Annotated in this window: 52 protein-coding genes and 2 pseudogenes (2 of these 54 running past the window's edge); 21 read left to right on the forward strand and 33 right to left on the reverse strand. The window is 71.5% G+C overall.

From position 1 onward, the window contains the following. A protein-coding gene (locus ABFX46_RS00765) for a serine/threonine-protein kinase (protein ID WP_346039377.1) crosses the window boundary here: on the reverse strand, window positions 1-73 show its start. 1,415 nt of this gene lie to the left of the window's left edge; the window shows 73 of its 1,488 coding nt (coding positions 1-73); the start codon lies at window positions 71-73; its stop codon lies off the left edge, out of view. A gap of 66 nt (window positions 74-139) precedes the next feature. Here ABFX46_RS00765 and ABFX46_RS00770 point away from each other — a divergent pair, with 66 nt between their 5' ends. Genes ABFX46_RS00770 through ABFX46_RS00785 form a run of 4 tightly spaced genes read left to right on the forward strand, consistent with a single transcriptional unit; the run spans window position 140 to window position 9,528 of the window. Then, window positions 140-1,816: a PD-(D/E)XK nuclease family protein gene (locus tag ABFX46_RS00770; protein ID WP_346039378.1), complete on the forward strand. Its 1,677-nt coding sequence runs from the start codon at window positions 140-142 to the stop codon at window positions 1,814-1,816. A gap of 2 nt (window positions 1,817-1,818) precedes the next feature. Continuing rightward, the gene (locus tag ABFX46_RS00775) at window positions 1,819-2,994 is read left to right on the forward strand and encodes a pPIWI_RE_Y domain-containing protein (RefSeq protein WP_346039379.1); all 1,176 of its coding nucleotides are present in this window, start codon (window positions 1,819-1,821) and stop codon (window positions 2,992-2,994) included. Continuing rightward, a complete protein-coding gene (locus tag ABFX46_RS00780) occupies window positions 2,987-6,592 on the forward strand; it encodes a pPIWI_RE_Z domain-containing protein (protein WP_346039380.1) in 3,606 nt (1,201 codons plus the stop codon). Before ABFX46_RS00775 ends, ABFX46_RS00780 begins: the two co-directional genes overlap by 8 nt. A gap of 56 nt (window positions 6,593-6,648) precedes the next feature. Continuing rightward, entirely contained in the window at window positions 6,649-9,528 is a 2,880-nt protein-coding gene (locus tag ABFX46_RS00785; protein ID WP_346039381.1) for a pPIWI_RE module domain-containing protein, read from the forward strand. Here the strand turns inward: ABFX46_RS00785 and ABFX46_RS00790 are convergent. Together ABFX46_RS00790 and ABFX46_RS00795 are read right to left on the reverse strand one after the other, a co-directional pair. Further along, a complete protein-coding gene (locus tag ABFX46_RS00790) occupies window positions 9,525-10,295 on the reverse strand; it encodes an NYN domain-containing protein (protein ID WP_346039382.1) in 771 nt (256 codons plus the stop codon). The two genes, ABFX46_RS00785 and ABFX46_RS00790, sit on opposite strands and share 4 nt — an antisense overlap. An 81-nt stretch (window positions 10,296-10,376) precedes the next feature. Further along, complete coding sequence (locus ABFX46_RS00795) at window positions 10,377-11,228, reverse strand: helix-turn-helix transcriptional regulator (protein WP_346039383.1); 852 nt, start codon at window positions 11,226-11,228, stop codon at window positions 10,377-10,379. Window positions 11,229-11,315: 87 nt separating this feature from the next. Between ABFX46_RS00795 and ABFX46_RS00800 the strand changes: the two genes are divergently transcribed. Then, window positions 11,316-12,092 (forward strand): SDR family NAD(P)-dependent oxidoreductase, encoded by a 777-nt coding sequence (locus ABFX46_RS00800; RefSeq protein ID WP_346039384.1) that lies wholly within the window; start codon window positions 11,316-11,318, stop codon window positions 12,090-12,092. Between the two features lie 6 nt (window positions 12,093-12,098). Here the strand turns inward: ABFX46_RS00800 and ABFX46_RS00805 are convergent, their stop codons facing one another. Then, window positions 12,099-13,139, reverse strand: coding sequence for a phosphotransferase (locus tag ABFX46_RS00805; RefSeq protein WP_346039385.1), 1,041 nt, complete (start codon window positions 13,137-13,139; stop codon window positions 12,099-12,101). Next, on the reverse strand, window positions 13,136-14,095 hold the full coding sequence (locus ABFX46_RS00810; RefSeq protein WP_346039386.1) for a DUF7064 domain-containing protein: 960 nt from the start codon (window positions 14,093-14,095) through the stop codon (window positions 13,136-13,138). The genes ABFX46_RS00805 and ABFX46_RS00810 overlap by 4 nt, the downstream gene beginning before the upstream one ends. Window positions 14,096-14,231: 136 nt before the next feature. Here ABFX46_RS00810 and ABFX46_RS00815 point away from each other — a divergent pair, with 136 nt between their 5' ends. The 3 genes from ABFX46_RS00815 to ABFX46_RS00825 all read left to right on the forward strand — a co-directional run bounded on the left by ABFX46_RS00815 (window position 14,232) and on the right by ABFX46_RS00825 (window position 17,311). Continuing rightward, window positions 14,232-15,050, forward strand: coding sequence for an SAM-dependent methyltransferase (locus ABFX46_RS00815; RefSeq protein ID WP_346039387.1), 819 nt, complete (start codon window positions 14,232-14,234; stop codon window positions 15,048-15,050). 168 nt (window positions 15,051-15,218) lie between these two features. Beyond that, window positions 15,219-16,403 carry an acyl-CoA dehydrogenase family protein gene (locus ABFX46_RS00820; RefSeq protein WP_346039388.1) on the forward strand — a complete coding sequence of 395 codons (1,185 nt, stop codon included), beginning with the start codon at window positions 15,219-15,221 and terminating at the stop codon, window positions 16,401-16,403. Then, window positions 16,400-17,311 (forward strand): acyl-CoA dehydrogenase family protein, encoded by a 912-nt coding sequence (locus tag ABFX46_RS00825; protein ID WP_346039389.1) that lies wholly within the window; start codon window positions 16,400-16,402, stop codon window positions 17,309-17,311. Before ABFX46_RS00820 ends, ABFX46_RS00825 begins: the two co-directional genes overlap by 4 nt. On the opposite strand, the gene ABFX46_RS00830 is transcribed toward ABFX46_RS00825, so the two are convergent. Next, window positions 17,295-18,866, reverse strand: a complete 1,572-nt coding sequence (locus ABFX46_RS00830) for a FadD3 family acyl-CoA ligase (protein WP_346039390.1) — start codon at window positions 18,864-18,866, stop codon at window positions 17,295-17,297. The two genes, ABFX46_RS00825 and ABFX46_RS00830, sit on opposite strands and share 17 nt — an antisense overlap. Before the next feature lie 49 nt (window positions 18,867-18,915). Beyond that, on the reverse strand, window positions 18,916-20,313 hold the full coding sequence (locus ABFX46_RS00835) for a GH1 family beta-glucosidase (RefSeq protein ID WP_346039391.1): 1,398 nt from the start codon (window positions 20,311-20,313) through the stop codon (window positions 18,916-18,918). Window positions 20,314-20,393: 80 nt separating this feature from the next. On the opposite strand from ABFX46_RS00835, the gene ABFX46_RS00840 reads away from it, so the two are divergent. The 5 genes from ABFX46_RS00840 (at window position 20,394) to ABFX46_RS00860 (ending at window position 26,626) form a co-directional block, all read left to right on the forward strand. After that, a complete protein-coding gene (locus ABFX46_RS00840) occupies window positions 20,394-21,017 on the forward strand; it encodes a TetR/AcrR family transcriptional regulator (RefSeq protein WP_346039392.1) in 624 nt (207 codons plus the stop codon). An 81-nt stretch (window positions 21,018-21,098) separates the two neighbouring features. Then, complete coding sequence (locus ABFX46_RS00845) at window positions 21,099-22,745, forward strand: Coagulation factor 5/8 type domain-containing protein (protein ID WP_346039393.1); 1,647 nt, start codon at window positions 21,099-21,101, stop codon at window positions 22,743-22,745. Further along, on the forward strand, window positions 22,742-23,983 hold the full coding sequence (locus tag ABFX46_RS00850; protein WP_346039394.1) for an MFS transporter: 1,242 nt from the start codon (window positions 22,742-22,744) through the stop codon (window positions 23,981-23,983). Before ABFX46_RS00845 ends, ABFX46_RS00850 begins: the two co-directional genes overlap by 4 nt. A gap of 10 nt (window positions 23,984-23,993) precedes the next feature. Continuing rightward, window positions 23,994-25,763, forward strand: coding sequence for a sulfatase (locus tag ABFX46_RS00855; RefSeq protein WP_346039395.1), 1,770 nt, complete (start codon window positions 23,994-23,996; stop codon window positions 25,761-25,763). A 74-nt stretch (window positions 25,764-25,837) separates the two neighbouring features. After that, window positions 25,838-26,626: a formylglycine-generating enzyme family protein gene (locus ABFX46_RS00860; protein WP_346039396.1), complete on the forward strand. Its 789-nt coding sequence runs from the start codon at window positions 25,838-25,840 to the stop codon at window positions 26,624-26,626. Between the two features lie 4 nt (window positions 26,627-26,630). On the opposite strand, the gene ABFX46_RS00865 is transcribed toward ABFX46_RS00860, so the two are convergent. After that, complete coding sequence (locus ABFX46_RS00865) at window positions 26,631-27,224, reverse strand: TetR/AcrR family transcriptional regulator (RefSeq protein ID WP_346039397.1); 594 nt, start codon at window positions 27,222-27,224, stop codon at window positions 26,631-26,633. After that, window positions 27,214-27,993 carry an SDR family NAD(P)-dependent oxidoreductase gene (locus ABFX46_RS00870; protein WP_346039398.1) on the reverse strand — a complete coding sequence of 260 codons (780 nt, stop codon included), beginning with the start codon at window positions 27,991-27,993 and terminating at the stop codon, window positions 27,214-27,216. Before ABFX46_RS00870 ends, ABFX46_RS00865 begins: the two co-directional genes overlap by 11 nt. A gap of 183 nt (window positions 27,994-28,176) precedes the next feature. Between ABFX46_RS00870 and ABFX46_RS00875 the strand changes: the two genes are divergently transcribed. Together ABFX46_RS00875 and ABFX46_RS00880 are read left to right on the forward strand one after the other, a co-directional pair. Beyond that, window positions 28,177-28,743: a hypothetical protein gene (locus ABFX46_RS00875; protein ID WP_346039399.1), complete on the forward strand. Its 567-nt coding sequence runs from the start codon at window positions 28,177-28,179 to the stop codon at window positions 28,741-28,743. A gap of 25 nt (window positions 28,744-28,768) precedes the next feature. Next, window positions 28,769-29,281, forward strand: a complete 513-nt coding sequence (locus tag ABFX46_RS00880; protein ID WP_346039981.1) for an HXXEE domain-containing protein — start codon at window positions 28,769-28,771, stop codon at window positions 29,279-29,281. On the opposite strand, the gene ABFX46_RS00885 is transcribed toward ABFX46_RS00880, so the two are convergent. The 9 genes and pseudogenes from ABFX46_RS00885 to ABFX46_RS00925 all read right to left on the reverse strand — a co-directional run bounded on the left by ABFX46_RS00885 (window position 29,278) and on the right by ABFX46_RS00925 (window position 37,145). Then, window positions 29,278-31,401, reverse strand: coding sequence for a hypothetical protein (locus ABFX46_RS00885; protein WP_346039400.1), 2,124 nt, complete (start codon window positions 31,399-31,401; stop codon window positions 29,278-29,280). The genes ABFX46_RS00880 and ABFX46_RS00885 overlap by 4 nt on opposite strands. Before the next feature lie 71 nt (window positions 31,402-31,472). After that, on the reverse strand, window positions 31,473-32,102 hold the full coding sequence (locus ABFX46_RS00890; protein WP_346039401.1) for an HNH endonuclease family protein: 630 nt from the start codon (window positions 32,100-32,102) through the stop codon (window positions 31,473-31,475). A gap of 323 nt (window positions 32,103-32,425) precedes the next feature. Further along, window positions 32,426-32,701, reverse strand: a pseudogene (locus ABFX46_RS00895) (M48 metallopeptidase family protein); the annotation flags it as partial. A 93-nt stretch (window positions 32,702-32,794) separates the two neighbouring features. Next, on the reverse strand, window positions 32,795-33,010 hold the full coding sequence (locus tag ABFX46_RS00900) for an N-acetyltransferase (RefSeq protein WP_346039999.1): 216 nt from the start codon (window positions 33,008-33,010) through the stop codon (window positions 32,795-32,797). 70 nt (window positions 33,011-33,080) lie between these two features. Further along, a pseudogene (locus ABFX46_RS00905) lies at window positions 33,081-33,255 on the reverse strand (lipid-transfer protein); the annotation flags it as partial. Between the two features lie 142 nt (window positions 33,256-33,397). After that, a complete protein-coding gene (locus ABFX46_RS00910; protein ID WP_346039402.1) occupies window positions 33,398-34,732 on the reverse strand; it encodes an HNH endonuclease signature motif containing protein in 1,335 nt (444 codons plus the stop codon). An 885-nt stretch (window positions 34,733-35,617) separates the two neighbouring features. Next, the gene (locus ABFX46_RS00915; protein WP_346039403.1) at window positions 35,618-35,806 is read right to left on the reverse strand and encodes a DUF397 domain-containing protein; all 189 of its coding nucleotides are present in this window, start codon (window positions 35,804-35,806) and stop codon (window positions 35,618-35,620) included. 341 nt (window positions 35,807-36,147) lie between these two features. Beyond that, on the reverse strand, window positions 36,148-36,333 hold the full coding sequence (locus ABFX46_RS00920) for a DUF397 domain-containing protein (protein ID WP_346039404.1): 186 nt from the start codon (window positions 36,331-36,333) through the stop codon (window positions 36,148-36,150). Continuing rightward, on the reverse strand, window positions 36,333-37,145 hold the full coding sequence (locus tag ABFX46_RS00925; protein ID WP_346039405.1) for a helix-turn-helix domain-containing protein: 813 nt from the start codon (window positions 37,143-37,145) through the stop codon (window positions 36,333-36,335). The genes ABFX46_RS00920 and ABFX46_RS00925 overlap by 1 nt, the downstream gene beginning before the upstream one ends. Window positions 37,146-37,245: 100 nt before the next feature. Between ABFX46_RS00925 and ABFX46_RS00930 the strand changes: the two genes are divergently transcribed. Next, window positions 37,246-37,389, forward strand: coding sequence for a hypothetical protein (locus tag ABFX46_RS00930; protein ID WP_346039406.1), 144 nt, complete (start codon window positions 37,246-37,248; stop codon window positions 37,387-37,389). After that, window positions 37,386-37,676: an ATP-binding protein gene (locus ABFX46_RS00935; RefSeq protein WP_346039407.1), complete on the forward strand. Its 291-nt coding sequence runs from the start codon at window positions 37,386-37,388 to the stop codon at window positions 37,674-37,676. The genes ABFX46_RS00930 and ABFX46_RS00935 overlap by 4 nt, the downstream gene beginning before the upstream one ends. A 67-nt stretch (window positions 37,677-37,743) precedes the next feature. Here the strand turns inward: ABFX46_RS00935 and ABFX46_RS00940 are convergent, their stop codons facing one another. The 14 genes from ABFX46_RS00940 to ABFX46_RS01005 all read right to left on the reverse strand — a co-directional run bounded on the left by ABFX46_RS00940 (window position 37,744) and on the right by ABFX46_RS01005 (window position 52,825). Continuing rightward, a complete protein-coding gene (locus tag ABFX46_RS00940) occupies window positions 37,744-38,535 on the reverse strand; it encodes a MaoC/PaaZ C-terminal domain-containing protein (protein ID WP_346039408.1) in 792 nt (263 codons plus the stop codon). After that, the gene (locus ABFX46_RS00945) at window positions 38,532-39,707 is read right to left on the reverse strand and encodes a lipid-transfer protein (protein ID WP_346039409.1); all 1,176 of its coding nucleotides are present in this window, start codon (window positions 39,705-39,707) and stop codon (window positions 38,532-38,534) included. Before ABFX46_RS00945 ends, ABFX46_RS00940 begins: the two co-directional genes overlap by 4 nt. Beyond that, window positions 39,704-40,135: a MaoC family dehydratase gene (locus ABFX46_RS00950; RefSeq protein ID WP_346039410.1), complete on the reverse strand. Its 432-nt coding sequence runs from the start codon at window positions 40,133-40,135 to the stop codon at window positions 39,704-39,706. Before ABFX46_RS00950 ends, ABFX46_RS00945 begins: the two co-directional genes overlap by 4 nt. Beyond that, the gene (locus tag ABFX46_RS00955) at window positions 40,132-41,202 is read right to left on the reverse strand and encodes an acyl-CoA dehydrogenase family protein (protein WP_346039411.1); all 1,071 of its coding nucleotides are present in this window, start codon (window positions 41,200-41,202) and stop codon (window positions 40,132-40,134) included. The genes ABFX46_RS00950 and ABFX46_RS00955 overlap by 4 nt, the downstream gene beginning before the upstream one ends. Further along, window positions 41,202-42,176: a bifunctional MaoC family dehydratase N-terminal/OB-fold nucleic acid binding domain-containing protein gene (locus ABFX46_RS00960; protein WP_346039412.1), complete on the reverse strand. Its 975-nt coding sequence runs from the start codon at window positions 42,174-42,176 to the stop codon at window positions 41,202-41,204. The genes ABFX46_RS00955 and ABFX46_RS00960 overlap by 1 nt, the downstream gene beginning before the upstream one ends. Further along, on the reverse strand, window positions 42,173-43,336 hold the full coding sequence (locus ABFX46_RS00965; RefSeq protein ID WP_346039413.1) for an acyl-CoA dehydrogenase family protein: 1,164 nt from the start codon (window positions 43,334-43,336) through the stop codon (window positions 42,173-42,175). The genes ABFX46_RS00960 and ABFX46_RS00965 overlap by 4 nt, the downstream gene beginning before the upstream one ends. A 16-nt stretch (window positions 43,337-43,352) precedes the next feature. Beyond that, window positions 43,353-45,023: a steroid-22-oyl-CoA synthetase gene (gene casI, locus ABFX46_RS00970; RefSeq protein ID WP_346039414.1), complete on the reverse strand. Its 1,671-nt coding sequence runs from the start codon at window positions 45,021-45,023 to the stop codon at window positions 43,353-43,355. Beyond that, the gene (locus ABFX46_RS00975; protein ID WP_346039415.1) at window positions 45,016-46,215 is read right to left on the reverse strand and encodes an NADH:flavin oxidoreductase; all 1,200 of its coding nucleotides are present in this window, start codon (window positions 46,213-46,215) and stop codon (window positions 45,016-45,018) included. The genes casI and ABFX46_RS00975 overlap by 8 nt, the downstream gene beginning before the upstream one ends. Before the next feature lie 162 nt (window positions 46,216-46,377). Next, window positions 46,378-46,731 (reverse strand): hypothetical protein, encoded by a 354-nt coding sequence (locus tag ABFX46_RS00980; protein ID WP_346039416.1) that lies wholly within the window; start codon window positions 46,729-46,731, stop codon window positions 46,378-46,380. A gap of 6 nt (window positions 46,732-46,737) precedes the next feature. Further along, window positions 46,738-47,457: an ABC transporter ATP-binding protein gene (locus ABFX46_RS00985; RefSeq protein WP_346039417.1), complete on the reverse strand. Its 720-nt coding sequence runs from the start codon at window positions 47,455-47,457 to the stop codon at window positions 46,738-46,740. Continuing rightward, the gene (locus tag ABFX46_RS00990; protein ID WP_346039418.1) at window positions 47,450-48,202 is read right to left on the reverse strand and encodes an ABC transporter ATP-binding protein; all 753 of its coding nucleotides are present in this window, start codon (window positions 48,200-48,202) and stop codon (window positions 47,450-47,452) included. The genes ABFX46_RS00985 and ABFX46_RS00990 overlap by 8 nt, the downstream gene beginning before the upstream one ends. After that, a complete protein-coding gene (locus ABFX46_RS00995) occupies window positions 48,189-50,420 on the reverse strand; it encodes a branched-chain amino acid ABC transporter permease (RefSeq protein ID WP_346039419.1) in 2,232 nt (743 codons plus the stop codon). The genes ABFX46_RS00990 and ABFX46_RS00995 overlap by 14 nt, the downstream gene beginning before the upstream one ends. 40 nt (window positions 50,421-50,460) lie before the next feature. Then, window positions 50,461-51,873 carry a type 1 periplasmic-binding domain-containing protein gene (locus ABFX46_RS01000; RefSeq protein ID WP_346039420.1) on the reverse strand — a complete coding sequence of 471 codons (1,413 nt, stop codon included), beginning with the start codon at window positions 51,871-51,873 and terminating at the stop codon, window positions 50,461-50,463. A 190-nt stretch (window positions 51,874-52,063) separates the two neighbouring features. Further along, on the reverse strand, window positions 52,064-52,825 hold the full coding sequence (locus ABFX46_RS01005; protein WP_346039421.1) for an SDR family NAD(P)-dependent oxidoreductase: 762 nt from the start codon (window positions 52,823-52,825) through the stop codon (window positions 52,064-52,066). 246 nt (window positions 52,826-53,071) lie between these two features. Here ABFX46_RS01005 and casG point away from each other — a divergent pair, with 246 nt between their 5' ends. The 4 genes from casG (at window position 53,072) to ABFX46_RS01025 (ending at window position 55,653) form a co-directional block, all read left to right on the forward strand. Beyond that, window positions 53,072-54,673, forward strand: coding sequence for a steroid-24-oyl-CoA synthetase (gene casG, locus ABFX46_RS01010; protein ID WP_346039422.1), 1,602 nt, complete (start codon window positions 53,072-53,074; stop codon window positions 54,671-54,673). A 73-nt stretch (window positions 54,674-54,746) separates the two neighbouring features. Further along, a complete protein-coding gene (locus tag ABFX46_RS01015) occupies window positions 54,747-55,253 on the forward strand; it encodes a DUF4240 domain-containing protein (protein WP_346039423.1) in 507 nt (168 codons plus the stop codon). Window positions 55,254-55,337: 84 nt separating this feature from the next. Beyond that, a complete protein-coding gene (locus ABFX46_RS01020) occupies window positions 55,338-55,466 on the forward strand; it encodes a hypothetical protein (RefSeq protein WP_346039424.1) in 129 nt (42 codons plus the stop codon). Window positions 55,467-55,497: 31 nt separating this feature from the next. Continuing rightward, window positions 55,498-55,653, forward strand: coding sequence for a hypothetical protein (locus tag ABFX46_RS01025; protein WP_346039425.1), 156 nt, complete (start codon window positions 55,498-55,500; stop codon window positions 55,651-55,653). A gap of 12 nt (window positions 55,654-55,665) precedes the next feature. Here ABFX46_RS01025 and ABFX46_RS01030 read toward each other — a convergent pair whose 3' ends face one another. Continuing rightward, a protein-coding gene (locus tag ABFX46_RS01030) for a LysR family transcriptional regulator (protein ID WP_346039426.1) crosses the window boundary here: on the reverse strand, window positions 55,666-56,433 show its 3' portion. It continues 129 nt past the right edge of the window; 768 of the gene's 897 nt are visible here — the last part of the coding sequence; its start codon lies beyond the right edge, outside the window; its stop codon occupies window positions 55,666-55,668.

The following is a 56,433-nucleotide window of genomic DNA, read 5'->3' on the forward strand; positions in this document are numbered from 1 at the left end:
TGTCCCCCATGCCGCCCCGCCGCAGAGGTTCCTCGATGTGGAACCTGCCCTGGAGCACTTCTCCCGTCTCCATTCCGCTCCCCCTGAAATTCATCGTGTTCGGTAGCGACGTCCGTGAACACTATGACACAGTTGAGACGTGAACATCACTGAACTTAGTTCACAGGTCACACTCAACGGTACCGGGGGCGATCCTCGGTTGGTGAGAGTCGGCCTGCCCCTGCTCCGCGACGACCCGCGCGGTTGTCCGCGTGGCATGGCCCTCCGCGCCCGGCCCCTTGTCGTCCAGGTTCCGGAGCGCGTGCGGCGCAGGCCGGTCAATGACTTCGCGCTCGGTCCCGTGATGGGTGTACTCGACCTCGTCGAGCACCAGAAGAAAGAAGTCTCGGCGGCGCTGGCGACGCCTTGGGCGACGCGCGGCTGTCACCCCGCCCACGCCCACTGGACGCGCACCGCAGTGGAGAACTACCTCGCCGCCAGGGAGCGTGAGGAGCGCACCCGCCGCACGGCTGGGCACCCTCAGACCATCCCGGTGAAGGACGAGTGGGTGGCGATCAGCAGGCTGTCGGCTCCCGATCCTCGCGGGGCCCTCCGGTACGAGAGGACGGCCTGGGGACGGCGCTATGCCTCCCGAGACGGCGAGGTACGTGAGTTGTGGCTGCCGTCCGTGAACGCCGTCAAGGAGGACCGCGGGCCCGCCGAGATCGCCGCCGCCGCGGCCGTGGCCATGTGGGGTGTACCGGCGAAGGCCGGCTTCGGCCGTCCGTACTCCGAGGTCACGGGACGGGGGGCCGCCCCCAAGCGTGTAAGGGTCCTCGCCGTCGGATGCGGGGACGCTGAGGTACGGCTGCTCGCGGACTGGGACGCGCACGAGGTCTCCCGGCAGTACGAAACGCAGGCGCAACCGGTGCTCAAGCACCTGCTCGGACGCATGGAACTCAACCCGGGTTCCGACTGTGTCGGCTGCGAAGGCTTGATGGGCTGCCCGCAGCCGACCCGCGCGCCTGGTCTGCTCGGGGTGCCCGCGGCGTCCCGTCCGCGCAGGAGGCGGAGCGTTTCAGCCGCAGACCTCCGGGTCCATGACGAATGCCCGGCAAAGTTCCACCTTACGCGCGTGCTCCACCTGAAGGACGGTCTTCCGGAGAACGCGGCGATCCGGCGCGGACGCGCCGTCGACGCGGTCCTCAACGAGCAGCACGACGCACGCCGCACCGAGCGTACGAGCCGCGGATGCCGGGACATCCCACCCCCCGCTGCCCTCCCCGGGCTCTCTGAGGAGGAGGCAGAGCCGGCGTTGCGGATGCTCCACCAGCACAGAACCGTCTGTCCCCTGCACGGATTGCCCCCTGACGAGCGTGTTCTCGTGCAGCCCCGGCTCACGGTCTTCGACCCGGTGGCCGACGTCGTCGTCGTCGCGGACCCGGACCTGCTGTACACCGACGCGGGCGGCTGGGTGTGGCGGGAGACCAAGACCGCCGGCGCACGTCTGTGGGAGGGCCGGCCGCTGCTGGAAAGCCACCCGCAACTGGCACTTGCCGTCCTGATGATGGCGGCCGGCGTCCTCGGAGGCGACCGGCGGCGCTCACGCATCGAACTGGAGATCCTCTACGAGAACGGAGCGGCGTGCGAGGTCGTCGACCCCTTCGACGAGCCGACGCTGGCGGAGGCCCGAGCCGTCGTGACCCGGCTCGCCGAGCCATGGGCGGACGACGAAACCTATCCCGCCGCTCCCGGCCGGCCCTGCGCCGGATGCGAGGCGCTCGCCTGGTGTGAAGCAGGACGCGCCAAGGCCCAGGACGAGACCCCGAAGAGGTGACCATGTCCACGACCGACGCAAGCCCAGAGGCACAGTCCACCGGTTGGGCGCCCCATGACGGGGTCGTCCTGCTGCACACGCTCGCGAAGGGGCTCATCGATCTCGAGCGGGTGCGCGGGCTCGACTCGTTCACCATGCCGTATCCGGCCGAGGCGCAGCGCGCCCTGGACCGAACGGTGCTGGCCTGCCTGCGCAAAGGGGCCGGTGTACCGCGTAGCATGGCGCAGCTGATCGACTGGTGCGCAACCAGGCCGATCTCCGACTGGCCGCTCGACCTGCCCGCGGACACGGTCGGGCCGGACGATCTGCTGCTCGACCCGGAGTCGGGGCGGCCTACCGAGCTGTGCCACGAATGGGCGGAGCACGGCCACGACACCGCCGGGGAACACCTCGACCGCGAGGTGATCCGCTCCGCACTGCGGATGTGCCGGGAGTACGGCGAGGAGGAGAGCTACAGCGCGTTTCGGGCCCTGCTGGTCGACCGGCCCGTCCTGACGTCCGCCGAGTCCTTCGAGGTCGCTGCCGACCTGGTGATGGAGCCGGTGCGCGAGCTCATCGGCTGGATCTACCGGCCGGCCCCGGGCGGCCTTCTGATGGACGGCGCCTATGCGACCTGCGGCCGCTGCCTGACCCTGCTCACTCCCACGCGCGACGGGCTCTGGTGGTGCGAGCGGGACCGGTGCCGGCGCACCGGCCCGCCGCCGGTCGGACGACGGCTGCACCCGGAAGAAGTCGGCGAGGTCCTGCAACTGCGGCGGCCACTGCGCCAGTACGTCACCGGCCCCGGCCGCGCCGAGACGGACCTGGCGCGAAAGCTGACCGGGCTCGGCCTGACCGTTCGGATGTGGCCGGGCTTCGACAGTTACGACCTGCATGTGACGTTCCCGTCCGGAATGGTCTGGGCGATCGACGTCAAAGACTGGGCGAGCCCGCGGCTGCTGGGGCTGGCCGCCCGGCCCGTGCCTCGGACACCGCCCTACCACGAGGCGTTCTGGGTTGTTCCGCGGCACCGCGTCACCGACCGCCCCGGCTACATCGCCATGTTCGAACGCCATCGCCCATCCGGGGCGCGGGACGTCCGGTTGCTCACCGATGACGGACTTGAGGAACTCGCCCGTCATCGGCTTCACGGTTCCGGCCCCGACCATGCGCCCGTCGAAGGAGGTCCCCGTGCGTGATCGGAAAACCTGGTATCGGGCAATCAGCGCCGACCTCGCGCGGCACTGGGGGACGCTGCCGCCCGAACTCCAGGAAACGAGACCGTCTCTCTTCTGCCAGGTCGAACTGGCGCTACGGCTCCTGGAAAGAATCGCACCCGGCGAGCCCGCCGAAGGCGTCTACGCCATGCTCGGCGGCTACCCGTTCGCCCGCGCGAGCGGCCTGGCGCTTACCGCCCAGGACGACACCGCCATCACTTCCGCACGGCACCTGCTGTGGACGTTGCGGCGGCGGCGCGCCTGGATCCAGGCGCTCGACAACTACCGGCAGTTCCCCGAACGGCTCCGCGCCTACGATGTTCTGCCAGGGAAAGGCCCGCGTGCGCTGAGCCCGGCTGTCGTCGACGACCGGCTCACCGTCTACGACACCGCGCTTTGCGGACCGCCGCCGTTCGCGCGCGAGACGCTGAGGCTCGCACCCGCCGGGCGCAGCAGCTTCGTCGAGCGACGCCGCATGACCTCGGTCACGTTGCCCGGGGCGCTGATCCACGACCCCCGTCCCCACGGGCACGACCTGACGGCCGGCCGGCCAGGCGATGGCGCGCCGCTCACCATCACCCGGAAAGATCTCGTAGAGACGGCACGATGGATGGACGCCCGGGAACGCGAACAAGAGATAGAGAAACCGGGCGAGTGGGAGAGCCGGCTGTCGGAGCTGCGCATCGCTCCGCGCGACGCCGGCGGTACAGGCTTCACGGAACGGGACGAGTTCCGGCTCGACGGCCTCACGCACATGGCTGGCATGGTCGGGGCGGGCAAGAGCACCCTGATGATCTTGGTGGCGGTGTGGGGCGTCCGGCGCGCCAAGCCGCTGCGGACGACCCTTGTGGTCGGCGACGTCGCGGAGCAGCTGCGGCTCAGCACGGTGCTCGGCGACATCGGGATCAAGGCCGTTCCCGTACTCGGGGCCAGCACCCGGGAGCAGCACGTCCAGCGGCTGCACCGGCGGCTCGCCGCACGAGGCGACGACAACCTCCTCGACCACGACGACGCGCGGTTCGACCAGCTGAGCACCGTCTGCGTGGTGGACGCGCTGCGCGGCACCGAGGCGGCCAAGCCCCTGCGCTACGCCGACGCACCCTGCGTCACACTGCGCCCCGAGGCCGAAGGCCCGCGCAACGAGACCACGCCGGACGGCGTTCTGCCCCAGCGGTTCCGTACCGGCGCTTCGGGGACGGAACCGCCGCGCAAGCCCGCCGAAGACCTCGGCAAGCCGCACGGCTGCCCGCTGTGGCGGGTCTGCCCGCGCCACCAGGGTGCACGCGACCAGGTCGATGCCCTGGTGTGGATCGCCAACCCGGCGAGCCTCGTCCAGAGCACGGTGCCGTGGCACCTCAACGACGAGCGCCTACGCCATCTCGAACTCGCCTGCATGCTCAGTGACATCGTGTTCGTGGACGAGGCCGACGCCGTCCAGATGAGGCTGGATCAGCTTTTCGCGCCGTCCGCGACACTCGTGCAGCCGGGTCCGGACTCCTGGCTCGACCAGCTGCACACACACAAGATCGAGGAACTGTCCCGGCGGGCCCGGCTGCCGCTGACCGACATCGAGATCAACCGGTGGAACTCCTCGCTGACCGTGGTCAGCACCGCGACCGACCTGCTCTACCGGACGCTGATCGCGGACGAAGACCTGCGCGAGTGGGCCGACGTCGACTACTTCAGCCCGTGGACGCTGCAGGAGAAACTGCTGGCCGACTGGTTCAAGGAGCGGCCCGGCGCGGCGGCCGTGGACGGGGTTCCCGACGAGCACGAGCTCTTCGAGGACTTCGAGAACGACCGTCCCGAACCCGAAGTGGTCACGGCCGTCGCGGACGTCCGGCGCGGCGAACTCACCGGACTGTTCGACGCTCTCCGCGACGATCCGCTGGGCGGACGCGGCCCCTACGGGACCGCCACCGACGACATGATCGACCTCACGCGGGACCTGCTGCACACCCTTTCGGCGAAAGAGACGCGGGCCCGCGCCAGAACGTTGCTGAGAACGCTGCTGGTGGACACGCCCGCCCCCGCGGACGACGACGCCTGGTTGGAGACGACCTGCCGGCGGCTGGAGTTCATGCTGCTGCTCTCGGCCCTGCATCACCGCCTCGACCGGCTGACCTTCCTGTGGCCGCAGGTCGAGGCCGCGCTGCGCCTCGACGCCACGGGCAACGAACTGGCCCGCCGCCCCCCGCTGGACTACGCGCCGATCATCCCCGAGTCGCCGATGGGCAACGTCCTCGGCTTCCAGTACCTGCCTGACGAGCGCGAACGCGACGAGGACGGCCGGCAGAGCGGGACCCTGCGGTTCTTTCGATGCGCCGGCGTCGGACGGGAGCTCCTGCTGCTCCTCGATCGGCTCGGCGCCGATCCCGCTTCCGGCCGGCCCGGTCCCCATGTGGTGCTGATGTCCGGGACGAGCTGGGCAGGCGCTTCGACCCGCGCCCACGTGACAGCACCGGTCAACGTGGTCCTGAAGCCGACCGAGCGGGTGCTGGCGGCGGTCCGCCGCACAAGGTTCTCGACGCGCTTCCTCTACGACGGCGAGGGCCGGCCGATGAGCCTGTCCGGGACGCCGCCCAAGGCGCGGCCGGCCGCGGCCCGTGCGCTGGCCGCCCGCCTCGGCGGTCCGGGCCGGGGCGGGACCGCTGCACCCCTCGACCAGGAACTCAGACTGGTCGAGGACGACACCCGCCGCCGCGCACTCCTCCTCGTCGGCAGCTACAAGGAGGCGAACATCGTCGCGTCCGAGATGCAGGGGATGGAGCGGTGGCACGGCCGGGTCCGCGTCCTCACCGCCGACGACGCGGAACTGGACCCTGCCGTGCACGGCACCGGCGCCTTCACCGGCCAGGACGAACCCGTGGGAATCCTGCGCCGCGGCGACCTGGCCGCGTTCGCCGAAGACCCGAGCGCGGAGGTCCTCGTGGCGCCGCTGATGGCCGTCGAACGCGGCCACAACATCCTCAACGCGCAGCGCAACGCCGCGTTCGGCGTGGCGCTTTTCCTCGCCCGGCCGCACCCCCGACCCGACGACCTCTCCCTGGCGGTGTTCGCCATCAACGACTGGACGGCCAGGTTCACCCGCGACCAGGCCAGGCCCGACGACCGGACCGGGCCCGCCACATTCACCGAACTCGTCGCCAAGGCCGCGGACCTGAACCGCGCCGGCCTCGACTTCCGCCACGAGGCACGGCAGGAATGGCGCCGCCTGCTGTCGCGGCGGTATGTCTACTCGCAGCTGTCGGACTGGGAACGGCGTTCCTTCGCATGGGACCAGCTCGTGACCATGTGGCAGGTCATCGGCCGCCTGGTGCGCGGCGGTGTGCCCGCCCGGGTCGTGTTCGTCGACGCCAGGTTCGCGCCGAAAACGGCGGCCGCGATGGCGCCATCGACCCCGTCCACCGCGGCACCCGTCCGGGACGGCCTGCTGGCCGGGCTGCGGGAGGTCCTGGCTCCCTACTTCGACGACGACGCCGATCCGTCGTCCTTCGCCGACCCCGCCGACCCTGCGGTGGCCCGGCTCCTCTACGAGCCGCTGTTCGACGCACTCTGCGGCCTCACCCACCGAACCTGACCCGACCACAGACCTGATCCACCGGCCCCGGCCGACCGATTCCGAGGGAGTACATCGTGGCCGCCTCATATAACCGCGTGCGAACCGCCGCATGGCTGCCCGCGTCCGCCGACACCTCACTGACGGCGCGTTATCAGGCACTGTCGTTCCCCGAGCAGTGGCGAGACGTGATGCTCGATCTGTACAACGCCGGCCGCCCCGACAACATGGAGCCGTACCGGACGGTGCCGACCCACCGTATGGACCAGGTCCTCCAGACCCTGGCGCCCGACTACCTCGTGCTCGGACGCGGGCCCTCCTACGGGAGCGCCCCAGGGCATTGGCTCCTCCTGCCTGAGGGCAGCGAGCCTCTCCCCGAGGCCGCCTTTCGCACGCTGCGCCACACCTGGCTGAGCGATCTTCGGCCCGGCATGGCGGAAGAGCCCGATTACCGGGAACTCTTGGTCAAGACGCGCACCCTCTTGGACGACGCTCCCCCGTCGTGGCAACCGGTCGAGTTGGAGTTGCTGCGCTGCCCGATGACCGCGGGCGGGACGGCCGCACCGCTCGACCACCAGTACCCTCTCACCACCGATTGGCTCGCCAGGCGCGTGCTCGCCCTCGGCCCATACGACTTCGGCGACGGGACTCTGCGATTCCGCGCCCTGCCACGCGGGCCGCGGGACCAAGGCGCGGAGCTCGTGTCGGAACCGCTGCCCTTCGAATCGAGGGGCCGGACGTGGTGGTACTCGCTCTTCCTGAACATCACGCTGCAGACCGTCCCTTTCGACCCGCTCCCCCGCGTTCATCTGCACACCGGCATCCGGAGATGGGCCACGCGGCTCAACAGCAGAACACAGCGGCTGCATCTGGCGTACGGGCGAAAGAGCACGGTGCTGCTCCGCCCACGTGTGCCGTGGCTACCCGGTGCACCGCTCTCCGACCGGTTCGCCGTCGCTCGCGTCGAGTGCCGATGGGACAGAGGGAGCAGAACCAGCACAACGCAATGGGTCCACGGCGGGCCGACGGGGATGCTGCGGAGGATTTCACTGTCCGAGCCGTTCCCCGAGGTAGACGCCATCCTGGCCGAACCCGAGACCTGGCTGGCGGATGGCATGCGCGCCGCCGTCGTGCACAGCACGGCGATGGGCGGCCACGAAGTCGGCCCGGGGATCATGTCCGACCAGCGGTCCAGGATCGTCGAATGGGCGGAGACGGCACTGCCCGCCGAGCTGCGTCCGGTACCCGCACGGGTCCGCACCCGGTTGGGCTCCTCATCGCCGCCCAACGCCAAACGCACCCCGGAGACGGCAATGGTGCGCACCGCCGCCGCCCACGCGATGAGCCACCTCGGCAGCGACGACGGCGGTAAGCCCCTTCTCGAAGGGCGGCTGCTGTGGCAGACACCCGAGATGCGCGACACCGCCATCGCGGCGCTCGTCGAGTACTTCGGCCTGGACGATACGCGGCGATCCGCGTTCGGTGACCATCGGACGGCCGTGCCCGGCGCTCCGGCCATCCTGGAATGGCGGGCGCCCGAACTCATCGTGCGGCTCCGCTGCATCCGGCTGACCGGCGGTCTCGCCGGCGACCTGGCCATCCCGGAAGGCGCGCGCCGCACCACGGCCGTGCTTGCCGCGGCCGTCGCCACACGCCGTGATGAGGCGGCGGCGTTCCTGGCCGCGGACCGCACCGGCTCCGCACCGTCAATGTCGCTGGTGGAACTCGACCGGGCCGCGGACTTCCGCACCCCCGAGCACAATCCCAAGTTCGCCCTGCGCCTCGGCTTCGCCAAAGCCGGCGTGCTCACGCAGTTCATCGGCGTCCCTAAGAAGGTCAAGGGCTACAACTCGATGGGCAACGCCGGACACCGCGCGATGAAGGCGTGGGACGACGGGCTCCGGCAGCTCGGTTCCCGTGTCCTTCCTGAGACGGGTTCGGCGGAGGGGGCACCGGCCGGGATGCGGTTCGCGGCGATCTGGCTGGTCAGGAAGAACAAGACCAGCCGGACCCGGTGGGCTGGTCATGTCCCCATCGCCGTGCTGGTCACCCCCGGCCCCGGCCCCGGCATCGCCTGGATACAAGGGTGGGATCCCCAAGCCGACCGCGGCGCCGGTGCCTGGATCTCCTATCCCGCGATGCTGCTACGGATCGCTGCACAGGCCGAAATATCACCGGACCGGGAGGACGATGACGAAGACGGTCGCCCGCCTCGGCGGCCCGACAGGCGAAAGAGCATGGACGAGCAGCGTCGAGCAACCGAGGAGTGGCTCCAGAAGGTTCAACGTTCCTTGCGCGGCACACCGACGATGGTCCTCGCGCACGCTCAGAACGCTCGGTCGCATTGGACTTGGCTCCAGGACGGCAAGGTAGAACGAGACCGGCTCCGGACTGGGCATGCTCCGTCCCGCCGCCTTGACCCGGACCTGCGCCTCGTGCGGATTCGCAGTTCACTGGGCCGAGAGACCGCCCAGTGGTGGGGCGTCAACCGCCACGACGGCCCCAACGGGATCCCGGCGAATCTATGGACCCCTCAGCACAGCAGCCGGTCGGGACGCGACCGCATCTTCTGGAGCACCACCCCGAAGCCGGTCCAGTTCCGTGATTCAGCGGTCGTAGCGGACAAGCTCGGGGTCCGTCGCCTCACCCAGGGGCCGCGCGCCGGCGAATCGACCGTCGATACCGACAAGCCCGCGTGGAATCCGGCGCTGTTGGAGGTCGCCGTGCTCGGCTGCCATGAGTCCGACGGTGACGTGCCGGAGGCACTGGCACTGACTGTCCACCGGCTGCGCCAGGCGCCTGACTACCCCGAGGCGCTGAGCCTGCCGTTGCCACTGCATCTGGCCCAACTCGCTCAGCAGTACGTCCTCCCGCATCCCTCGGAAGGCACCGAGGGAACAGCATCCATACCGAACGGAAGCGCCGATGCCCCGGGGGATGACGGCGAGGGAGGTTAGGACGGTTTGCGGTCCTGGTGGCGCTTGTCGCGGACGTACATGATGGCCGCCTTGCCGTCGCCGGGGCTGCGGCGGTCCAGGACGAACAGCGTCGTCGCGGCGATCAGCTCGCTCAGCTTGGCGTAGCCGTAGTTGCGGGAGTCGAACTCGGGGCGCTGCTTGGTGATGATGTGGCCGACGGACGCCAGCGGAGCCCACCCGTCCTCGTCCGAGGCGGCCTCCACGGCGTTGCGCAGCAGGTTGACGAGCGCGGTGTCCTGCTTGAGCTTGGCGGCCGGCGTCGGGGACGCGGGCGTCGCGGCGGTCGGCATGGCCGACGCCTGGTCGTAGGCGAGGTTCTCGATGTAGATGAACTTGTCGCACGCCGCCACGAACGGCTTCGGCGTCTTGCGCTCCCCGAACCCGTACACGGTCAGGCCGGACTCGCGGATCCGCGCGGCCAGCCGCGTGAAGTCGCTGTCGCTGGAGACGAGGCAGAACGCGTCGAAGCGCTCGGAGTACAGCAGGTCCATGGCGTCGATGACCATCGCCGCGTCGGTGGCGTTCTTGCCGGAGGTGTAGGCGAACTGCTGGATCGGCTGGATCGACTGGTCGAGCAGGTGCTCCTTCCAGCCCCGCAGGTTCGTCCCCGTCCAGTCGCCGTAGGCGCGCTTGACGTGGGCGGTGCCGTACTTGGCGACCTCGGCCAGCAGGCCCTCGACGATCCCGGGCTGCGCGTTGTCGGCATCGATGAGCACCGCCAAGCGGTCGGCGTTCTCACTCACCACGCTCGCGCCTCCAAGGTCACCGGGCCACCCGCCTACCGGGGTCCGTCCAGTACATCAGAAGTCGCGCCCCCGCTCGAAGGGTCAGCGGGGCGTGGTGAGGTGCTGGGTGCCGATCACCGAGAGGAGCTTCAGGGCCTCTTCGGAGGGTGAGCCCGGGGTCGCGGTGTAGATGACCACCTGCTGGTCGCGGTCGGTGATGTCCAGGACGTCGCAGTTGACGGTGACCGGGCCGACCTGCGGATGCTGGAACGTCTTGCGGAGGGCCGGCGCGGTGGCCACGTCGTGGGACTCCCACAGGCGGGTGAACTCCTCGCTTCCCCTGAGGAGGTCGGCCACCAGTTCCGCCAGTTGCGGGTCGCCGGGGTAGCGGGCGGCGGCGGCGCGCAGGCGCTGGGTGGCGGTACGGGCGAACGTGTCCGCGTCCGATACCCCGTACAGGCGCCGGCCGTGCGTGTCCGGGCCGAGGAACGCGCGGCGCAGGAGGTTGCGGTCGCGGCGGGGCACGGCGGAGAAGTCCTCCATGAGCGCTGCCGCCAGGTCGTTCCAGGCCAGGATCTCGAAGGCCGCGGACGTCACGGTCGCCGCCGCGTTCGGGAGGCGGTGCAGCAGGTCGAGGATGCTCTGGCGCACGTCGCGGGACGGGCCGGACGGCGGCGGCAGCGGGGTGCCGGCGAGGTGGTGGAGGTGGGCGCGCTCGGCGTCCGACATGCGCAGCGCCCGCGCCAGCCCGGCCAGGACCTCGTGGGACGGATGCGGGGCGCGGGCCTGCTCCAGCCGCGTGTAGTACTCGGTCGAGATGAACGCCAGCTGCGCCACCTCCTCGCGGCGCAGGCCCGGGGTGCGGCGGCGCGGGCCGGCGGGCAGGCCGACGTCGTCGGGGGTGATCCGCTCGCGCCGGCTGCGGAGGAAGTCCGCCAGTTCTCTTCGGTCCACCCCTCCAGTGTGCGCGGGTGCCGGGCGGCGCAGCCAGGTACCGCCGATGCCTGGTTCCGGCACTGCGGGCGGACGCAGTCTGGCCCCATGGACACCACGACCACGGCCGGCCTGCTGGCCGGCAAGACCGCTTTCATCACCGGTGCGGGACGCGGCATCGGGGCCGCCGCCGCCCGGCTGTTCGCGAGCGAGGGCGCCCGGGTGCTGCTCGCGGCCCGGACGGAGGAGCAGCTGAAGAGCGTCGCCGAGGAGGTCCGGGCGGCGGGCGGCACCGCGGAGTGGGTCGTCTGCGACCTCGCCGACGCGGAGAGCGTGCGCGCCGCCGTCCAGCGCACCGTCGACCTGTACAGGCGGCTCGACGTCGCGTTCAACAACGGCGCGGCGATCCAGCGGCCCGGTCCGATGGACCGGATGCCGGAGGCCGACTTCGACCGCCTCTACGACGTGAACCTCAAGAGCGTCTGGGTGGCCCTGGCCGCCGAGGTCGCCGCGATCCGGGCCACCGCCGGGACGGGCGCCATCGTCAACACCTCGTCCGTCGGCAGCCTGCGCGGCAACCCCGAGCTGCCCGCCTACGCCGCGATGAAGCGGGCCGTCAACAGCCTCACCGCGTCGGCCGCCGTCACCTACGGCCCGGAGGGCATCCGCGTCAACGCCATCGCGCCGGGCAACACGCCCACCGAGATGATCAGCACCTGGGAGAAGGATTCGCCGGGCCTGCGGGAGCGGCTCACGGCGCACACGCCGCTGGGCCGTCCGGCCGACCCGCGGGAGATCGCGGAGGCCGCCGCCTGGCTCCTCAGCGACCGGTCCTCCTTCGTGACGGGGACGGTCCTGCGGGTCGACGGCGGCGCGCGCGCCTGAGCCGCGTCACCCGGTCAGGGACAGTGAGTCCAGGTCGATGGCGTGGTGGGCGTGGCGGGTCGTCATGGTGCAGAACATCTCGTCGCCGCGCGGGGTGCGCTCGACCAGCATGGACGCGCCGATCGCCATGACGATGCCGTGGAAGGCATGGTGGCGGTAGGCCGTCCAGCAGTCGTCCCGGCTGAGGGTGACGCCCCGGCCGGTCAGGGCTCGGTGGTAGCGCTGGACGAGGTCCTGTTCGTGGGCGCGGCGGGCCTCGACGGGGAGGCTGGAGCCCAGGAAGTAGGACAGGTCGGCGAGGCCGGGGCCGTAGGCGCAGGTCTGCCAGTCGAGGACCGCCGTGCGGGGGCCGCCGAACAGCAGGTTGTCCGCGCGGAAGTCGCCGTGGGTCAGGGTGTGCGGGCCCTCGCGGGCGGTCAGGTAGGCCGGCAGGGACGGCAGGAAGTCCTCGATCAGCGCGATGACGCCGGGGCCCAGGTCGGCGGCGTAGCGGTCCTTGAAGCCGGTGTAGAGGTCGGTGACCATCGCGGCGGTGAAGGCGGCGGCGTCGGCGTCGTGGCGGTTCAGCCAGGGCAGCGCGGCGAGGCCGGCGTCCTCCCAGCCGGCGGCGTGGAAGGCGGCCATCTCGGTGATCGCGGCGGCGGCGTCCTCGGGGCCGATGCCCGCGAGCTGGTCGCCGGGCCGGGCGGGGGCGAGGTCGGCCAGGAGGACGGTGTACTCGTCCGGTTCGGGGGCGTAGGCCGAGAAGTGGCAGGCGGGGACGCCCGCGTCGAGGCGATCGGCGACCTCGGCGTAGAAGTGCGCCTCGACCTCGTAGGTGCGGATGGCACGGGCGGCGGCCCGGCTGGACGGGTCGGCCGCCGGGACCTTCGCGACCATGGTGGGCGGCAGCGGCGCCTCGTCCGCGTAGGTGAGGAAGAGGCGGAGGCTGTCGGAGACCTGGCCGGTGCCGACCGGCTCGGTGCGGACGGCGGCGACCTTCGTCCCGAGCGCGTCCGACAGCCAGGACGCCGTCAGCCCGCCGGCTCCGGAGACCGGCGCGGTCATGCGGTCTCCTCGGCGAGGTGGGTCCAGCCGTGGTCCTGCCAGCCGGGCGGCTGGTGCCATTCCGTCCAGCCGTGGCCGGAGCGCCCGTCCTCGGTCTCGAACCGGCACAGGGCGCGGGGGAAGTTCGCCTCCAGGCCGTCGGGGGACGTGACGGCGACCGGCGCGAACGCCACCGGGGTCACGGTCATGGGGGCGCCGGGGAAGCGGAGGCCGGAGCGGGCGGGCAGGCCGCCGGCGAAGGCGGTCTCGGCGGAGAAGCCGGAACGGTGCTCGATGTCGCCGCCCGGCGGGACGGCGAAGCACGGCCACGGGAGCGGGAACCCGATGTTGGCCTGCATGCCGTGGACGTACGTTCCGTCGTCGAGGCGGCCGGACGTCCAGAGCCAGGACACCTTCCACCAGTCGCGCTCGCCCCAGCTGTGGTCGCGCTCCCCGGGCGCGTCGACGGCGATCTTCTCGCCGCCGACGCTGACCAGGCCGGTGACGGTGCAGGGGATCTCGTAGCGCGGGATGTCCTTGTAGGGGTAGACGCCGCTGACGGTGTCCCAGCGCAGGTCGAAGGAGAGCCCGGCGGTCCCGGTGGCGGGGCCGGCCGGGTCGGGCAGGACGGACGCGGTCCCCTGCACGGTGACCCGGGCCGGGCCGAAGGGGTCGGGGATCTCCTGCGTGGCGGTGTAGGCGTCGGCGCGGACGTCCGCCGAGCCGGGCTCGGGCAGCGGCGCGTTGTTGTCGGCGATGAGGAGCAGCGGGCGGCCCGGCCGCACCAGCGCGGCCCAGTACCAGGCGCGGTCCCAGTTCGGGTAGAGGCCGAGCCGGACGTAGCCGGCGATGGAGCCGTCGGGCGCCGCGAAGTCGAAGTAGTAGGACTCGTTCCACAGCAGCTCGGGGCCGGGTTCGTGCAGTCCCTCGTCCGCGGGCGTCAGGTTCCAGGTGCCGTGCTCGATGATCCTCGCCATGGGCCCTCCGGGCATTCCGAACGCGATTCTAGAGCGTGATCTTAGCCACAGCCCCGCGCCGCCGACAGACCCGCGGGCGAACGCGGTCAAAGTAGGATCTCCGGCAGATTGCGGCATTCGCAGCGTTGGAGGTTCCATGGCCGAGCACCCGCAGATCGACTCGTCCGTCCCGCACTCGGCGCGCATCTGGAACCACTGGCTGGGCGGCAAGGACAACTACCGCGTCGACCAGGAGGTCGGGGACGAGTTCCTCCGGATCTTCCCCGGGCAGGCCGACATCGCCCGGCACTCGCGGGCCTTCCTCGGCCGCGCCGTCCGGTACCTGGCGGGGGAGGCCGGGATACGGCAGTTCCTGGACATCGGGACCGGGCTGCCGACGGTCGACAACACCCACGAGGTCGCGCAGCGGGTCGCGCCCGACGCGCGCGTCGTCTATGTGGACAACGACCCGCTCGTCCTCACGCACGCCCACGCGCTGCTCACGTCCTCGCCCGAGGGCGCCACGTCCTACATCGACGCCGACGTCCGCGATCCCGACGCGATCCTGGCCAAGGCCGCCGAGACGCTCGACTTCGACCGTCCGGTGGCGCTGCTGCTGCTCGGCATCCTCGGCCACCTCACCGACGACGAGGACCCGGAGGGCGTCCTCGCCCGGCTCGTCGCGCGGCTCGCTCCGGGCAGCCACCTGGTCGTCAACGACGGCACCAACGTGTTCGGGACGCCCGGCGCGGACGGCGTCGACGACACCGCGCGCGCCCGCGCGATCGGCCGCTACGTCGAGGCGGGCGGCATCGCCTACAACCTCCGCTCCCCCGAGCGGATCACCGGGTTCTTCACCGGGCTGGAACTGCTGGACCCCGGTGTCGTCCCGGTGTCGCGCTGGCGCCCCGAGCCGTCCCCGTTCGGAGAGCCGCCCGAGGTGGACGCCTTCTGCGGCGTCGCCCGCGTCCCCTAGCGGCCGCGGCGTAGCTCCACACGAATTCGCCGGTACGGGACGCGCAGGCGCGGATCCCGCCATCCGCGCTGCCCTCCCGACTGGACCGGGATCTCACTGGGCGGGAGGGGACGGCGGGGGCGCGAGAGGAGGGTTACTCTACCAAACAGTTGTTAGAAAGAGGTGCCCATGGATCGTGAGTTCGGGACGGCGGACGAGGCGTTCCGCGCCGAGGTGCGGGAGTGGCTGCGCGCGCACGTCCCGGCGGAGCCGCTGCCCTCGCTGGAGACCGAGGAGGGGTTCGCGGCCCACCGGGAGTGGGAGCGGACGCTCGGCGCGGCGCGGCTCGGGGTCGTGTCGTGGCCGGAGGAGTACGGCGGCCGCGGCGTCTCGGTGCTGCAGTGGCTGATCTTCGAGGAGGAGTACTACGCGGCGGGCGCACCCGGGCGGGTCAGCCAGAACGGCATCAACCTGCTGGCGCCGACGCTGCTGAAGCACGGCACGCCGGAGCAGCTCGCGCGGATCCTGCCGCCGATGGCGGCGGGCGAGGTCATCTGGGCGCAGGCGTGGTCGGAGCCGGGCGCGGGCAGCGACCTCGCGGCGCTGCGCGCCACGGCGACGCGCACCGACGGCGGCTGGCTGCTGGACGGGCAGAAGACGTGGAGCTCGCGGGCCGCGTTCGCCGACATGGGCTTCGGGCTGTTCCGCTCGGACCCGGAGTCGGACCAGAATGAGCGGAGCGAACCGGGGGGTGCGGGGGGTCGTCCCCCCGCAAAGGGCCGGCACAAGGGCCTGACGTACCTGATGTTCCCGCTGGACGCCGAGGGCGTGACCGTGCGTCCGATCGGGCGCCTGGACGGCAAGCCCGCGTTCGCCGAGCTGTTCCTCGACAAGGTCTTCGTCCCCGACGCGGACGTCATCGGCGCGCCCGGCGAGGGCTGGCGGGTCGCGATGGCCACGGCGGGCAACGAGCGCGGGCTGACGCTGCGCAGCCCCGGACGGTTCACGGCGGCGACCGAGCGGCTCGTCGAGCTGTGGAAGGAGCGGGCCGACCCGTCCGACACCGCGCTGCGCGACCGGGTCGCGGACGCGTGGATCAGGTCGCACGCCTACCGGCTCAAGGGCTTCGAGACGATCTCGCGGGACGACGACATCGGCGCCGAGTCCAGCTTGAACAAGGTGTTCTGGTCGGAGCTGGACGTCGCGCTGCACGAGACCGCGCTCGACCTGCTCGGCGCGGACGGCGAAATCGAGTCGGAGTGGCTGGAGAACTACGTGTTCTCGCTGGCCGGGCCGATCTACGCCGGCACCAACGAGATCCAGCGCAACGTGATCGCCGAGCGGCTGCTCGGCCTGCCGAGAGGGTCCCGATGAAGTTCGTTCTCGACGCCGAGCAGCGGATGTTCGGCGAGACGCTGCGCCGGCTGCTCGCCGACGCGGGCACCGCGAAGATCGCCCGCGCGTGGGCGGCCGGGGACGCCGGGCCGGGCCGGGCGCTGTGGGCGTCGGTCGCCGAGGCCGGGGTGTTCGCGGTCGCGGTGCCGGAGGAGTTCGGCGGCGCCGGGCGGCTGCCGGTCGAGCTGGTCGTCGCGGCCGAGGAGCTCGGACGCGCCGCCGCGCCGGGGCCGTACGTGGAGACGCTGGCGGCGGCCGAGCTGCTGGGCGAGTCGCCGTGGCTGCCGCGGATCGCGGAGGGCGAGGCGATCGTGTCGCTGGCCGTCCCGCACGCGCTGGACGCCGACGTCGCCGACCTGGTGCTGACCGCCGACAAGGTGGAGCGGAAGGCCGGCGAGGCGCTCGCGTCGCTCGACCCGGCGCGGCGGCTGTTCCGCGTCGAGGGCGCGTCCGGGGGCGGTGCCGGCTTCACCGACTTCGGCGTGCTGCTGTGCGCGGCGCAGCAGGTCGGGATCGGGCAGGCGCTGCTGGAGGTGTCCGTGGAGTACGCCAGGACGCGGCAGCAGTTCGGACGCCCGATCGGCGAGTACCAGGCGATCAAGCACCACCTGGCGAGCGCGATGGTCGAGCTGGAGTTCGCCCGCCCGCTGCTGTACGGGGCGGCGCTGTCGTACGGGACGCCCGACTTCGCCCGGGACGTGTCGGCCGCGAAGGTCGCCGCGTCGGAGGCGTCCTACGGGCTGGCCAAGACGGCTCTCCAGGTGCACGGCGCGATCGGCTACACCGACGAGTACGACCCGTCGCTGTGGATCCGCAAGGCGCGCGCGCTGTACTCGGCGTGGGGTTCGGTCGCCGAGCACAGGGCGCGGGTCATCGCCGCTCTGTGAACTCCTTGAGCTCCACGCGGCGGACCTTGCCGGACGCGGTCTTCGGGAGGTCGTCCACGAAGACGACCTCCCGGGGGACCTTGAAGTTCGCGAGCCGCTCCCGGCAATGCGCGATCAGCTCGTCCGCCGTGGCGCTCCTGCCGGGGCGGAGCCGGACGTAGGCCCGCGCGACCTCGCCCATGCGGTGGTCGGGGGCGCCGATGACGCCGGACTCGGCGACGGCGTCGTGCTGGGCGAGGACGTCCTCGACCTCGGCCGGGTACACGTTGAACCCGCCGACGACGAACATCTCCTTGGTCCGGCCGGTGATGGTGAGGTTGCCGCGCTCGTCGAGCCGCCCCCGGTCGCCGGTGTCGAGCCAGCCGTCGCGGATCGTCTCGGCCGTCGCCTCGGGGTCGTCCAGGTAGCCCTTCATCACGTTGTAGCCGCGGACGAGGACCGAGCCGTCCGTGCCGGCCGGGACCTTCTCGCCCTTCTCGTCGACGATCGCGATCTCGACGTCCGCGATGGCCTTGCCGCAGGTGGTGGCGATGGTCTCGTCATCGTCGTCCACCGAGCACGCCGACACGGTGCCGGACGACTCCGTCAGCCCGTACGCGGTCACGACCTGCGGGAACAGCTCCGCGCGGATGCGCCCCACCAGCGCGACCGGCACGTCCGCCGCGCCCGTCACCGCCAGCCGCAGCGACGACAGGTCGCGCTCGTCCCGGCCGGGGGCGTCCAGCAGCGAGGTGTAGATCGTCGGCGGGCCGGGCAGCACGGTGATCTTCTCCTGCTCGATCAGCCGCAGCGTCTCGGGGACGTCGAAGGTGCGCTGGAGCACCATCGTGGCGCCCTTCAGCAGGCACGCCAGGACGCCCGCCTTGTAGCCGAACGAGTGGAACATCGGGTTGACGATGAGGTACCGGTCGCCGGCCTTCACGCCGGTGCGGCCCGTCCACGCCGTGTAGGTGCGGACGTTCTGCTCGTGCGTGACGAGGACGCCCTTGGGCTTGCCGGTCGTCCCCGACGTGAACAGGATGTCGGCGATGTCGTCGGGCCGGACGGCCGCCGTGCGCGCGTCGGCCTCCCCGGCGGGCACGGCCTTCGCGAGGAACTCGTCCCAGCCGAGGACGCCGGGGCGCGCGGACGCGCCGAACGTGACGACCGTCCTGAGGGCGGGCAGGCCGGGGACGCCGCCGGCCTCATCGGTCCCGAGCATGCCGGAGTAGTCGATGCCGAGGAACCCGTCCTCCACGAAGAGGATCTTGACGTCGGCCTTGGTGAGCGGCCAGCGGGCCTCGTCGCCCTTGTACCGGGTGTTCAGCGGGACGAGCGTCGCGCCCGCGCCCATGGCGCCGAGCACGGTGACGATCCAGCGGAGCCCGTTCGGCGCCCAGATCGAGATGCGGTCGCCCGCGCCGATTCCGGCGCCGATGAACGCGGCCGTCGCCTCCCGCACCCGCTCGCGCAGCTCCGCGTAGGACACCCGGACGTCGCCGTCCACGACCGCCTCGGCGTCCGGAGAGTCCTGGGCGGCCCGCTCCAGCAGACCCGGAATCGTCAGCTCGCTCATAACCGTCCATGATGGGCGCGGCGGGCGCGATCATGCCAGGGCGTCCCGCTCACCGGTACCGGGCCAACTCCGCGCGCAGCCAGTGGTAGGACGCCTTGGGCGTGCGGCGCTGGGTGGCGTAGTCGACGTGGACGAGGCCGAACCGCTGGTCGAAGCCCTCCGCCCACTCGAAGTTGTCGAGCAGCGACCAGACGAAGTAGCCGCGGACATCGACGCCGTCGCCGATGGCGCGGTGCAGTGACCGGAGGTGGCCGTCCAGGTAGTCGATCCGGTCCCGGTCGTCGCGGCCGGGCTCGTCCGGAGCGGAGCAGCCGTTCTCGGTGATCAGGATCGGCGGCAGCGCGTCGCGGTAGGCGTCGCGGAGGCCGGTCAGCAGCTCGTGCAGGCCGCCCGGGACGACCGGCCAGCCGAACGCGGTGACCGGGTAGCCGTCGATCGGCACGTCCTCGAAGGGCAGGCCGGCGCCGTCGAGGTGCCGCTCGACCTCGCGCAGGACGGACGCACCGCCCACCGTCGGCGCGTCCCCGTGCGGCGCGGCGACCTTCGTCGGGCTGTAGTAGTTGACGCCGAGCAGGTCGAGCGGCGCGGCGATCGCGGCCAGATCGCCGTCCTGGACGAACGGGAGGTCGGCCACGCCGTACGCGCCCAGGTCCGGGTAGCGGCCGAGCAGGAGGGGGTCGGTGAACAGGCGGTTCTGGAGGGCGTCGAACGCGGCCGCGGCGGCCCGGTCGGCGGGCGTGCCGCTCGCGGGCCACACCGGGCTGTAGTTGTTGGTGATCGCGACCTGGCCGGACGTCCGCTCGCGCAGCGCCGGGACGGCGAGGCCGTGGCCGAGGAGCAGGTGGTGGGCGACGGGAAGGGCGTCCAGGAGGAGCGCTTCGCCGGGCGCGTGGGTCCCGACGCCGTAGCCCTCGGTCATGTGGACGAACGGCTCGTTCAACGTGATCCACACGCCGACGCGGTCGCCGAGCCGGTCGGCGACGAGGGCGGTGTACTCGGCGAACCGGTGCGCGGTGTCGCGGTTCATCCAGCCGCCCGCATCCTGGAGCGCCTGCGGCAGGTCCCAGTGGTAGAGGGTGAGCGCGGCGAGGATGCCCCGTTCGGCGAGGGCGTCCACGAGCCTGTCGTAGAAGTCGAGGCCCTTGGGGTTGGCGGGGCCGCGTCCGTCCGGCTGGACGCGCGGCCAGGCCACCGAGAACCGGTAGGCGTTCACGCCGAGGCCGGCCATCAGCGCGACGTCCTCGGGCCAGCGGCGGTAGTGGTCGCACGCGGTCTCGCCGGTGTCGCCGTTCTTGACGCGGCCGGGCTGCGCGCAGAAGGAGTCCCAGATGCTGGGGCCGCGACCGTCCTCCTTGACGGCGCCCTCGATCTGGTACGCCGCCGTGGCCGTGCCCCACAGGAAGCCCTCGGGAAAGCGGGGAAGCACCTGCGTCTCCTCTCCTAACATGAGTGGACGTCACATTAAAACATGAACATGTGTCACGTTCGGTCGGCCGGGAATCGGGACGGCCGGGATCGGGAGGGGCGATGACGGACGGGGTGCGCCGCAGGCCGACGCAGCGCCGCAGCGCGGAGCGGTTCGAGCGGCTGCTCGACGCCTGCGCGGAGCTGCTGGCCGAGGCCGGGCACGACGCGCTGACCACGAGGGACGTCGCCCGACGTGCGGGCGTCCCGATCGGCACGCTGTACCAGTTCTTCGACGGCAAGTCCGGGCTGCTCTACGAGCTGGCCATGCGGAACCTGGCGATCCTGATCGGGCGGGTCCACGAGCGGCTCACCTCCGAGCCGGTGCGGATGTGGGCGGACGCGGCCGTGCTCGTCTACGACGAGAGCCTCGCGCTGCGCCGCACCGTGCCGGGCTTCTTCATCGCCGACTTCCGCGACACCGGCGCCATCGACCAGGGCCTCGTCCGCCGGATCGACACCGAGATGGCGGAGCGCATGTACGAGCTGGGCACGCAGAAGGCGGGCCTGCCGCCGCTGGCCGACCACGAGCGCGTCCTGCTGGTGGCCATCACGGCGTCGGACGGACTGCTCCGGCTCGCCTACCAGACGGCGGAGGACGGCGACCCGGCCGTGGTCGCGCTCGGCGCCCGGCTGCTGCGCGCGTACTTCACCGACCTCGCGGCGGACCCCGTGCCAGATCCATAACATGAGCCTTGTTCACTTTTTCCTCGATCGGTGATATCACTCAGCTCAGATCCGTGGCCCCCACCCCGGTCGAGGTGCCCCATGCCGTTCCGACGCTCCCTCCGACGCTCCCTCCGACGCACCGCCTGCATCCCGCTCGTCCTCGCCCTGCTCGCGGCGCTGGCCTCCGTCCTCGCCCCTGCGCCGCCCGCCCGTGCCGCGTCCCCGTCCGCCGACGCGGCCGGTGAGGTGCGCGGCTACATCGACGCCCACAGCCACCTCATGTCGTACGAGGCGTTCGGCGGGCAGCTGCTGTGCGGCAAGCCGTTCGACCCGGACGGCATCCAGGCGGCGCTGCGCGACTGCCCCGACCACGCCGCCAACGGCGCGTTCGCCTGGTTCGAGAACTTCACCCGGCACGGCACCCCGTTCGGCACGCACGACCCCACCGGCTGGCCGACGTTCAAGGACTGGCCCGCCTGGGACTCCCGCACCCACCAGCAGGTCTACTACGCGTGGCTGGAACGGTCCTGGCGCGCCGGGCAGCGCGTCCTGGTCAACCAGCTCGTCGCCAACCGGCAGCTCTGCGAGATCTATCCGCTGAAGCGCAACGCGTGCGACGAGATGGCGATCATCCGGCTCGAAGCGCGGCGGATGCGGGAGATGGAGTCCTACATCGACGGGCTCAGCGGCGGGCCAGGCAAGGGCTGGTTCCGCATCGTGCGCGACGCCGCCGAGGCCCGCCGGGTGATCGGGCAGGGCAGGCTCGCCGTCGTCCTCGGCATCGAGACGTCCGAGCCGTTCGGCTGCCGCGTGATCGGCGGCGTCCCGCAGTGCACGCGCGCCGACATCGACAAGGGCCTGGACGAGATGAAGGCCCTCGGCGTGTCCTCGATGTTCCTGTGCCACAAGTTCGACAACGCCCTGTGCGGGGTGCGGTTCGACGGCGGCACGACCGGCGCCGTCGTCAACGCGGGCAACTTCCTCGCCACCGGACGGTTCTGGCAGGCCGAGACGTGCACCGGCGCCGCCCACGACAACACCATCGCCCCGGCGGGCGCCGTCAGCGGCGACGTGGCCGAGTTCCTGCGGCTGCTCGGGCAGGCCGGGATCACGCTCCCGCTGTATCCGGACGCGCCGCACTGCAACCTGCTCGGGCTGACCGACCTCGGCGCCTACATGGTGAAGGGCCTGATGAAGCGGCACATGCTCGTCGAGGTCGACCACATGAGCGCGAAGGCCGCCGACCAGACGCTCGACCTGCTGGAGGAGGCGCACTACTCGGGCGTCATCTCGTCCCACAGCTGGACGGACGACACCTACAAGCCCCGCATCTACCGGCTCGGCGGCATCGTCACCGGCTACGGGAACTCCGCCGACCGGTTCGCCGCCGAGTGGAGGCACAACAAGAGCGCCGCCGACCCGCACTACACGTTCGGCTACGGGTACGGGCTCGACGCGAACGGCATGGGACCGCTGCCCGCGCCGCGCGCGGACGCGAAGGAGAACCCGCTGCGCTACCCGTTCACCTCGCCGATCGACCCGGCGGTGAAGCTCGACCGGCTCCGCACCGGGCTGCGCACCTGGGACCTCAACACCGACGGCGTCGCCAACTACGGGCTCGTCCCCGACTGGATCGCCGACATGCGGAGCTACGGCGGGCAGGCGCTCATCGACGACATGGCCCGCGGCGCCGAGGCGTACCTGGAGATGTGGCGCCGCGCCGAGACCTGGACGGGCGGCGCGTGAACGAACTGACGGCCGCCCGCCGCCCCGGCGAGCGCGGCACCGCCGAGGTCGGCCGGAGCTGGCTGCTCGGCTATGCCGCCGTGTGGTTCGGGTACTGGCTGGTGATCCTGCTGCCGCCGCAGTTCATGACGCCGCACCTCATCGGGCGCATCGCGGCGGAGGACAAGGTGGACGTGCTGTCCTACCTGCTGATCCAGAACTCCGTCGTGGTCGTGCTGTGCGTGCCGCTCGCCGGGATGGCCTGCGACCGCACCCGGACCCGCTTCGGCCGCCGCCGCGTCTGGGCGCTCGGCGGGTTCGCGGTCGCGGCCGTCCCGTACGCGCTGATCGGGACGCAGACGAGCTGGCCGGTCGTGGCGGGCCTGATGGTCGTCGTGTCGATGGGCGCGGCGGCGGTGCTCGCCGCGCTCAGCGCCGTGATCGCCGACCGGGTGCCGCACCACCAGCGGGGCGCCGCGTCCGCCGCGATGGGCGTCCCGCAGGTCGTCGCGCTCGTGGTCGGGATGGTGCTGGTGACGATGGTCGTCACGTCCGTTCCCGGGATGTGGGCGCTGATCGCGGTGCTCGCGACCGTGTCGGCGCTGCCGTTCTTCCTCGTCCGGACGCGGACGCGCCCCGCCCTGCAGGAGGCGGGACCGGTGCCGGGCGCGGGCGGGCGCGTCCCGTTCCCGCACCCGCGCCGGCATCCGGACTACTACTGGGCGCTGGTGTCCCGCGTGCTGATCAACGCCGGGAACCTGGCCGGGACGACGTACCTGCTGTACTTCCTCACCGACGTCCTGCACCGGCGCGACCCCGACGGGTCGCTGCTGGTCCTCACGCTGATCTACCTGGTGTGCTGCGCGGCGACCGGCTGGCTCGGCGGGAGGGCGTCGGACGCACTCGGCCGCCGCCGCGACCTCATCGCCGTCGCGGGCGCGCTCCAGGCGGGGGCGGCGGCGCTGCTCGCGATCGCGCCGACGTGGCCGTCCGCCATGGCGGGCGCGGTGCTGCTCGGGGCGGGCTACGGCGCCTTCCTGTCGGTCGACCAGGCGCTCGTCACCGACGTGCTCCCCGACCAGCGCAGCCGCGCCCGCGACCTCGGTGTCGTCAACGCGGCGCAGAACGTCCCGCTGGCCTTCGGCGTCGCCTGGTTCGTGCTCACCTTCGTGGGCGGCTACCGCGTGCTGTACGCGGTGTCCGCCGTGATCATGCTGCTGGGCTCCGCCTCCGTGTACCGGATCAGGAGCGTCCGTTGAAAGGGGTTTCGTGAAAGCGGTCATGGTCATGTTCGACACCCTCAACCGGCGCTTCCTGCCGCCGTACGGGGCATCGGACGTGCACGCCCCGAACTTCGCGCGGCTCGCCGAGCGCACCGCGACGTTCGACAACTGCTACGGCGGGAGCATGCCGTGCATGCCGGCGCGGCGCGAGATGCACACCGGCCGCCACAACTTCCTGCACCGGGGCTGGGGGCCGCTGGAGCCCTTCGACGACTCCGTCCCGGAGATGCTCAAGGAGAACGGCGTCTACACCCACCTGGCCACCGACCACCAGCACTACTGGCTGGACGGCGGCGCGACCTACCACCCGCGCTACAACACCTTCGAGTTCTTCCGGGGGCAGGAGGGCGACGAGTGGAAGGGGCACGTCGCCGACCCCGACGTGCCCGACTCCGTCCCGCACACGGCGAACCCGCTGCGCCGCCAGGACTGGGTGAACCGCCTCTACATGAAGGACGAGGCCGACCATCCGCAGACGGGCACGTTCGACGCGGGCGTGCACTTCATCAAGACCAACCATGCCGAGGACAACTGGTTCCTCCAGATCGAGACGTTCGACCCGCACGAGCCCTTCTTCTCTTACGACCACTACAAGAAGCTCTATCCGGACGACTACGACGGCCCGCATTTCGACTGGCCCGACTACCGGCGCGTGACGGAGACGCCCGAACAGGTCGAGCACCTGCGGAACCAGTACCTGGCGCTGCTGTCGATGTGCGACCGGTCGCTCGGACGCGTCCTCGACCTGATGGACGAGCTGTCCCTGTGGGACGACACCCTCCTGATCGTCTGCACCGACCACGGCCTGCTGCTCGGCGAGCACGACTGGTGGGGGAAGAACGCACCGCCGTTCTGGGACGAGACCATCCACACCCCGCTGTTCATCTGGGACCCGCGCAGCCGGGTCGCCGGGGAACGGCGGTCGAGCCTCGTCCAGACCATCGACTTCGGGCCGACGCTGCTGGAGTTCTTCGGCGTCGACCGCACCCCCGACATGCTGGGCGTCCCGCTGCGGGAGACCGTCGCCCGCGACACCCGCGTCCGGGAGGCGGGCCTGTTCGGCTGCTTCGGCGGCCACGTCGGCGTCACCGACGGCCGCCACGTCTACATGCGCGCCTGCGCGGAACCGGGGAACCGGCCGCTCGCCGAGTACACGCTCATGCCCACCCACATGCGCGGCCGCATGCCGGTGGAGACGCTCCGGGACGCGACCCTGGCATCCCCCTTCTCCTTCACGAAGGGCGTGGCGCCGCTGCGTCTTCCCGGCTTCTCCTACACCGACCCGCACGCGTTCGGCACGCTCCTCTACGACCTGGCCGCCGACCCCGAGCAGCTCTCACCGCTCATCGACGACGACCTGGAACTGCGCATGGCCGGGTTGATGGTCGACGTGATGCGCGCGAACGACGCGCCTCCGGAGCAGTACGAGCGGCTCGGCCTTCCGGCGGACGGGCCGGTGACGTCCGGGCATCTACTCGTCCGGAGGCAGTGGGAGCAGGTCGTGGCGTCGGAGCGGCCGCCGCTGACCGCCGCCGAGTTCCCCGCGTCCCGGCTGTCGGTGACGACGCCGACCCGGCTGCTGGTCGCGGAACCGGCCGCCGAGGCGGTGCTCCGCGAGCACCTGGGCGCGCTCATGGACAGCCCGCTGCTGCCGGAGGCGATGCCGTTCTCCCTGCTGGAGATCGCGGGCCTGGCGGTCGGCGTCATCGACCGCGAGACGCTGCACGCGATCGCCGCCGACCTGGCGGCCCTGTGACCGCGCCGAAGCCTGGGACCGCGCCGGAGCCTGGGACCGCGCCGGAGCCTGGGACCGCGCCGGAGCCTGGGACCGTGCTGAAACGCCTCCCCGGCGGGACGTTCCTGATGGGCGGCGACGACCCGGACGCCAACCCCGGCGACGGCGAGGGCCCGGTCCGCGAGGCCGCCGTGCGCCCGTTCGCGATCTCCCCGTACACCGTCACCAACGAGGCGTTCGCCGCGTTCGCCGACGCGACCGGCCACCGCACCGACGCCGAGCGGTTCGGCTGGTCGCACGTCTTCGCGGGGTTCCTGCCGGGCCGCCTGCGCCGCGTCTCCCCCAGGGCCGGCCGCGCCCCGTGGTGGTGCGCCGTGCGCGGCGCGGACTGGCGGCACCCCGAAGGGCCCGGCTCCACCCTCGACGGGCGGGCGGACCATCCCGTCGTCCACGTCTCCTGGAACGACGCCGCCGCGTTCTGCCGCTGGGCGGGCGTCCGGCTGCCCACGGAGACCGAATGGGAGTACGCGGCGCGCGGCGGCCTGACCGGGAAACGCTACCCGTGGGGCGACGACCTCACCCCGGACGGCGAGCACATGTGCAACATCTGGCAGGGCAATTTCCCCACCCGCAATACGGCGGAGGACGGCTACAAGGGAACGGCCCCGGTCACCGCCTTCCCGCCCAATGGCTACGGCCTGCACAACATGGCGGGGAACGTCTGGGAATGGTGCGCCGACTCCTGGGGAGACGGCAGGGTCCTGCGCGGCGGCTCATATCTGTGCCACGCGTCCTACTGCAACCGCTACCGCGTCGCCGCCCGCACCGCGAACTCCCCCGACAGTTCTTCGGGCAACACCGGCTTCCGCTACGCCGCCGACTAGGCATTCAGGGCTGGAGGGAGGCCCAGACGCGGGACGGCAGGACGGCGGCGGCCTCGTCCAGATCCACGGATTCCGGATCGGACAGCCAGCGCCGCGCCGTCTCGGCGACCGGCCCGATGAGCAGCATCTCCATCATCACCGGCGACAGCCGCGCGACCCGGCCGCCCGCCACATGCGGGAGCATCCACGCCACGAGCTTCGCAATGCGCGGCGTCTTCAGTTCCGCGATGACGGCGGCATGCTCCGGGAGATACGCCGCATAGGCCGAGGAATGGATGAACCGTGCCGCGTCACTGCGCTCGCGCGTGAAACTGAGGTAGGCCCTTGTTGCCGCCTCGACGCCCTCTTGTGCGTCGGTGATCCCGTCCAGCGCGTCCAGCAGCGCGTCGAGCAGATCGGCCATGCAGCGCGCGTAAAGGGCGGCGGCGAGGCCGTCGAACGATCCGAAATGGTGGTAGAGGCTGCCGCTGCTCATCCCGGTGGCCGCGATGACGGCCTTCATTGTGAAGCCCTCGTGCCCGCGTTCGCCGTGCACGCGGAGCGCCTCGGTCAGGATGCGTGCGACGGTCTCGTCCGTGCCCTGGTGCTTAGGCGACATGGAGCGCCTGCTCCGCGTCGTTCCAGAGCCTTGCCGCCAGGGGAGTGTCGAGCGCCTTCGCCTTCAACGGCGTCTCCTTCTTCACATGGAAATAGCGGCCCGTCCCGTCGGCGGTGATCAGATCAGCGACGGGCGGACCGCTCTTCGACGCGGGTTTCAGCGTCCACTTGACCGTCTTCAGCAGGACACCGAAGAGCCCTGTCCGGGCCCCGAGATCCGTCCGGAGCACACCGGGATGCACCGCGTCGATCGTCACCCCGGCGTCCTTCCACCGCTCGGCGAACAGCGGGACCATCATCAGGTTCGCCAGCTTGGTGTTGGCGTACGTGTGGACGGCATGGAAGTCGTCCCCGGTCGGCGTCCGCTCCGGGTCGACCCGCCCAGTGACGTACAGGCCCGCGCTGACCTGGACCACCCGCCGCAGCCGCTCCTCCAGCAGCCGGTTCAGCAGGAACGGCGCGAGGTGGTTGGTGAAGAACGCCTGCTCGAACCCGTCCTCGGTGAGCACGCGCCGGCTGGGCCAGACACCCGCGTTGTGGACGAGCACGTCGACATCGGACAGCTCCCCGGCCAGTTTCCGCACGGCCCGCACGGACGACAGGTCGCCCACGACCAGCTCCGCGCCGATCTCGCGCGCGGCGGCCGCCCCCGCGTCGGGCCGCCGCGCCACGATCACCACCCGGTGCCCCCGCCGGGCGGCCTCGCCCGCCACCGCGCGTCCCACACCCCGGTTCCCGCCGGTGACGGCGACCCGCAACGCCTCGCTCATACCGGGACCCTACCGAATTCTAGAGACTGTCTCTAGAGAGGTTCTCCAGATACCTCGCCGGTGGTACCGCCCGGCTCCCCCGCTGCGCCGCCCGTCGTACGCGCGAAGCCGCCGCGCACGTGACGACACCCCCGCAACCCGACCGGCATCGTCATGACAGACCGCACAGAAAGGACCGTGGACATGGCGATACAGGAACGCACCCGCGCACGGCGGGACGGCCGCTTCCACCTCGGCAGGCGCTGGCGCAAGACGACGCTGATCGTCCACATCGTGTCCGCCGGCGCGTGGATCGGGATCGACGTCATCGTGGCCGTCCTCGTCCTGACCGGCCGGTTCGGCACCAGCGACGACGTCCGCGGCCTCGCCTACCGGGCGCTCGCGACGTTCGTCGTGTGGCCGATGCTGACGTCCGCGCTGATCTGCCTGGTCACCGGCGTGATCCTGGGCCTCGGCACCAAGTGGGGTCTGGTGCGCTACTGGTGGGTGGCGGTCAAGCTCGTCCTCAACCTGATCCTGTGCACCCTCATCCTGGTGGCCCTCCAGCCCGGCATGGACGAGGTGAACGAGTACGGCCGCACCTTCAGCGCCGGCGGCCCCGAACCGGCCTTCATCTCGAACCTGTTCTTCCCGCCGGCGGTCTCCCTGACGACCCTGACGTTCGCGACCGTCCTCGCCGTCGCCAAGCCCTGGGGCCGCCTCCGCCGCCGCTCCGGAGCCGGCGCGTCCGGCCGATCGCGGGCCACGTGATCACCCCTGCCAGACTGGCGGCGTGATGCGAGATGCCGGAATCGGATTGCTGGTCGCATGGGCGGTGCACGACGCCGAGGAGGTCGCGGCCGGGCCGCGCTGGATCCGGGCGCACCTGCCCGAACTGCGCGAGCGGTTCCCGCAGGCGCCCGCCGCCGTGTGGCGGTGGATGGAAGCCGTGGACGAGCGCGAGTTCGCCGTCGCCGTGACCCTGATGGGGGCGCTCGTCGCGGGGGCCGCGGTCGACGGGCAGCGCACCGGCGGGCGGTCCGCCACGTACCAGACCGCGCTCACCGGGTTCGGGCTGCACGGCCTGATGCACCTCGGGCAGGCCGCCGCGCTGCGGCAGTACACGCCCGGCTCGGTCACCTCGGCCCTGGTGGTCGTCCCGTACACGGTGTGGGCCCGCGCTCGGCTGCGGCGCCGGGGCGTGCTGTGTCCCGCACGGGCACGCGACGCCGCAGTGGGCCTGGCGTTCGCCGCCCTCGGCATCGCCGGAGCGCACCTGGCCGCCCGGCGGATCACCGGACGGCGCTAAGGCGTGAGACCGGGCAGGATGGCGAGGAGTTCGCGGCGTTCCTCCTCGTCCTGGCGGACCTGCCGGCCGTAGATGCCGACGCCCGGGATCGCGGCGTCGCCGTCGGCCAGTTCGCGCAGTTCGGGGACGAGCGGGGCGGCGTCCGTGCCGAGTTCGCGCAGCGACGCGATGAGCCACGGGCCCGCTCCGAGGGACGGGAGGCGGCGGCGGACGGCGTCCACGAGCGGGGCGGCCTCGCCGGTGATGCGGCGGACGGCCAGCGCGGCGGCGGCGTAGTCGCGCCGGTCGTCGAGGAGGTCGCGCAGGCGCGGGAGGAGGGGCTCGGCCTCCGGCCCGATGAGACCGGCGAGTTCGATCGCGTCCGTCGTGTGGCGTCCCCTGTCGAGTGCGTCGGCGGCGGCCCGCAGCGCTGCGGCCTTGCCGCCGGTGCGCAGCAGCCGTGCCGCATCCAACCGGCGCCCGATGGCGGACGGATCGTCTCCGGTGGCCGCGTCGGCAAGGGCGCGCAGGGCGGGAAGGACGTCGTCGAGGGGCAATTCGCGGTCGACGGCCGTCTGTGCGGCCACCACGGGATCGGCGATCGCGGCTTCGGCAACGGAGGCCATCAACTGGGCGGTGTCGCCGGTGATCGCGGCGAGGGCCCGCGCGCAGTCGAGGCGCTGCCGCCAGGACGCCTCCGGGTCGTCGCGGGTCGAGGTCAGCGCGGGCACCGCCGCCGATGCCGCCGGGCCGATCGCGGCCAGCGCGCGGACCGTCCACCAGTTGTCGTGCGGGACGAGCCGGACGAGTTCGGGCACCGCCTCCGCCGCATCCGGGCCCCAGCGGTGCAGCAGCCGGGTCAGGCCGTTCACCTCGTTGTGCCGGCGCATCCTGCCGAGGTAGGCGTCGTATCCGCCGGATTCCGCGGGCCCGGCGAGCGGCATCGCCGCCAGCCGCCGCCGCACGGCCGCGAGCAACTCCGCGTCGGCGGGCACGCCGGTGTCGATGAGCAGGCTCACGGCGTCGGTCGTCGCCACACCGGCATCGAGCGCGGCGATGAAGGGCCCGCGCCAGCGAGAGTCACCGAGCCCGATCAACGTCTCCAGAGCCGCGTCGAAGACCCGCGCTTCAAGCGAGTCGGCCTCCGAGGGCGGCTCGGCGACGAGGGCGGCCAAGGCGTCGACGGCCTCCGCCGCCGCCTCCCGCACGTCGCGGACCGCGGTCGCGGCAGCGACGCGGACGCCGGGGTCGGCGTGCCGGAGACCCGCCGCCAGCAGCGGCGCCGACTCGGCACGGGCCGAGCGCGACCGGACGCAGCGCTGGTAGGCGGCGTCGACGGCCGTCCGCGCGGAGTCGGCAGGGCCCTGGTCGAGCAGGGCGTGGGCCAGTGCGGCGAACGACGGGCCGTCGATCCGGCCGGCGATGTCGTCGAACGGGTCGTCCGCCCAGATCCAGCCCTCCAGCGGCTCGCCCTCCAGCCAGCACCGGGCGGCCGCCTCCGAGGCGGCGTCCGTCCAGGGGAGGCCGTTGGCGGCGATCGCCCACAGCGCTCCGGCGCGGACGGCGGCGGACCGTCCCGCGACCTCTTCGGCCAGCCACGCCGCGCTGCCCTGCGGGTCGAGACGGCCGGCGGCGGCGAGCAGGCCCGCGAGCACGCGCGGCGACCGCTCCTTCTTCCGCCGGGCCCGGAGCGCGGGCAGCACCTCGGCGGCACATGAACGCGGGAGGTGGCCGAGCAGGTAGGTGGTGTAGTCCCGGATGTCGGTGTCCGGGTCGTCCAGCAGCGGGACCATCAGCGGAGCCTCACGAGCCAGAGCGGCACGGACGTCCGCGAGGACCTCCGGGGTCGCGTCATCGGCGGCGGCGATCGCACCGAGCAGCGACACCAGCACGTCGCGCCGACGCGTCCCGGGATCGGCGGCGAGCCGCGCGACGAACGGCACAGCCCACGGTGTCGCCGTGTACAACGTGCCCTGGTGGTAGACACTGCCGAACAGGTGCTCGGTCGCGTCCTCGGCCAGCTCGTCGTCGTCGCCAACCGCGTCCCGAAGCGTCTGGGGGAAGTCCTCCGCCGCCCCGTAAGCGTGCCGAAGCGAGGCCCAGCCGACGTCGTCAATGCCCTCAAGCCCGCCCGCCGTCATCGTTCTCCCCGTCCGCCGCGTCTCTGCCGGTGACTCTAGGCCCCGGCAGAGACACTCGGCGGCGGGACGGCTCAGCAGGTGCCGAGCATCGAACTGAGCGCGCTCTTCTCAGCGCTGTCGACGGTGAGGTCGTAGTACCACTTCACCTGGATCCAGGCGCGGGCGTAGGTGCAGCGGAACGCGGTGCGCGGCGGCTGCCACTCGGCCGGGTCCTTGTCGCTCTTGCTCTGGTTGACGTTGTCGGTGACGGCCCACAGCTCGGGGCCGCCGAGGTCGTTGGCGTAGGACTGGCGGCGGGACGTCGTCCAGGCCCAGGCCCCGGACGCCCACGCCTCGGCCAGCGGCACCATGTGGTCGATGTCCAGGTCGGACGCGAGGGTCCAGGTGGCACCGTCGTAGGGCGAGTACCAGCTGCCGGACGTCGGGTAGCAGGACGAGTCGGTCACGACACCCGTACCGTCCCGCTTGAGGACGGTCTCGCGGGTGTTGCAGGACCCGGAGATCGTGATCCAGTGCGGGAACAGGTCGCGGTCGTAGGTGCTCTGGTGCGATTCGGCGGCGACGGTGAGCTCGGACAGCCGGGTCGCGGCGGTAGCGGCGGACGGGATGTTGGGCGGGGTCGCGGACGCCGGCGCGTCCAGGACGGCGATCAGCGCCGCGGCCAGGACGGCCGGGAGCAGGAACGACAGCAGTCGTCGCATGGGGGGAGCCCTTCCGCTGCCGCTCCCGGCCGGGGCGGGGGGCGCCCCGAGGGGGATCGGGAACGGCGGCACTGCGACGGTGACATTCCGGACAATTGCCGTTAAATGTCACGCTTTGCCCAGCCGCGGGCCCGCCCTTGGTCGGATGCTGCCGTCACCACCCCGCCCCCACCCCCGCGACCTGCACGACCACGGCCGGCGGCCCCCGGTACGGGGGCGGTACGGCGGATGAAGACTCCCTGAACGACCGCTCACGCGAAGCGGGCAAGGCCGGCGAAACGGCCCCGTGCGCGGCCAGGTCATAGAGCAGGCGCAGGTCTCCCCTACGCCGGCGGCGCACACAAGCCGCGCATGATGGGGCGCGAAACGATCAGCGAAGCGTCCGGCCTGTCAGGGAAGCCACAGGTCGGGGCCAGACGCTTGATGCGCGCACGGCGGGCCGTGTAGTCGGGCATGGCCCGCTCAACGTGCCGCCAGAACGGGTCGCCGTGATCGTGCTCCTTGAGATGACCGACCTCGTGGGCGAGCACGTAGTCGATCAGGTCGGGCGGCAGTTGCATCGTCGCCCAGTGGATGATGAGACGCCCGTCTCGCGAGCATGAGCCCCACCGCTACCTCAGGGGCTGGACCTTCAACTCGGCATCAGATGCCGTTCACGAGCAGCACCTCGTCAGGGACGATGTGCCGCGCGGCTACCGGGCGAGCGCTCCGCCCGCTTCAGCCAGCGGCAGGTCGATGATCATCGAGTCGAAATGCGGCGAATCGGGAAAAGGCTGAACCTTGCCGGCCTTACGCCATCCCCACCGCGCGTATGCGCGCTGGGCCGACTCGTTGTCCTCCCGAACCAGCAGCGTCGCGCGCTCCTCGCCATAGGCGACGGTCCGGGCTCCGAGGCCCTTGGCGTCCACTCACTCGTGTTCTCTGTGGATGGGCAACCTCCCACACCCTCCGGCTCGCTCCACTCGGCCACTGGTCCACTCCCGAGATCAGGCCGCTGGTCGGGACGCCGGTCCCGGCGGTGACCGGGACGTTGTGGACGTCGCGCGGCTGGTTTGACGACCTGCCGCGCAGCAGCCGCACCGCCTCGGCGATGCCGTTCATCCCGTGGACGTACACCTTCGCCGAGTTGCCCGCCGTGGGCGTTGAACGGGAGGACGCAGCCACCGCCCTGGAGACGAGGCCGCGCCCCAGGGGCCTGCCGCACAGGCGGAGTACCGCCGAAAGCCGTCTCCGCACTTTGAGGGGACTGGCAGAGCGGCAAGTGCCGAAGAGTAGTTACTCCCAGGCTGATCGTGTTACGGCCCGGCCGTCTGGCGGCGGCTCTTGTGGAGGGTGCGCCGGGTATGGCGGGGCCGTGTCCGGGCGTGGTGTGTGGTGGTGGTCCAAAGGTTGGCGGCTGATGGTTGCCGCACCGGCAGCGTGGGGGTGCCGAGCGGGTCGTCGGGTGGCAGGACACGGTAGGCGTAGCGTCCGTCGTGATGTTGGGTGATGGCGATTTGGCGGGGGTTGGTGTGTTTGAAGCGGTTGTGCCATCCGCAAGTGAGGGTGAGTTGGTCGATGTCGGTGGGGCTTTGGCCGAGGGCCCAGCCGTGGACGTGGTCGACTTCGCACAGCGCCCCGGGCACTTCACAGCCCTGCACCGCACAGGTGGGATACAGGGCTTCCAGGACCTGACGTTGCGCGGCGGTGGCGAACCGGACCCGATGCCCTAGATAGAGCGGGGTGTTGCCGTGTCCCAGGATCAGGGGTGAGACTCCGGCGTTCAGGGCGATGCGCCGGGCCTGCTCTGCGGGGATGGGGGTGCCGTCGGTGAGCCGTGCCGGGGCGGTGCCGCCGGTGAGGGTGTCCAGGTCGCAGATGACGGTCACCTTGGTTGCCTTGTGCCCACCCGCCAACACGCCGGTCAACGCCGCTGCGGTGCGTTCGGACAGGTCGCGGCGATCGTCGGTTCCGGCGGGTTTGGCCAAGGGCGCGAGGGTTCCGTCCCAGAGGGCGGCGTCTTCGGCGTTGAGCCAGCCTTTGATGTAGCGGCCGCCGTCCAGCGACCGGGTCGAGTCGATCCAGGACCGCTCGTATCCGCGCGCGGCGTCCTCGGGGGCTTGCTCGCGCCCGTCGCGTTCGGCGATGAGGTCGGTGATCTTGTTTCCGAACGCGGCGACCTTGCCCGCAGAGAAGCCCTGCCCGGCCAGGTCGAGGAGGATGCGCTCGGCGGCGGCGCAGTCGGTGTCGTCCAGGCGTGCGACGGCGGCGCTGATGGTGCCGGCGTATCCGTAGGACAGTTCCCCGTCGACCAGGCGGCGGGTGACCTCAGGCAGGCGGTGGCGCTGCCGGGCCAGGTGCAGGCGTTCCCTGGCGCGGGCTTCGCGCATGCCCAGCCGGGTGCGCAACCACGCCAGAGTGGAAGGCAGCCCCCACCGGCGCATCTCCCCGGAGGCGTCGACGCGGGCGATCAGAGCGGCCAGTGCGCTTTCGTGCTGGTCGGCGGCGCGGGCAAGGGTCTCGGCCTGAGCGAGGCAGGCAGCCGCCGAGGCGGGTGCTTGACGGTGGGCGAGTTCGGCCGCGATCACTGCCGCCGCGTCCACCAACTCTGCGGTGGACATCGACGCGGTGTCGATCCGATCCGAACACATGACTTAATGCTATCGAACAATCACACAAGATCACCTCGATTTCCCCAAAGAATCTTGTGCTCTTTGCCGCCGGGCCGAATAGGGGAATATTTCACCCATCCAGCCCGTAAACGATCCCCATCACCCAGCCGCAGTCTTTCGGGGCCGAAGGCCCCGGGGCCAGGGCAGCAGCCACGCGCCGACCTACAGTCGAACACCCACCCACGCCACCGAGCCCAGCCGAAGTGACTCCAGCCCACCGCGCCCGCAACGTCCACACCGACCCGCAGGGGCCACCGCAACCAGGCACCCGCAGCAACCACACTATTCCGGTAAAAGACCGCCGAAACCACGACCAACAACAGAACGCCCGCTAATTCGACTTTACCCCGGCCGCCTACACCACCGACGACATCGAATTGCTGAACCGCAACTCCACAAGGCCACAAGGCGGGCGGGGGTGACGGGCCGGCCGATCGTCGACCGACGGTGTCTCGTAGGTGGCCAGATCGCCGCAGACCAGATGCACCTCCGGTCATCGCCCCCCTGGCGCCACATCCGCCCGACAGGGGACTCGCTCAGCCCAGTCCATTCGGCCATCGAGGCCAGCAGGGGACGCCCAGCGGGGTCTGCTCGCAATGAGTGCGGCCACCCCTTGCACCTCGTCCAGCAGGATCGAGGGCGGACGGCCCTCCCCGGGCTCATCGGCCAGCCCGGCAAGGTCGTGCTCGTTGAACCGGCGGCGCTACTCGGCCACCCTCGGCCGCGAGGCCCCCACTTCGGCGGCCACATGTATGTGGAACGCACCCGCTGAACGCCCGCCCGGACGATCCGGCACCGCAACACATACGCCTGCGCCAGGTCGTCGCCCGAGCCCCACCCTCCGTCCCGCAGAGCCGCAGAACACTAGAGGCTGAGCTCTCCGCGCTTCACCCGGACCAGCAACCCGGCGAACGCCTCACGCCCGAACGCCAGCCGCGCCCCGTCCGGGTCCTTGGAGTCACGCACCCACACCCGGTCACCCAACTCCGCCAGCTCCACGCACGCATCGTCGTTCCCACCGCCGCTGTGGGAACTCTTCCGCCAGGTGATCATTTGATGTCCTTAACGTCTCTTCCATAAAGGCTCGCCAATCGACCCGAGCAGCGCAAGTGCACCGATCACATCAGAACCTACTTCGAGAAGAAACGATTCGTCGCCCGCTTCAAGCAGCGGCCGCGAACTGCGCAAACTCGGCTGCGGACAGGCGGCTGTACAGAAGGTGAAGCGTTGTCGAAATCACCAGCCTTGCGGCGACCCGGCCGCGAGGCCAGTGCTCTTGGTGAAGAGGACGCGCCGGCTCCGGCCACCGCCCCCGGCCGTCCAGCCTGGGCGCTGGTACCGGCGCCCAGGCTCACGTCAGCGTGCTCACCGGGGCTCACCACCCCGTTTTCCCGCTAAAGGCTTAGGTCCCCGCGCTTTACGCGCTCCAGGAGCCCGGCGAACGCCTCACGCCCGAACGCCAGCCGCACCCCGTCCGGATCCTTGGAGTCCCGCACCCACACTCGGTCACCCGACTCCGCCAACTCCACGCACGCTTCGTCGTTCCCACCGCCGGTGTAGGAACTCTTGCGCCAGTTCATCACGTGTACGTCCTCATAATCTGCTCGATCAGTGCCGTCGAAGGAGCCTTAGCCAGGGCCAGCGCCCCGATCTCATCGAACCGTACCGCCAATATGTCCGCCTCGTCACCGGCCTCGATGAGACGACCGCCTATCTGGGCTCCCGCGTACGCGATCTCCCTGCCACGGACCTTCAACACCTGAAATGGGCCATCATGTCCGGGATGCCAGCCCGCATCACGAGGAACGATGCGCAAGCACACGCGTGGCTTCTGAGCGAGCGAAAGAAGGTGTGCCGCCTGCTCACGCATGACTTCGCGGTCACCGACGACACATTCCAGCACCTCTTGGTCTATCAAGATCCAGAGATACGGCGGCTTCTCCCGCTCCAGGATCTCCTGGCGCTTCATGCGCGCCTTGGTCGTCGCCTCTGCCTCATGCACGTGCCCGGCCGCGCGGAGCACGCCCTGAGCGTAAGCCTCCGTCTGCACCAGCAGTGGGACGTTCTTGCCATGGAAGACCTTGATGATCTCCGCGGCCATCTCGTATTGGACGTATTGACGAAACCAGTCTGGATCATGGCCAGCACAGGCGAACGTGTGGAGCCGCTCAAAGTGTCCACCCGTGTCCCATGCCTCATCGAGGCGCTTCATGCAAGTGTCACTCGGCCGGAACCGTCCAGCCTCCCAGTTCGATACGGTCCCCCGGGTCGACTTGACGATCATGGCCACCTGGGCAAGCGAGAGATCGCGCTGCGTGCGATAGAACCAAAGGTCAAAGGCTAGCCAAGCCCACAGCGAGGACTTCGGATCGATGGATTCGCGCACGCTCACGGCACACCCACAAGTGTCTTGACTGCACTTCAATACACAACACGTTAGCGTACAGTCACTCAAAGTGAGGACACATTCCGAAAACCGAGGATGGTCCTCAATGAATGATCTTGCTCTCGTCACTCCGGCGTCCGGTGTCCCCGAGGTCCGGCTGACCTTGCTCGCCGTACCGTCAACCGTCGTGCTGGCTCGCGAACTCGTCCGCTACGCCCTGACGAACTGGGGATTCAGCCGCGCGAAGTGATCAACGACTCGACCCTCGTGATGAGCGAGATCGTCACCAACGCCGTCACGGCGGCGCGCGGCCGGGAGATCCGGCTCCGCTGCGCTCTGGAGGACGGGACGCCTCTGCTGGGGTGCTGGGACCCGTCCCCTGATCTACCGAACCCGGCCCCGCCGTCCCTCACCGCCGAGAATGGGCGCGGCCTCGCCATCGTCTCCGCCTACGCCTACGCCTACGCCAAGGAGACCGGCACGCGCCCCTCCGCCACCGGCGAAGGAAAGATCGTCTGGGCCCAGATGCCCGCCTGACCCCTGTCAAGAGAGCGAGGGCATGCGGGGGACTCGGTGTGTTGCCGAGCCCCCGCGAGGCTTGGACTCAGGCGAAGCGGGCGAGGGCGGCGGAGATTACCGTGCGGTCGTCTGCGGCGGCCTCGAAGAGGGTCGTCCCGGCGTCGTCCTTCCAGGTCTCGATGCGTAGGGCGTCGCCTGGGAAGACGGGGGCGGCGAAGCGGCCCTCTAGTTCGCGTAGGTCGGCTGGGTGGGCGCCCAAGGACGACGCCAGCGGAAGCGTGATCGCCGCCAGTGTGCACAGGCCGTGCATGATGGGGCGCGGCATCCCGGCCTTCTTCGCCGCCTCCGGGTCGATGTGCAGGTGGTGGCGGTCGCCCAGGAGGCGGTAGAGGGCCGTCTGGTTGGTGGCCGTCTGGATGTCGAGGGTGGCGGACGGCGGCGTTTCGGGACGACGGCGTGCGGACGGGCCTCGGTCGCCGCCGAAGCCGCCGGCGCCCGGGGCGAACACCGACCACGTCGCCTCGAAGTACTCGCTGTCCACGGTCACGTCGAAGACGGCCGCCGAGCCCTTGTCCCAGACGTCCGCCATGCGGGCGCTCATCTCCACGGCCCCCGAGCGCGGCAGGTCCTTCAGCACGCGGAGGCGCTGGGTGCCGTGGACGGCCGTCCCGGTGTCGAACGCGCCCGCCGAGCCGAGGGCGTCCAGGGCCCATTGCGCGAGGGTCAGCGCGAACGTCGGGAGGACGCGCAGCCGCTCCTCGAAGACCAGGTCGAGGTCGGAGGCGTCCGCGCCGACCGCCAGCGCGTAGAGGATCGCCCGGGTCTCGTCATAGGTGACGGTCCGCGTGCCGAGGTCCTTGCCGATCCACTCGCTCACGCGTCCGCTCCCAGGATCAGGCCGCTGGTCGGGACGCCGGTGCCGGCGGTGACCAGGACGTTGTGGACGTCGCCCGGCTGGTTCACCGACGTCCCGCGCACCAGGCGGACGCCCTCGGCGATGCCGTTCATCCCGTGGATGTACGCCTCGCCGAGCTGCCCGCCGTGGGTGTTGAACGGGAGCCGGCCGCCGAGTTCGAGGTTGCCGTCCGCGACGAAGTCCTTGGCCTCGCCCTTGGCGCAGAAGCCGAGCTCTTCGAGCTGCGGCAGCACCAGCGGCGTGAAGTGGTCGTACAGGATCGCGGCCTGGACGTCGGCCGGGGTGAGCCGCGACTGCGCGTAGAGCTGCCGTCCCACCAGGCCCATTTCCGGAATGCCGGTGATCTCGGAGCGGTAGTAGCTCGTCATCATGTGCTGGTCGTTGCCCGACCCCTGCGCGGCGCCCCAGATCAGCGCGGGGCGGTTCGGGAGGTCGCGGGCGCGCTCGGCCGACACGATGACGAGTGCCTGGCCGCCGTCGCTCTCCTGGCAGCAGTCGAGGAGCCGCAGCGGTTCGGCGATCCAGCGGGACGCCTGGTGGTCTTCGAGGGTGATCGGGCGGCCGTGGAACCACGCGGCCGGGTTCTTCGCGGCGTGCGCCCGGTCGACGACGGCGATGCGGCCGAAGTCCTCGCTGGTCGCGCCGTACTCGTGCATGTAGCGGCGGGCGAACATCGCGACCCACTGGGCGGGCGTCGACAACCCGAACGGGTTCATCCACGCGTAGGCGGCGCTGTCGGCGCTGACGTCCATCGGCCGGTTCGCCTGGCCGAGGCCGTAGCGGGTGCCGGACCGCTCGTTGAATGCCCGGTAGCAGACGACGACGTCGGCGACGCCGGTCGCGACGGCCATCGCGGCCTGCTGGACGGTGCCGCAGGCGGCGCCGCCGCCGTGCCCGACGCGGGAGAAGAACGTCAGCTCGCCGATGCCGAGGTTGCGGGCGATGTGGATCTCGGAGCTGGTGTCGGCGGTGAACGTCACCATCCCGTCCACGTCGGACGGCTGCAGCCCGGCGTCGGTGATCGCGGCGAGCACCGCCTCGCAGGCGAGCCGCAGCTCGCTGCGGCCGGACTCCTTGGAGAACTCCGTGGCGCCGATCCCGGCGATCGCGGCCGCTCCCGGCAGCACGCTCATGCGTCACTCCCCTGCAGTTGGACGACGACCGTGCCGGTCACGTGCGGGCCGATCGCGTTGACGCCGCGCACCTTGATCTCGACCCGGCCGCCGTCGCGCTTCTCGGTGACGGTGCCGGTCAGGACCATCGTGTCGCCCGGGTAGTTGGGCGCGCCCAGCCGGATCTTGATGGCCTTCACCACGGCGGCGGGCCCGGCCCAGCTCGTGACGTACCGGTCGACGAGCCCGTTGGTCGTCAGGATGTTCATGAAGACGTCCTTGGAGCCGCGCTCGACCGCGAGCGACGGGTCGTGGTGGACGTCCTGGTAGTCGCGGCTCGCGATCGCGGTCGCGACGATCATCGTGCGGGTCAGCGGGATCGCCAGCTCGGGGAGCTCCTCCCCCACCGCCACGTCGGCGTAGGCGCGGCTCACCACGTTCTCGCTCACAGGGCCGCCCCCAGCAGGTCCAGGTCGGCGGACGCGCCGCCGAGCGTTCCGGAGATCTGCTTGCCCCACAGGAAGTGCCGGTGCACCGGGTAGTCGACGTCCACGCCGATTCCGCCGTGCAGGTGCTGGACGCGGTGGACGACGTTCAACCCGCCCTCGTCCGACCACCACTTGGCGACCAGGACGGCGGCCTCGGCGTCCTCCCCGGCGGCGACCAGCGAGACGGCGTGCCAGAGGCAGACGCGGAGCGCGTCGATCTCGATGTAGCAGTCGGCGAGCTGGTGCTGCGCGGCCTGGAACGTGGCGAGCGGGCGTCCGAACTGCTCGCGCCCGGACAGGTAGTCGGCGGCCATGCGCAGCGCGCCGTCGGCCACGCCGACCTGGAGCGCGGCGAGCGACACGCGGACGGTCTCCAGCACCGCGTCCAGGGCACCGGAGCCGAGGGCCTGGGCGGGGGCGCCGTCCAGCGTGAGGTGCCCGGCGACGTCGCGGCTCGTGGTCTCGGCGCGCTCCCAGGCGCCGGCGGACGTCTCGACGACGAACAGCCCGGGGCCGTCGTCCGACGACGCCGACACCAGCACGTGGCTCGTCCCGAACGGTGTCGGGACGACCGCCTTCGTGCCGGTCAGCAGCCACCCGTCCCCGTCCCGGACGGCCGTGCAGCGCGGCGACGCCGGGTCGGACGGCCCGAACTCCTCCAGCGCGACCGTCAGCCGCGCCGACCCGTCCAGGACGGACGGCAGGAGCTCCCGCTGCGGCGCCGTCCCGTGCGAGGCCAGCGTCAGCGCGGCGGCAACGCACGGCCAGACCGGGACGGGCACGACGGTCCGCCCCTGCTCCTCCAGCAGGACGGCCAGCCCGCCGACGCCGAGCCCGGCACCGCCGGCCGGCTCCGGCAGCGCGACGCCGAGCAGCCCCGTCTCCGCCAGCTCCGCCCACAGGCCCTCGTCGAACCCGCGCTCGGACTCCTCCGCCGCCTTGATCCGCGCCTGCGCGGCCCGGTCGGCGAAGATCTGCCGGGCCAGGTCCTGGACGGCCTCCAGCTCCTCGCCCAGGGTGAAGTCCATCAGCGCTCCTTCGCAGCGTCGGCCGGGCGGAACGCCGGCAGGGACAGGTCGGGGTCCGGGTCGATCCAGTCGAGGACGACGGGCATGCCGACCTCGACGTCCTCGGGCGCGACCCCGGTCATGTTCGTGATGAGGCGGGTGCCCTCGGTCAGCTCGATCACCGCGACGACCAGCGGGTAGTCGAACGCCGGGTGGCGCGGGTGGTGGTTGACCACGTAGCTGTAGACGTGGCCCTCGCCCTGCGCCTCGACGGTGTCCCACGCGAAGGAGCCGCACTGCGGGCAGCACGGGCCGGGCGGGTGCCGCAGCGACTTGCAGTCGGCGCACCGCTGGATGACGAGCTTGTGCTCGCGCGCCGCCTCGAACCAGAACGCGTTGTCGGGGTTGATCGCGGGCCGCGGCCGCAGCGCCTTCTTCTCTTCCGCGGCCGGTTCCTCCGCCGGCCCGGCGGGCTTCTCCGGGGGGCGGAAGCGCAGCAGCCGCCAGCCCTGCGTCGCGACGACCTCGCCGGACGCGTCGCGGTAGGTCCGCAGAGTGGTGATGAAGCGGCCGGCGCCGAGCCCGGTCTTCTTCTCGGGGGAGATCGCCTGGACGACCTCCTCGACGCTGACGCGGTCGCCCGGCACCAGTTCCCGGACGAACTCGAACTCCGAGTCGGTGGCGACGACGGAGGTGTAGCCGCCCTCGGCGAGCAGCGCGGTCAGCTCGTCGGAGCCGTTCGGCGACGGGTCCGGGTGGACGGACGCCGCATAGCCGCGCATCGTCCACGCCTGCACCATCGACGCGGGCGCCACGACGCCGTCGCGTCCCGACGCGCGGGCGGCGTCCTCGTCCAGGTAGACGGGGTTGCCGTCCTCCATCGCCTCGACCCAGTGCCGGATCATGGGGACGTTCACCGGGTCCTGCCCGAAGCGCCGCGTCAGCAGCTCGCGGCCGACCCAGGCCTGGAGCCTCTCCTCGTAGTCGTCGCTCATGACCGCTTCATCCTCGGAAGGCCCAGCCCCTGCACGGCGACCATGTCGCGGAGCACCTCGTTGACGCCGCCGCCGAACGTGTTGACGATGCCCTGCCGGGAGAGCTGCTCGATCTGCCCGTGCAGCACCGCGCCCGGCGATTCGGGACGGATCCGCCCGGCCGCCCCCAGCACCCCGGTCAGCGTCCGCTGGACGAAGATGTGCGTCTCCGTCCCGTACGTCTTGGTGGCCCCGGCCTGCGCGCCGGTGAGTTCGCCGGCCTCGACCGCCATGGTCATCTTCCAGTTCATCAGCCGCATCGCCTCCAGCCGCGCGTACGTGCGGGCGAGGTCGGCGCGCACCCACGGCAGGTCGATCACGCCGTTGTCGCGGGCCCAGTCGCGGACGTCCTCCCACAGCCGGATCATCCGGCCGCCGAGGGCGGCGAGGCCGATGCGCTCGTGGTTGAGCTGGGTGGTGATGAGGCTCCAGCCGCCGTCGACGTCCCCGACGACCGACGACGCGGGCACCCGGACGCCGTTGTAGTACGTCGAGGTCACGACCATGCCGCCGACGGTCGGGATCGGGCTCCAGGAGAACCCGTCCGCGTCGGTCGGGACGATCAGGATCGAGATGCCCTTGTGCTTCGGCGCGTCCGGGTTCGTCCGGGCGGCGAGCCAGATGTGGTCGGCGGTGTTGGCGCCGCTCGTGAACACCTTGCTGCCGTCGACCACGAACTCGTCGCCGTCCAGGACGGCCTTGGTGCGCAGCGACGCGAGGTCGGTGCCGGCGTCGGGCTCGGTGTAGCCGATGGCGAACACGAGGTCGCCGGACAGGATGCCGGGGAGGTACGTCTTCTTCTGCTCGTCCGTGCCGAAGCGCATCAGCGTGGGGCCGACCGTGTTCACCGTGACGAACGGGAACGGCAGGCCCGCCCGCTGCACCTCGTCGAAGAACACGTACTGCTCGGCGATCGACCTGCCCTGCCCGCCGTACTCGGTCGGCCAGCCGTAGCCGAGCCAGCCGTCGTTGCCGAGCATCTTGACGATCTCGCGGAACCGGTCGCCGCCGACGCCCTGCTCGCCGGCGCGGCGCCGGACGTCCTCGGGCAGCAGGCCCGCGAAGTACGCCCTCAGTTCCGCGCGCAGCTCGCGATGCGCGTCGGACTCACGCAGATCCATACCTGCCCTTTCTCGGTTACGGGAGGAAGCGCACGCGGCCGGCGGCGATGAACTCGTCCCGGAGCGCGGCCTTGTCCGCCTCGGTCATCAGCACGTACTCGGGGGTGCCCGTCCCCTTGAGCGCACGGCCGGCCCAGCGGTAGACGGGGTCGGACGTCCGCCAGCCGTCGAGCTGCAGCTCCTTCTTCTTGAGCTTGCCCGAGCCGGTCGTCGGCAACGCGTGCGAGACGCGCACGAACCGCGGCGCGCCCTTGGTGCCGAGGTCGTCCTGCGCGGCGAGGAACGCCGGGAGGTCCAGGTCCTCGAACCCGACGCCCGCCGGGACCTCGATCGCCGCCATCACCTGGTCGCCGGAGCGCGGGTCGGGGACGCCGAACGCGACCGCGTCCACGATCTTCGGGTGGCGGCGGACGACGTTCTGGGTGAGCAGCGCGGAGATGTTCTCCGAGTCGACGCGGATCCAGTCGCCGGACCGCCCGCCGAAGTACAGGAACCCGTCGCCGTCGATGTAGCCGAGGTCGCCCGTCCAGTACCAGCCGTGCCGGACCCGCTCGGCGTCCGCCTCCGGGTTCTTGTAGTAGCCCTCGAACTTCGCGGCGCCGTGCACGTCGACGATCTCGCCGACGGCGGCCTCGGCGTTGGTGACGCGGCCGTGCTCGTCGAGGATCGCGGGGGCGCACGTCTCGCGCGTCTCCGGGTTCACGATCCGGACGCCGTCGTGGGCGGGCCGCCCGAACGCGGTCGGCGGCGCGGCCGGGTCGCGTTTGATCATGCCGGCGCTCTCGCTGGAGCCGTAGCCCTCCAGCAGCCGCGCGCCGAACCGGCGCAGGAACGCGGCCTTGTCCTCGGGGGACGCCTCCGTGCCGAACCCGTGCGTCAGCGTGTTGTCGCCGTCGTCGGGCCGCTCGGGCGTGGCGAGGACGTAGCCGATCGCCTTGCCGACGTAGTTGAAGAACGTCGCGCCGTAGAACCGGACGTCCGGCAGGAACCCGGACGCGGAGAACTTCGGCGCCAGCGCCACCGTCGCCCCGGCCGCCAGGGACGGCGCCCACAGCGCCATCAGCGCGTTGCCGTGGAACAGCGGCATCGAGCAGTAGCTGATGTCGTCGCGCGTGACGTCGTACTTCGCGCTGTTGTTGCGGCCCAGCTCGGCGAGCCGCCCCTGCGAGCAGCGCGCCGCCTTGGACGCGCCCGTCGTCCCGGACGTGAACAGCAGCAGCATCTGCGTCGCCGGGGTGACCGACGCGTCGGCCGCGGGTTCGCACGCGTGGGACGAGACGAGCGCCGGGTACTCCCGGTCGTCGATCAGGAGGAAGCGGTCGCGCGGGACGCCGATGTCGAGGCCGTCCAGCAGCTTCAGCCCGGCCTGGTCGGTGACCAGCAACTGGAGGTCGGTGTGCCGGACCTCCTGCTCCAGGTAGGAACCGGTCCGGGTCGAGTTGACGCCGACGATCGTCGCTCCGCTGAGCGCCGCCGCGCCCAGCCACAGGACGTACTCGGGGACGTTCTCCAGCAGCACGCCGATGTGGAACGGGCCGTCCCGGCGCAGCTCGCGGGCCAGGGAGGCGCGGGCCGCGCTCTCCCGGACGACCTCGTCCCACGTCCACGTCCGCTCGCGGCTGCGCAGGCCCGGCCGGGTGTCGCCCAGCCTGGCCAGCAGCATCCCGGCGATCGTCTCGTCACGCACTCGCGCTGCCCCAGGCCGGCTCGGTGGACAGGACGCAGTGGGTGCCGCCGTAGATCGCCGTCATGCACTTGTTGCAGTGGATGCACAGCGACTCGGTGGCGGGGTCGTCCTTGATCCGGTTGATCAGGTCGGGCTCGCGCAGCAGGGCGCGGGCCATCGCGACGAACTCGAAGCCCTCCGCCATGGCGGTGTCCATGCCGGCCCGGTCGGTGACGCCGCCGAGCAGGATCATCGGCAGCTTCACCGCGGCGCGGATCTGCCGGGCGTCCCTCAGCAGGTAGAGGTCCTCGTACGGGTAGGACTTCAGGAAGTGCTTGCCGATCAGCTTGATGCCGAGCTTGGTCGGCTGCTTCATCACGGACGCGAACTCGTGCAGCGGCGCGTCGCCCTTGAACAGGTACATGGGGTTCAGCAGGGAGCTGCCCGCGGTCATCTGGAGGGCGTCGACGGAGCCGTCGGCCTCCAGCCACCGCGCGACCTGGATGGCCTCGTCGATCCAGAAGCCGCCGGGCACGCCGTCGTCCATGTTCAGCTTCGCGGTGATCGCGATGCGGTCGCCGACGGCGTCGCGGACGGCGCGGCCGATGTCGCGGGCGAGCCGGGCGCGGTTCTCCAGCGAGCCGCCGTACTCGTCCTTGCGGTGGTTGACCTTGGGGCTGAGGAAGGAGCTCGTCAGGTAGTTGTGCCCCATGTGGATCTCGATCGAGTCGAATCCGGCCTCGATCGCCATCTTCCCCGCGTAGGCGTGCGCCTCGACGACGCGCTTCAGGTCCGCGTGCGTGGCGGCCCTGGCGACGGTCTGCGTGGTCAGGTGGAAGTGGCGGCTGGGCGCGAGCGCGGGCAGCTTGTTGCTCTTGGGGTTGGCGACCGGGCCGGCGTGCCCGATCTGCGCCTGGACGGCGGCCCCCTCGGCGTGCACGGCGTCGGTCAGCTTGCGGAGGCCGGGCATGGCCTCGTCCCGCCAGTAGATCTGCCGGCGGTCGGTGCGCCCCTCCGGCGCGACCGCGCAGTACGCGACGGTCGTCATGCCGACGCCGCCGCGCGCGTGCCGGACATGGAAGTCGATCAGCGCGTCGGTGACCTGGCCGTCCTTCGTCAGCCCCTCGTACGTCGCCGCCTTGACGGTGCGGTTCCGCAGCGTGACGGGCCCCAGCTTCCCCGGGGCGAACACGTCGGGCTTCGGGTCGTTCATCAAAAGTCCTCCATCCGGACTAGACGTTAATCAGCGGGATGTCCAGGCACTCCGGACATCCCGCTGACCGGGAGCATCGACCTCCGCCGCGTCGTTGATCTGCGGCGTGTTGTTGTTATGAGGCGGCTCATAACAACAACACGCCGCAGGTCAACGCGGGGGTTAGGCGTCGGGGCGGAGGGCGGCGGCTATCTGGTCCGCTTGGGCCTGCTGCTCTAGGAGCTGGCGTAGGAGCCATAGGCGCAGGACGCGGGTCACCGCTGCCGCCAGGTACAGGGCCGCGCCCAGGACGGTCACCGCCAGGAAACCGACGGCGAGGGTCTGCAGGGAGCCGACGTCCCGCATGTCGTCCTTGGTGAGCGAGACGTTGTAGGCGATGAAGACGCCGACGACGCCGGCGACCATCGCGATGGCGCCGACGATGCGCAGCACCCCGTCGAAGCGGGACTGGTCGGTCTTCAGCCTCTGGTTCGCCACGTCGTCCTTGAACCGCTGGCGTCGTTCCTCAGTGAGCATGGTGGGTCAACCTCCCAGGTAGTCGCTGGACAGCCGGTCTTCGATCTCGGCGGGCGGGCCGGCCGCCACCACGCGCCCGTGCAGCATCAGCGCGGCGGTGTCGGCGATGGGCAGGACGGCGCGGGCGAACTGCTCGGCCACCAGCACCGACAGGCCGCCCGCGACCAGCTCGGCGACCGTCTCGTACATCCGGGTGACGATCATGGGCGCGAGGCCCATGGACAGCTCGTCGAGCAGCAGCACCGCCGGGTCGGTGCCGAGCGCGCGCGACAGCGCGAGCATCTGCTGCTCGCCGCCGGACATGGATCCGGCTAGCTGGTCGCGGCGCTCGCCGAGGCGGGGGAAGCGGGCGTAGGCCTTCTCCTCCAGTTCCTCCCGCTTCGCTCCGGTTCCGGTGGCGGCCCACAGGTTCTCCCGGACCGTCAGGTTCGGGAAGATCCCGCGGCCCTCGGGGATCGAGCACACGCCGAGGCGGGCCGCGTCCTGCGCGGAGATGCCGTTGACCGTGCGGCCCGCGAAGCGCAGCTCGCCGCCGGTCGGGGGGTGCAGGCCCGCGCACACGCGCATCGTGGTCGACTTGCCGCCGCCGTTCGGGCCGAGCAGCGCCAGCAGCGACCCCGGCTTCAGCGCCAGGTCGACGCCGTGCAGGACCTCGATCGCGCCGTAGCCGGCGCGGACGCCCACCAGCTCGAGCAGCGGCTCGGCCGCCGCCTCCGGGTCACTCATGGGACGCCTCCTCCGTGCCGATGTAGGCGGCGATGACCTCGGGCGACTCCTTGATCTCCGCCGGCGTTCCGGACGCGATCAGCGCGCCGTAGTCGAGGACGTGGATGGTCGAGCACAGCTTCATCACGAGCGGCAGGTCGTGCTCGACCAGGCAGATCGCGAGGCCCCCGGCGGCGAGGCCGGTGAGCATCTCCGCGAACGCCTCGGTCTCGCGCTCGGTCTGGCCGGACGCGGGCTCGTCCAGCAGCAGGACGCGCGGTGAGGTCATCAGCGCGCGCGCCACCTCCACGACGCGGGCCCGCCCGATCGGGACGTCGGACACGTCGCGGCCGGCGACGTCGGTGAGCCCGGTCCGTTCGAGGATCTCGTCGGTCTCCTCGTCGAGGTCGAAGCGCTTGCGGCTGTGGCTGCGCAGGATGTCGCCCGCCACGCGCACGTTGTCGCGCACCGACAGCGACAGGAACAGCTCCAGCCGCTGGAACGTGCGCGCCATGCCGCGCCGCGCGCGCTTGGCCGGGGACAGCCCGGTGATGTCGTCGCCGTCCAGGAGCACCTGGCCGGACGCGGGCTTCTGCAAGCCGGTGATGGTGTTGAACATCGTCGTCTTGCCGGCGCCGTTCGGTCCGATCAGCCCGGTGATCCGGCCTTCGCCCACGGTGAGGCCGACGTTGTCGACGGCGGTGTTGCCGCCGAACCGGACGGTGATGCCCTTCGTCTCCAGAAGCGGAGTCTCAAGCAGTGGCACGTGAACCTCCCTTCTCCAGGACGGCGGGCAGGCCGAGTTCGCGGTCGAGGCGGGCGCGGTGTTCGTCGGTGTAGGGCTCGTCCACGCCGATCAGCTCCAGCGGGGTCGGGCGGTCGCGCCGCCCCTCGTCCAGGTACATGCGGCCGAAGACGGGCAGCAGCATGACCGCGCAGAGGGCGATGAGGGCGAACGTCCACGTCCCGATCACGCCGGTCAGCGCGAGGACGTAGAGGACGGCACCGAGCGCCGCCGCCCCGTACAGGACGGGCCTGGCGTTCCGGATCGCCCGGTAGCCCTCGATGAGGTCGTGGACGAAGCCGCTCGGGTTGCGGCCGACGCCCATCCCGACCAGGGCCGTCCCGACCAGGACGAGGTGGCCGAGCGCGTTGTAGATCGTCGCCATGCCCTCGTTGTCGAGCGCCAGGTCGCTGAACGTGGACACGAGGACCGCCGACCCGACGCCCGCCATCAGCCCGCCGACGAGCGCGCCGCTGAGGTAGCCGATGCCGGCGACCACGACGAGCATCAGCAGCGCGAGGCTGCCGATGAACGTGAAGTTCTCCTGCGCGACGGTCCCGGTCGCGGCCGACATCAGCACGCCGCCGAGGCCCGCGATCGCCGCGGAGATCATGAAGACGCTCAGCTTCAGCCGGACCAGGTTCTGGCCGAGCATCGCCGACGCCGCCGGGCTGTCCTTCATCGCGGCGAGCCGCCGCCCGTACCCGCTGTTGCGCAGCGCGGCGAGCCCGACGGCGATCAGCGCGAACAGGACCGTGGCCGTCATCAGCGACGTCGTCCCGTCCCGCAGGTCGAGCGGACCGACCTTCAGCGGCGGGACGACCAGCGACCCGTCCGGGAACAGGGTGAACCCCACCCCGAACAGCTCGTGCCGGGTGGTGTCGCGCAGCACCATGTTCGACAGGAACTCGCCGAACGCCATCGTCGCGAGGGCCAGGTAGAGGCCGCGGAGCCGCAGCGCCGGCAGCGCGACGAGCCCGCCGACGACCGCCGCCGCGGCGACGGCGAGCAGCACGCCCTGGATGTTCATCCGCGCGTCCAGTCCGGTGCCGACCACCCCGGCGTGGAACGCCACGACGGTCGCGACGGCGCCGAACGCCAGCGGGGCGAGGTTCAGCTCGCCCGCGTAGCCGGTGAGGACGGTCAGCGACAGCGCGATGATCGCGAACGTCATGCCGAGCGAGAACGTGGTGATCGCGCCGTCCGACAGCAGCAGGCTGTAGAGGTAGACGACCGCGACGAGCACGAGGCCCCACACGGCCGCGCCCCGGACGGTCGGCACCCGGTACCGCTCGCGGGTCCGGATCGCGGCCCCGCGCAGCCGGTCCTGGGGCAGCACCACCAGCACCACGAACAGCAGGATCATCGGCAGCGAGACGCGCAGGTTGCCGGTGAACGTGCCCGCCGACGGCAGGTAGGCGAGCACGTAGTTGGCGGCGAGGCCGAGCACCATCGCGCCGGCGAACGTGCGGGGGATGCTGCGCAGCCGGCCGAACATCGCCGCCGCGAACGCGTCGATGACCAGCAGCGTCAGCATGTTCGCGTCCAGGCCGCCGCCGCTGATCGGCACGATCAGCACGCCGGCGAGGACGGCGAGGGTGGAGCCGAGCGCCCACGACAGCATCGCGGCGCGCTCGGGGTCGTGGCCGTTCAGGCGCAGCAGGTCCGGGTCGTCGACCGAGCCGCGCATGACGACGCCGATCCGGCTGCGGGTGAACAGCACCCGCAGCCCGGCGGCGATCGCGACGGCCGCGACCAGGCAGACGATCTCGTGGTACCGGACGACCACACCGGCCACGGTGATCTTGGCGCCCGCACCGAAGAACATGTCGACGGTGTGGGCCTCGTCCGGATTCCAGATCCACTGCGCGAGGTAGACGGTGCCGAGCAGCACCGCCACCGTCACGATGATCTTCGTGACGTCGGCGGTGCCGCGCAGGCCCTTCATGATGGCGGCGTGCAGCGCGGCGCCCATCGCGGGGCCGACGAGGCCGATCACGATGATCAGCGCGAGCCACACCGGCCAGCCCCACCGCTCGGTGAAGTGCCAGTACAGGAACGTGCCGAACATCGCCTGCGCACCGTGCGCGAAATTGAAGATTCCCGAGGTGTTGTACGTCAGTACGAGCCCCGAGGCCGCGATGGAGTACACCGAGCCCAGGACGAGACCCAGGATGGTGTAGGTCAAAAACGTCGTCACTTGCTCACCGCCATGTGGTCACCGCCTCCGCCGGGTCGGATCAGGAGGACTGGGGCTTGATGACGTCGTCGGTCAGGAACTTCGTCGAGATCCGGTCGTCGTCGAGCTTCACGCCCGAGGCCTTCGGGTCGGTCTTGACGACGAACTCGGGGCCGCACTCGAACTCGCCGACGTTCTTCGGGTAGACCTGCTCGTACTTGGTCTTGTTGAGCTTGACCATGAGCGAGCAGGACGCCGGCTTGTTGTTGCCGGGGTCGGTCGGCGCGTGCAGGCCGCCGCCCGTCCACTCGTGCACCTTCGACAGCTCGTTGATCACGCACTGCCGGGTGAGGTCGGAGCCGCACTTCTGCGCGGACTGCGCCCACAGCAGGAACGCCGAGGTGGCCTGCATGCCGAGCAGCGCGACCTTGCCCTGCTTGCCGTTCACGATGTCGATGTACTGCTTGACCGCCGGGACCTTCCCGGCGTTCTCCAGCGGCTGGAAGATCATGCCGACGTGCAGGTTGTCGCCCGCGCCCGCGGTGTTCCACTTGGACACCATCGTGCTGTACCAGGTCGCCTCGAAGACGTACTTCGGCTTGGCGCCGGCGCGCTCGATCGACTCCAGCAGGCTGAACTGGCCGGGGTCGGGCGAGTCGGACGACCACAGGTAGCCCGCGCCGCACTTCTTGATCTTCTCGGCGAACGGCATGTAGCTGCTCTCGCCCTTGTCGTTCAGCCGGACGCCGCACTCCAGCGGCGTGATGCCGATCTCCTTCATGGCGCCGGCGATCTTGCCGGTGCCGGTGCTGACGGCCGGGGAGGTCGACAGCAGGATGTCGGTCTTGTCCTTGAAGTCGGGGAACAGCTTCTCGGCGAGGCGGAGCCCGCCGATGTTCATCATGTCCACCGGGTACGGGACGGACTCGTACTTCATCGGGCCCATCGCGGCGTTCGGGCCGACGGTGAAGCCGGCGACCGTCGGGAGCTTGCAGGCGACCCGGTACTGCTCGGCGGCCTCGTCCATCGCGAAGCCCTGGCCGACGAGCATGAAGTCCTGCTTGCAGGACTCCTGCATCACCTTCGCCGACTGCATGTAGGCGGCGTCGTACTGGTTGCCCTTGATCTTGCGCCCGTTGATGCCGCCCTGCTGGTTGCACCAGTCGATCATCGCGGCGACGGCGTCGCCCATCTCCTTGGACAGGCCCGGCGCGGAGGCGAAGCCGCGGTCGTCGCCGAAGCCGATGGTGATGGCGTCGTCGGTGACGCCCTGGTCGGTCTTGCCCTTGGCGTCGCCGGGGCCGCACGGGGACGCCAGCGTCCCGAACGTCTTGCTCGACGCGGCGGCGCCGCCGTTCGAGCCGGTGCCCTCGGACACGCCGTCCGTGCCCGAACGCTCGCTGGAACAGGACGCGGTGACGAGCGCCACCGCGAGGGCGCCCGCTGCGAGGCGTCCGATCTTGTCGACCTTCATAGGTCGTACTCCTTTCACCGGCCGCAGGGCGGCAAGTGGTGTTTCGGGCAGGCGGGGGACGGGGTTCGTGGGTGCGGGCGACCCACCCGGCGGCCCTCTGGTACGCCGGATGCGGGTGTCGCCGCGTGTCGGCCGCGCGCTGCCGGCGCCGGTTCACGGCCGGTGATGGCAGGCGGGGGTGGAGCGGTGGTCAGCCGAAGTTGGCCTGGCCTCCGTCGAGCGGGATGGTCGCCCCGGTGAGGTAGCGCATCGCCGGCTGGACGAGCGCGACCACGGCCTTGCCGATGTCGTCCTCGCAGTCGCCGATGTAGCCGAGCGGGATCGTCTTGCGGAACTCCTCGGCCGCCTCGGGGTTGTTCTCCGCCCACCACTTCAGCCCCGGGGACAGGGCGTGCGGGGCGATGTTGTTGGCGCGGATGCCGTCCGGCCCCCACTCGGCCGCGGCCGTCCGGGTCAGCGACCGGAGGGCCTGCTTGGCGGCGGCGTAGGCGCCGTAGGTGGCCGGGTCCCAGCGGACCATGGCGGAGGTGACCAGGTTGACGATGCTGCCGCCGCCCCGCGCCTTCATGTGCGGGTGGCACGCCCTCATGAACGCGAACGCCGCGAACGGGCCGGTGACGAAGCCCTTCTGGAACTTGGCGTCGCTCATCTCCAGCAGCGGGCCGTAGGAGCCCGAGTAGGCGTTGTTGACGAGGACGTCGATGCCGCCGAACGTCTCGGCGACCCGCTCCACCACGCCGGGGATCGCCGCGGTGTCGGCGACGTCGCACGCGAACGGCTCGGCCTTCGCGCCGCGCTCCCGGATCAGCTCGCACGTCGCGTCGAGCTTGGCCGGCGTGCGGCCGAGCACCGCGACGGCGGCGCCCTCGGACGCCAGCGCGAGCGCGATGCCCTGCCCGACGCCCTGTCCCGCTCCCGTGACGATCGCGACCTTGTCGCTGAGGCTTGCCATTGGTTCTCCGCTCAGTCCTGCTTGCGCGCCCAGCCCGGTCCGCCAGGTCATGCCTGGTCAGTCCGGTCTGCTCAGTCCTGGTGCGGTCATGGTGATGTGACGCGGCGCACGTAAAAGGTCCAGTCCCGCTCAGCGGGAATGAGTTCGGCGTGGAACGGTCCGTGACCGTCCCGCTGAGCGGAATGCCCTGGTGGCGCCGGTGTGCCGCAGCACACAATGGGCCGTTCCGGCGAGGAGGAGGGTCCGATGGAGATGATCGCGAAGCTGACCGGTCCCGGCGGCGAGTTCGAGCTGCGGGAGGACGACGTGCTCGGCGCGCGGCTGCCGGTGTTCGCGAACCGGGCCCGCAGCCTCGGCGAGGTGCTCGTCCGCTCGGCGGCCCACGGCGATCGGGACTACCTCGTCACCGCGTCCCGCCGGCTGTCGTTCGCCGAGCACGCCGCCGCCGTCGCGTCCATGGCGAAGGCGCTGCGGGACGACCTCGGCGTCCGGCCCGGCGACCGCATCGCGATCAACGCCGCGAACAGCCCCGAGTGGATCATCTCGTTCTGGGCGGCGATCGCCGCCGGCGCCGTCGCGGTCGGCTACAACGCCTGGTGGACGCCGCAGGAGATCGAGTACGCGCTCGGCCACACCGACCCGAAGATCGTGATCGCCGACGCGAAGCGGGCCGCGCTGATCTCCGAGGACGTGCTGACGATCGAGAAGGACGTCCCGTCGCTGACCTCCCGCTACCCCGGCGCGGAGCTGGACGTCCCGGACGTCGCCGAGGACGACCCCGCGGTCATCCTGTACACGAGCGGCACGTCGGGCCGCCCGAAGGGCGCCGTCCACTCGCACCGGAACCTCACCTCGGTGATCGAGTACCACCGGTACAACGACGCCGTCATGGGCGCGTTCGGCATCGACGCCTCCTCCCGCCGGTACCTGCTCGCGCTGCCGCTGTTCCACATCGCGTCCCTGCACAACCTGGCCGTCCCGCGCCTCGCCACCGGGACCGCCGTGGTCATCCACATGGGCGGCTTCGACGTGGACAAGGTGCTGAGCCTGGTCGAGAAGGAGAAGGTGACGAACTGGGGCGCCGTCCCCACGATGGCGCACCGCATGATGGAGCACGGCGACCTGTCGAAGTACGACCTGTCGTCGCTGACCGCGTTCGCGCTGGCCTCCGCGCCGTCCTCGCCAGCGTTCAAGGAGCGCCTGCAGTCGGTGTTCCCGCCGGCGCGCGGCGCCCTCGTCGACAGCTACGGCCTGACCGAGTCGTGCACCGCCATCTCCGTCGCCACCCCGATGGACCTCGCCGAGGCGCCGGGGACGCTCGGCGCCCCGAACCTCGGCGTCCAGGTGGAGATCCGCGACCCCGAGGGCAAGCCGGTCCCGGACGGCACCGAGGGCGAGGTGTGCGCCCGCAGCGCCTACAACATGGTCGGCTACTGGCGCGACCCGGAGGCCACCGCCGCGAGCATCGACGCGGACCGCTGGCTGCGCACCGGCGACATCGGCATGATCGACAACGGCCGGCTGCGGCTCACCACCCGCCGCTCCGACCTGATCATCCGCGGCGGCGAGAACGTCTACCCGACGGAGATCGAGAACGTCCTCGCCGAGTACCCGGGGATCTCGGAGTGCATCGTGATCGGCGTCCCGCACCCCGACCTCGGCCAGGAGGTCGCGGCGGTCGCCGTGTTCGCCGGCGATCCCCCGTCGCCCGAGGAGCTCGCGGCCTTCGCGAAGGAGCGGCTCGCCTACTTCAAGGTCCCGTCCCGCTGGCACATCACGGCCGACCCGCTCCCCCGCAACGCGACCGGGAAGGTGCTGCGCAAGCAGGTCGAGGACTCGGTGTCCTGACCCCGGCGGGCCGCCGGATCGTCGGAGGCGCCTGGTTGGCTGCCCGACGTCGGCCCGAGGACGAGAGGCAGCCGTGAACGACGAGCGTTTCTGGGATCTGATCGAGGCGGCCTGGGCGCCGCTGGGCGACGAGGCCGCGCGGGCGCGGCACGCGCTCGCCACCCGCGACCCCGAGGTCGCCGGCTACGACCTGCCGGCGTTCACCGTGGTGGAGAAGGGCCTCGACGCGTTCATCGGCAACCTCCGCGGGCTCGCCCGCGACCTCGGCCCGGCGGAGCTGACCGACCTCGACCGGGTCGCGGAGCGCATGCTCCACGACATCGACCGCTCCGACGTCCACGCCGTGACCGACGGCTCCGACGACGGCTTCCTGTACGCGCGCGGGTTCATCGTGGCGCTCGGGCGCGAGTTCTACGCGGCGGTGTCCGCCGACCCGCGCATGGCCGTCGAGGACGCCGGCTGCGAGTCGATGTGCTACCTGTTCGCCCACCTGCACCACGAGCGGTTCGGCGCGTTCCCGGACACCGGCTCCGGCATCTCCCGCGAGTCGTGCACGAACCCGGCCGGCTGGCGGTCCTGACGGCGCCGGGGCCGCGCGCCCGCCGACCAGATCATGGCAGAACGACCTGACATGGGCGGTGCGGGCTCCTTAAGATCGTCCGCCATGACGCAGCCGATCACGCCGTGCCCGTCCTGCGGTGCGGAGCGGATCCGCGCCGACCTCGCCGCCGGCTACGGCCTCGCCGCGCGCCGCCTGCACGACGACGCCCAGGAGCTCCTCCACCTGGGGTGACCTCCGCGGCCCGGCCGGAGAGACTGACGGGGTGTCGAGGGACGAGGTACTGCGGCGGGCCGAGCGTGACCAGCGGGCCAGGGAGTCGGCCGTCGGAGCCGAGGGGCGGCTGACGCTCTGGCAGGGGCCGCGCTGCTTCTGGACCGACCGCCGCACCACCCGGTGGCTCGCGCGCCGCGCCGGGTGATCCATCGGGGGGTCACGGGCGGTGGGCGTGGGTGAGGAGGGCGGCGGCGGGGCCGGACGGGGTCGTGCCGGTCCGCCAGACGGCGCGCAGGGAACGTTCCAGCGTCACGCCGTCGATGGGGATCTCGGCGAGGGCGCCGGTGGCCAGGTCGGCGGCGACGACGAGCTCGCTGATCAGCGCGGGGCCCGCGCCGGCGACGACGGCGGTGCGCACGGCGGTGCCCGAGCCGAGCTCCAGCAGCGGCGGGACGAGGTCCAGCCCGTGCGCGGACATCGCCTGCAGGGCCGCCTGCCGCGTCCCCGAGCCCGCCTCGCGGCTGATCAGCGGGGTGGCGGCGACCTCGGCGGCCGGGACGGGGCGCCTCCGGCGCGTCCAGCGGTGGCCGGGCGGCGCGACGAGGACGAGCCGGTCCCGCGCGACGGTCCGAGACCGGAGCCCGGCGGGGCGGCCCGGCGACTCGATGAACCCGATGTCGACCTCGCCCTGCCGCGCCAGCTCGCAGACGTGCGCGGAGTTCGTCACCTGCATGCCGACGTGCAGGTCGGGGTCGGCGCGGCGCAGCTCCCCGATCCAGGCGGGCAGCAGGTGCTCGGCGACGGTGAGGCTGGCGGCGACGGTGAGGTGGCCGGTGTGCTCGCGGCGGAGCGCCTCGACGCCGTCCGCGAGCGCGTTCAGGGCGTCCAGGACGCGCTGCGCCCAGCCGGTCACCAGCGTCCCGGCGGGGGTGAGGGACGAGCCCCGGCGGGTCCGGTCGACGAGCCGGACGCCGAGCCGGCGCTC

The organism is Actinomadura chokoriensis (assembly GCF_039529475.1).
Classification (GTDB): domain Bacteria; phylum Actinomycetota; class Actinomycetes; order Streptosporangiales; family Streptosporangiaceae; genus Spirillospora; species Spirillospora bangladeshensis.

Bases quoted from the DNA above. Each gene is read 5' to 3' on its own strand.
- ABFX46_RS00910 (WP_346039402.1), bottom strand. From the start codon at position 34,732: ATGTGTTCGGATCGGATCGACACCGCGTCGATGTCCACCGCAGAGTTG.
- ABFX46_RS00885 (WP_346039400.1), bottom strand. From the start codon at position 31,401: ATGACGGCGGGCGGGCTTGAGGGCATTGACGACGTCGGCTGGGCCTCG.
- ABFX46_RS01005 (WP_346039421.1), bottom strand. From the start codon at position 52,825: ATGGCAAGCCTCAGCGACAAGGTCGCGATCGTCACGGGAGCGGGACAG.
- ABFX46_RS01000 (WP_346039420.1), bottom strand. From the start codon at position 51,873: ATGAAGGTCGACAAGATCGGACGCCTCGCAGCGGGCGCCCTCGCGGTG.
- ABFX46_RS00875 (WP_346039399.1), top strand. From the start codon at position 28,177: ATGGCGATACAGGAACGCACCCGCGCACGGCGGGACGGCCGCTTCCAC.
- ABFX46_RS00800 (WP_346039384.1), top strand. From the start codon at position 11,316: ATGGACACCACGACCACGGCCGGCCTGCTGGCCGGCAAGACCGCTTTC.
- casG (WP_346039422.1), top strand. From the start codon at position 53,072: ATGGAGATGATCGCGAAGCTGACCGGTCCCGGCGGCGAGTTCGAGCTG.
- ABFX46_RS00845 (WP_346039393.1), top strand. From the start codon at position 21,099: ATGCCGTTCCGACGCTCCCTCCGACGCTCCCTCCGACGCACCGCCTGC.
- ABFX46_RS00805 (WP_346039385.1), bottom strand. From the start codon at position 13,139: ATGACCGCGCCGGTCTCCGGAGCCGGCGGGCTGACGGCGTCCTGGCTG.
- ABFX46_RS00825 (WP_346039389.1), top strand. From the start codon at position 16,400: ATGAAGTTCGTTCTCGACGCCGAGCAGCGGATGTTCGGCGAGACGCTG.
- ABFX46_RS00775 (WP_346039379.1), top strand. From the start codon at position 1,819: ATGTCCACGACCGACGCAAGCCCAGAGGCACAGTCCACCGGTTGGGCG.
- ABFX46_RS00880 (WP_346039981.1), top strand. From the start codon at position 28,769: ATGCGAGATGCCGGAATCGGATTGCTGGTCGCATGGGCGGTGCACGAC.
- ABFX46_RS00965 (WP_346039413.1), bottom strand. From the start codon at position 43,336: ATGGATCTGCGTGAGTCCGACGCGCATCGCGAGCTGCGCGCGGAACTG.
- ABFX46_RS00975 (WP_346039415.1), bottom strand. From the start codon at position 46,215: ATGAACGACCCGAAGCCCGACGTGTTCGCCCCGGGGAAGCTGGGGCCC.
- ABFX46_RS00960 (WP_346039412.1), bottom strand. From the start codon at position 42,176: ATGAGCGACGACTACGAGGAGAGGCTCCAGGCCTGGGTCGGCCGCGAG.
- ABFX46_RS00930 (WP_346039406.1), top strand. From the start codon at position 37,246: ATGAATGATCTTGCTCTCGTCACTCCGGCGTCCGGTGTCCCCGAGGTC.
- ABFX46_RS00830 (WP_346039390.1), bottom strand. From the start codon at position 18,866: ATGAGCGAGCTGACGATTCCGGGTCTGCTGGAGCGGGCCGCCCAGGAC.
- ABFX46_RS00810 (WP_346039386.1), bottom strand. From the start codon at position 14,095: ATGGCGAGGATCATCGAGCACGGCACCTGGAACCTGACGCCCGCGGAC.
- ABFX46_RS00865 (WP_346039397.1), bottom strand. From the start codon at position 27,224: ATGTCGCCTAAGCACCAGGGCACGGACGAGACCGTCGCACGCATCCTG.
- ABFX46_RS00820 (WP_346039388.1), top strand. From the start codon at position 15,219: ATGGATCGTGAGTTCGGGACGGCGGACGAGGCGTTCCGCGCCGAGGTG.
- ABFX46_RS00955 (WP_346039411.1), bottom strand. From the start codon at position 41,202: ATGGACTTCACCCTGGGCGAGGAGCTGGAGGCCGTCCAGGACCTGGCC.
- ABFX46_RS00985 (WP_346039417.1), bottom strand. From the start codon at position 47,457: ATGAGTGACCCGGAGGCGGCGGCCGAGCCGCTGCTCGAGCTGGTGGGC.
- ABFX46_RS00835 (WP_346039391.1), bottom strand. From the start codon at position 20,313: ATGTTAGGAGAGGAGACGCAGGTGCTTCCCCGCTTTCCCGAGGGCTTC.
- ABFX46_RS00840 (WP_346039392.1), top strand. From the start codon at position 20,394: ATGACGGACGGGGTGCGCCGCAGGCCGACGCAGCGCCGCAGCGCGGAG.
- ABFX46_RS00980 (WP_346039416.1), bottom strand. From the start codon at position 46,731: ATGCTCACTGAGGAACGACGCCAGCGGTTCAAGGACGACGTGGCGAAC.
- ABFX46_RS01020 (WP_346039424.1), top strand. From the start codon at position 55,338: ATGACGCAGCCGATCACGCCGTGCCCGTCCTGCGGTGCGGAGCGGATC.
- ABFX46_RS00920 (WP_346039404.1), bottom strand. From the start codon at position 36,333: ATGAACTGGCGCAAGAGTTCCTACACCGGCGGTGGGAACGACGAAGCG.
- ABFX46_RS00890 (WP_346039401.1), bottom strand. From the start codon at position 32,102: ATGCGACGACTGCTGTCGTTCCTGCTCCCGGCCGTCCTGGCCGCGGCG.
- ABFX46_RS00870 (WP_346039398.1), bottom strand. From the start codon at position 27,993: ATGAGCGAGGCGTTGCGGGTCGCCGTCACCGGCGGGAACCGGGGTGTG.
- ABFX46_RS00815 (WP_346039387.1), top strand. From the start codon at position 14,232: ATGGCCGAGCACCCGCAGATCGACTCGTCCGTCCCGCACTCGGCGCGC.
- ABFX46_RS00915 (WP_346039403.1), bottom strand. From the start codon at position 35,806: ATGATCACCTGGCGGAAGAGTTCCCACAGCGGCGGTGGGAACGACGAT.
- ABFX46_RS00945 (WP_346039409.1), bottom strand. From the start codon at position 39,707: ATGAGCGTGCTGCCGGGAGCGGCCGCGATCGCCGGGATCGGCGCCACG.